The sequence below is a fragment of the Rhodophyticola porphyridii genome (assembly GCF_003688285.1).
Classification (GTDB): domain Bacteria; phylum Pseudomonadota; class Alphaproteobacteria; order Rhodobacterales; family Rhodobacteraceae; genus Rhodophyticola; species Rhodophyticola porphyridii.
Window position 1 is genome coordinate 168,872 of the sequence record NZ_RCNT01000006.1, and the last position, 56,044, is coordinate 224,915.

The window sequence follows — 56,044 nt, forward strand, 5'->3', positions numbered from 1 at the left end:
GCGCTGGAGGCGATGCTGGCCTGTGCGCGTCTTGGCGCGATCCATTCGGTGGTTTTCGGCGGATTTGCGGCGAATGAACTCGCCGTGCGGATCGACGATTGCACGCCGAAATGCATCATCGCGGCCTCCTGCGGGATCGAGCCGGGGCGGGTGGTGCATTACAAGCCGCTTCTGGACGGGGCGCTTGAGCTGGCCCGCCATCAGCCGGAATTCTGCGTGATTTTTCAGCGCGAACAGGAGGTCGCCCATCTGGAAGAGGGCCGCGACGTGGAGTGGCACGGGTTTCAGTACGGTGTCGATCCGGCCCCGTGCGTGCCGGTCGAAGGCAATCACCCGGCCTATATCCTGTACACCAGCGGCACGACCGGCCAGCCCAAGGGCGTCATTCGCCACACGGGCGGGCATCTGGTCGCGCTGAACTGGTCGATGCGCAACCTTTATGACATGAACCCGGGCGAGGTGTTCTGGGCCGCGTCCGATGTGGGCTGGGTCGTGGGGCATTCGTATATCTGTTACGCGCCGCTCGTTTTCGGATGCACGACGATCGTCTTCGAGGGCAAGCCTGTGGGCACCCCCGACGCGGGCACTTTCTGGCGCGTCATTCAGGATCACAAGGTCAAATGCCTGTTCACCGCACCAACCGCGTTCCGCGCCATCAAGCGGGACGATCCACAGGGCGCGCTGGTTTCGGATTACGATCTGAGCAGCCTGGAGACGCTGTTTCTGGCCGGTGAACGGGCCGACCCGGACACGATCGAATGGGCGCAGGACAAACTGGGCGTGCCGGTGATCGACCATTGGTGGCAGACCGAAACCGGATGGGCGATTGCGGGCAATCCACTGGGGATCGAGAAGCTGCCGGTCAAGATCGGCTCGCCCGCCGTGCCGATGCCGGGATATGACGTGCATATTCTCGACGAGGGCGGGCACCCGGTGAGGGACGGGGAGTTGGGGGCGATTGCGGTGAAATTGCCGCTGCCGCCGGGCACCTTGCCGACGCTCTGGAACGCGGAGGCACGCTATCGCAAAAGCTATCTGGAACATTTTCCCGGCTATTACGAGACGGGGGATGCCGGTTACAAGGATGCCGACGGCTACCTTTACATCATGGCGCGCACCGACGACGTGATCAATGTTGCCGGTCATCGCCTCTCCACCGGCGCGATGGAGGAGGTTCTGGCCGCGCATCCCGAGGTTGCGGAATGCGCGGTGATCGGGGTCAGCGATGGACTGAAAGGGCAGCTTCCCATGGGGTTCCTGTGCCTGAATTCCGGCTCGGCGATGGGTGCCGAGGAGGTCATCGCCGATTGCGTGAAGCTTGTGCGCCAGAAGATCGGGCCGGTTGCCGCGTTCAAGCTGGCGCTTGTGGTCGACCGATTGCCGAAAACCCGCTCCGGCAAGATCCTGCGCGGTACGATGGTCAAGATCGCCGATGGCGAGGATTTCAAGATGCCCGCCACAATCGACGATCCGGCGATTCTCGACGAGATCGCGGTGGCATTGAAAGGAATTGGATATCCAAAAAAAACCAGCCGATAGGAAGAATCTATTGCTCTTGGGTGTCTTGGACTTGTCACCTATCTTAATGTAAAGTTAACGGGTGACGTAACGCAGTAGACCGGCGAGGACGGCTCGCCCTGGAGTTCCCGCCACGATGGACGATATGTCTGGCACCAACCGGCCCGCAAGCGGCGCCGGGAGGCCCGATCCGGTCTCGGAGACATTACGTCTTTTCAATCATGACATTCGCGCCGCTATGTCCGATGTGATCGGCGGGCTGCGGCTTGTGGATATCGACAAGCTGCACCCGGATACCAGAGCGCAGCTGGAGCGGGTTCAGGCCGCCGGAGAGACGCTGGCGGAGCTTGTCGATGCGGCATTGATGGAGGCGGCGGGCGAAACCCTGCTGCGCCTCGACGACAGGGGTATCGACCTGCGCGGGTATCTTACCGGGGTCGAAATGCGGTGGGCGGGCCGCGCTGCGGAGGCCGGGTGCCGTTTCCTTCTGCAAAGTGCGCCGCATTTGCCGGACCGGATAGGCATTCCGCGGATGACTCTGGACCGGATCCTGTCAAATCTGATCGGCAATGCGTTGAAACATGGCCGGGGGGGCGATGTGGATCTGCGGGTAGAGGTGACCGGCGACGGCGCGCTCCGGTTCACGATTGCCGATCAGGGACCCGGGTTTTCCCGCGCGGCGATGATCGGGCTTTTCACGCCGCATTGCGCTGTCAACCATGACAGGCCCCCCGTGTCGGGGCTGGGGCTGCGCATCGCAAAGGACATGGCCATTGGTCTTGGCGGCGATCTGGAACTGTCCGATGCGCCAACCGGGGGCGCGGTGGTCACGCTGGATCTGCCGCCTGCGGCGTGGCAACGATCGCTGACGGCGGGGCAAACCCCCTGCGCACCGCCAGACCTGTCGGATTTGCGCATTCTGGTGGCCGAGGACAATGAGACCAATCAGTGCATCGTCCGGCAGTTGCTGAATACCATGGGTGCGGACCCGGTGATCGCCAATGACGGTATCGAAGCGCTTGAACTGATGGATCGCCAGGAGTTTGACATCGCGTTGGTTGATATCGAGATGCCGCGCATGTCCGGCCTGGAATTCATGCGCTCGATCCGCAATCTGGACGACGGGCGCGCGGCGATGCCGCTGGTGGCGCTGACCGCCTATGTGCTGCGCGACAATCGCGAGGCGATCTATGCCGCTGGCGCGGGAGGCATCATCGCCAAGCCGATCCGGTCGGGTGCGGCCTTTGGCCGGGCAATCCTTCGGCACACGGGCCAGGAGATGTCCGTGACCGATGTGGAGACGGTTATGTCGGCGGCAGCGGGGGGCGCCTCGGGCGAACGGGTGCCGCCGATGGATCAAGCCCAGTTCGATGCGCTGCTGACCACCGCAGGCCCGAACGGCGCGCGCGAATTGCTGTACCATCTGCGAGAGGATCTTCACGATGTGGCCAAGGCGCTCCAGATCGCGTTTCAGGCGGGTGCGTTGCGGGATATCCGGGCGCAGACCCATATTCTGGTCTCTCTCGCGGGAGCTGTCGGGGCAGAGCGTTTACGCCATCTGGCCGAAGCATTGAACATCGCCGCCCAACACGACCGGCGGGACGATCTGCCCGGTCTGGCGGCGGCCTGCCGGGACGATCTGCGCGATCTGATCGCCATTGTCGAAACCCGGCTTGAGGACCTGATGGGTCAGGGGGCGATCGCCTAGGCTTGCGCTTGGTCCCGGCGCGGCACAGACTGGGTTCGGAAACAACACTCTGGAGTCCGCTCGCATGTCCCTTCTGGATGCCGCCGCCGCCGTGCGTCTGAACGCTTACGCGCCTTATTCCGGTTTCAAGGTGGGCGCAGCCCTGCGCAGTGTCGAAGGCCGCGAGCATAGCGGCTGCAACGTGGAGAACATCGCCTATCCCGAGGGCACCTGCGCGGAGGCCGGCGCAATCGCCGCGATGGTCGCCGCCGGGGACAGCCGGATCGCCGAGGTCGCGGTAATCGCGGATAGCCCCGCGCCTGTGCCGCCCTGTGGCGGTTGCCGGCAGAAGCTGGCGGAGTTCGCCGATGGCGACGTGGTGGTGACCCTTGCCACGACCGATGGCGCGACGCTGCGCATGACGGTGGCCGAGCTGTTGCCGGGCGCGTTCAACGCCGACCATATGGACCGGGTCTAAAGCGATGGATGCACGGTCCATCCTGATCAAGGCCCGCGACGGGCTGCCTCTGACGGAAGCCGAGATCTACTGGTTTGCCGAGGGCATCGCCCAGGGGCAGGTCAGCGATATGCAGGCCGGGGCCTTTGCCATGGCGGTTTGCACCAGGGGTCTCAGCCGCGACAACCGTGTGCATCTGACCCATGGCATGCTGCAGACCGGAGAAGTGCTGAAATGGGACCTGGACGGCCCGGTTCTGGACAAGCATTCGACCGGCGGTGTGGGGGATGCAGTGTCCTTGTTGCTGGCACCCGCGCTGGCGGTTTGCGGCGCCTATGTGCCGATGATTTCGGGCCGCGGCCTTGGCCACACGGGCGGGACGCTGGACAAGCTCGAGGCGATCCCGGGCTATCGCACGCAGGTCGGCGTGGAGGAGTTGCAGGAACTGGTGGCCGATATCGGCTGCGCGATCGTGGGGGCGTCGGGCGATATCGCCCCGGCCGACAAACGGCTTTACGGGGTTCGCGATGTCACCGGCACGGTGGAAAGCATCGACCTGATCACCGCGTCGATCCTGTCGAAGAAATTGGCCGCGGGGCTTGAGGCGCTGGTGCTGGACGTGAAGGTCGGATCGGGCGCCTTCATGGCCGATCCGGATGACGCGCTGGCGCTGGCGCAATCGCTGGTGGAAACGGCGCAAGGGGCAGGCTGCATGTGTTCGGCGCTGATCACGGATATGAGCCAGCCCGCGGCCAAGGCCGCCGGTAACGCGCTGGAGGTGATCGAGGTGATGGAGGCGCTGACCGGATCGTCGGTCGGCACGTCGCTCCACCGCTTGACGGTGGCGCTTGGCGGCGAGGTTCTGGCCCTTGGCGGGCTGGCCGCCGATGCCGCCGATGGCGAAGGGCGGATCGCTGCGGCGCTCAGTTCGGGCCAGGCGGCGGAGCGCTTTGGCGAGATGGTCGCGGCCCTTGGTGGGCCCGCGGATTTCGTGGAACGCTGGCGCGACCGGTTGCCCGCGGCGCGGGTGATGATGGATGTGCATCCCGGCGAGCCCGGCCATGTGGCTGCGATCGACACACGCGCGCTGGGCGAAGCGGTGGTGCGTCTGGGCGGTGGGCGGCTGGTGGCGACCGATCAGCTGGATCCGGGCGTTGGCCTGTCGGATATTGCGCCCATTGGTGCGCGTGTCGATGGCGCGCGCCCGCTGGCCCGCATCCATGCCGCAACCGAAGAGGCCGCGCGCGCGCAGGCGGGCCGCATTCGCGATGCATATGTGCTGGCGGAGCGGGCGCCGGACCCGCCGCCGCTGATCCATGAAAGGATCGGCTGATGGCGCGGGCCTTCCTGGTGGTGATGGATTCGGTCGGGATCGGCGGCGCGCCGGACGCGGACCGGTTCTTCAATGGCGACGTGGCCGATACGGGCGCCAACACTCTGGGACATATCGCAGATGCCTGCGCCGCGGGCAGGGCGGAGGAGGGGCGCAGCGGGCCGCTGAAGATGCCGGTTCTGGACGGGCTCGGCCTCGGCGCGGCGGCGCGACTGGCCAGCGATGCCGAGATGCCGGGGTTCACGGCGGAGCCTGTCGGCCTCTGGGGTGCTGCCACGGAGGTCTCTCCCGGCAAGGACACACCATCGGGCCATTGGGAACTGGCCGGGCTGCCGGTGCCCTGGGACTGGACGTACTTCCCCGACAGGTCGCCCTGTTTCCCGGATCATCTGGTGGAGGAGGTCAAGCGGATCGCGGGCGTCGAAGGCATCCTCGGTAACCGCCATGCCTCGGGCACCGTCATCATCGCGGAGGAGGGGGAACGGCACCAGAAAACCGGTTGGCCGATCTGCTACACCTCCGCCGACAGCGTTTTCCAGATCGCGGCCCATGAGGAGAGCTTCGGCCTCGATCGGCTTCTGGATCTGTGCGAACGGCTGGCGCCGCGCCTGCACGAGATGAAGGTTGGCCGTGTCATCGCGCGGCCCTTCATCGGTGATCCGGGGACCTACACGCGCACGGCCAACAGGCGTGATTACGCGATCACCCCGCCCGGGCCTACGCTTTGCGATTGGGTGCAGCAGGCGGGCGGCAAGGTCCATGCCATCGGCAAGATCAAGGATATTTTCGCCACGCGGGGCATTAACGACGTGGTCAAGGGTGAGGATCGCACGCTGATGGAACATCTGGCGCGCGCCGTTTCCGGTGCCGAAGACGGCAGCCTGACATTCGCCAATTTCGTGGAGTTCGACAGCCTTTACGGCCACCGGCGCGACGTGTCTGGCTATGCGCGGCATCTGGAGTGGTTCGATGGCTGCCTGCCGCCGGTCCTTGCCGCTCTGCGCCCCGATGATCTGATGCTGTTCACCGCCGATCACGGAAACGACCCGAGCTGGCCCGGGACCGATCATACCCGCGAACGCGTTCCGGTGGTTGCGGCCGGCCCCTATTCGGGGCAGATCGGGCAGGTGGCATTCGTGGATGTGGCGGCTTCGGTCGCGGCTCATCTGGGGGTGCCGGCGCAAGGACCGGGAAAACGTTTCATATGAGTCTGGCCACGCTGCCCAAGATCGAACTGCACCTGCATCTGGAGGGCGCGGCTCCACCTGCCTTCATTCGCGGTCTGGCCGCTGAAAAAGGCATAGATCTGCGCGATATCTTCACCGAAGACGGCGGGTATGCCTATCGGGATTTCACCCATTTTCTGAGCGTCTACGAGGCTGCGACCAGTGTGCTGACCGGCCCTGACGACTTCGCCCGGCTGACCACGGCGGTGCTGGCGGAAAGCGCGGCGCATGGCGTGATCTATACCGAGGCATTCCTGTCGCCCGATTTCTGCGGCGGTGGCGATCTGGGGGCGTGGCGCGAATATCTTGCCGCGATCCGCGAGGCGGCGGACCGGGCCGAGGCGTCCGACGGGATCGTCATGCGTGGCATCGTCACCCCGATCCGTCATTTCGGGCCTGAACGTGCCAAGCCGATTGCCCTTTGCGCCGCGGAGACCGCGGGCGAGTTTATCACCGGGTTCGGTATCGGCGGCGATGAAATGGCCGGCAAGCTGAAGGATTTCGCCTGGAGCTTCGACATGGCGCGGGAGGCGGGCCTGCGCATCACCGCCCATGCGGGCGAGTGGGGCGGCGCCGGCTCCGTCTGGGACGCGATCAACGATCTGGGTGTGGAACGGGTCGGGCATGGCGTGCAGGCGATCGAGGATCCTGCGCTGGTGGACCATCTGGCCGAAACCGGCGTGGTTCTGGAATGCTGTCCCGGGTCCAACGTGGTTCTCGGCGTGTTTCCTTCATGGGAAAGCCATCCGATCGAAAAGCTGCGCACCCGGGGTGTGCGGGTCACCGTCTCCACCGATGATCCGCCGTTTTTCCGCACCACCATGTCCTATGAATATGGGCGTCTGGCCGATACGTTCGGTTGGGACGAGGAGATATTTGCACAGCTCACCCGAACCGCGCTGGAGGCGGCCTTCTGCGACGAGGCCACCCGCGAAACCCTGGCCAAGAAACTGGAGCCGAGCATATGAGCGACCATCTGAACATCGTCGAGCACCCGCTGGTGCAGCACAAGCTGACATTGATGCGGGAAACCGGTACCTCCACGGCTGTTTTTCGGCAATTGTTGCGCGAGATCAGCTTGTTGCTGGCCTATGAGGTCACCCGCGGCCTGCCGATGATGACCCGGTCCATCGAGACGCCGCTGGAGCGGATGGATGCGCCGGTTCTGGCGGGCAAGAAACTGGCGCTGGTGTCCATTTTGCGCGCGGGCAACGGACTTCTGGACGGGATACTGGAGTTGATCCCGTCGGCGAGGGTGGGCTTTGTCGGGCTCTACCGGGATGAAGAAACGCTGCAACCGGTTCAATACTATTTCAAGGTGCCCACGGAGCTTGAGGACCGGCTGGTGATCGCGGTCGATCCGATGCTGGCCACGGGCAATTCCTCGGCCGCGGCGATCGATCTGCTGAAGGAGGCGGGCGCCACCAATATCCGGTTCCTCTGCCTTCTGGCCGCGCCCGAAGGGGTGGCCCGGATGAAGGAGGCACATCCCGACGTGCCGATTGTGACCGCCGCGCTGGACAGCCATCTGAATGAAAAGGGTTACATCGTTCCGGGTCTAGGGGATGCGGGTGACCGGATGTTCGGCACAAAATAAGCGATTTCAGTTCTTTACTTGAAAACAATCCTCCGTCACAGTTTCAGCCAAGATTCTGGGGGAATCCGATGCGTGTGTTGCCAATTGCCGTTCCGGTTTGCTTTGCGTTGACCCTTGCCCTGGGGTTTGGCCTTGCCATGCCGGGGGCCGCTCAATCCGTCTCTGACGTGGGCGGGCCGGCAGAGGTGCCGCCGACCAGCTATACCGCCAATCAATATGTGGATAGCCGAGGCTGCGTCTTCATCCGCGCGGGCTTTGGCGGGAACACCACCTGGGTGCCCCGGGTCAGCCGGTCGCGGCAGGTGCTTTGCGGCTATACCCCCTCGCTTGACACCCGCGCGGCAGCCGCGCCCGCCGCCGCGCCACGGGCTGCGCCTGCGCCCGAGGTCGTGCGCACGGCGCCCGCGGCCACGACCGCATCGGCCGCGCCCCGGCCCGGTACAGGCGCGACGGGGCAGGTGTTCCGGCCCGCCGGTGCGGCGAACACCGCGGGTGCATCCACCCCCAGAGCCGCACGCACCACGACGACGATCCTGCAGGAGCCCGTGGCAACGGCAGCAGCGGCAGGCCGACCGGCGCCCGCCAGCCAGACGGTGGCGACAGGATGCCCGAATTTCCCTGCCACCGATCAGCGCTACCTGCGCGGCGAGGGGGTGCGCTGCGGCCCGCAGCCCAACCATCCCGGCGGCGGCCCGGCCATCGGACAGGTGGCAGGCACCACCGCCGCGGCGGTGGTGCGGCCCGTCCAACCGGTCATTCCGCCAGGCTATCGCGCGGCCTGGGAGGATGGTCGGCTGAATCCCAATCGCGGGCCGCAAACGGCCCTTGGTGACGCCCAGATGAGTATGATCTGGACCGATGAATTGCCCCGCCGGGCGGTCGAGTGGTCCCCGAGCCAGGATGGCACCGTCTATTCCACGCCGATCCTGCGCGGGCAGAACACGCCCCGTTCCCATGCGGCCGATGATGTGATGCTGGTGCCGCGTGTGGCCCCGACCGCCTCCAGCCGCACACCGATGACGCAGACCCGTGCGGTAAGGGCGCCCCGTGCCCCGACCGCCGCCGCGCCTGGCGCTGTCGACAGGGCGCCCGGCCACCGCTTCGTGCTGGTCGGGCGGTATGGCAGCCAGGCGGATGCGAGACTTGCCCGCGACCATCTGGCGGCGCGTGGATTGGGTGCCAGTATCGGCCTCTCCCAACGTGGCGGAGGCGCGACCTATGTGGTGTTGGCCGGCCCCTATGGCGACAGCGCCGCGCTGGACCGTGCGTTGCAGACCGCGCGTGGCGCCGGGTTCGGCGGCGCGGTCACGCGTCGCTGAGGGGCCGCGGGTTCCGGCCCGGATCAGCCGCCGCAGATCTGCTGCAGTGCGACCCAGCTTTCGTCTGGCAACAGCGGTGCGCGCAGGCGGGCGCGCATCGGATCCCCCTCGATCAGCGGAAGCGTCGTTTCGCCGGACAGATCAAGCGCGAAGGCATAAGGTTCCGATGACAGCTCCGCCGCGGCGAAACGGGCCAGAAGTGCGTCGTCGGTGACGGGCTGCGGGGTGCGTGTCAGAAGCGTGGCGGCATGGGCATGGAGGTGGCGCGGGTCGATCTCGCCCGTGGTCAGCATGCGGAATGTGGCGACCAGCCCGGCCTCCTCCAGAAGTCGGACTGCGGGGTCCTGCATCGCCCGGCGCTCATCCTCGGCCAGAAGATAGCCGGCCAGCACCTCCGGCGTTTCGTAATCCTCCACAAGGGACCGGTTGAGAACGATGATGTCCCCCGGTAAATGGGCGCTCCCCGGCACCGACGACGGGAGCACCACCAGCCTTGGCGCGTCAGGACCAAGGGTTTCGCGCGCAAGGCCCGCCAGAGCCCGCACCCCGGCCGTGTCGCCGCAGGGGCGTCCGGCAAGCGTTGCCATTTCGGCCAGGATCTGACGTCCGAGCTCCGCCCGTTTCGCATCGGGCAGCACGGCGGCGGTCTGCCGCAGAAGCGCGCCCGGCAGCCAGAAGATCACGGCCATGACGATCACGAAGCTGATCAGGGCGCCCAGAACCAGCCGCAGCCGGCCAGGATGGGGCCGAGACCGTTCGATCACGCCGCGCACCTTTTCAATCGCGGCGATCATCTCGGGTTCGCTCAGTTCGAGGATCTCGTCGGCCTGGGTGTCCGGGGCGTAAAGAGCGGGCGTCTTTCCGGGGTTCAGCCGTTCGATGGCGGGCAGCGACCAATGGGAGAGGGCGGTTTCGCTGAGCGTGGAGATCATCAGCGTCGCGTCGCCGAGAGACACCAGTACCTCACGGCGCTGGCTGTCCTCGGTTTCGCGCCAGAGGCCGGTCGCCTCCAGCCGCTGATATTCGGTAAGCACCGTCATGCCAGATCTACTGCCCGTTGTTTTGCAGGAAGGATAGCCGATGGCGAAAACCCGCTCAACTTAAAGCTCGATCCGGCGCGTGACGCCGATGTTCCGCAAAAAGGCCTCCTCATGGCTGACGACAAGAAGCGCGCCGTCATAGGCCGCCAGCCCGGCCTCGATCGCGGTGATCGCGTCAAGGTCCAGATGATTGGTGGGTTCATCCAGGATCAGAAGTCGCGGCAGCCGGGTGCGGCCAAGGATGCAGGCAAGCCCGGCGCGCAGCATCTGGCCGCCGCTGAGCCTGCCCACAGGTTGCAAGGCCGCATCTCCGCGAAACAGGAACCGGGCAAGCGCCGCGCGACAGGCGTTTTCGTCGGCCTGCGGGTTCAGGGCCCGAAAGTTCTCACGCAGGGAGAGCGCGGGATCCAGCAGCGCGACATTCTGGTCCAGAAAGGCGTGATCCGGGACAATGGCGACCGTTCCCGAATGCGGGGCCAGCGCGCCGGTCACCAGATGCAGGAGCGTTGATTTTCCCGCCCCGTTCGCACCGATCAGGGCAAGTCGTTCGGGGCCTGTGATCTGGAACGACAGATTGCGGATGACCGGTGCCGCGGGATCGAACCCGCCGGTGAGATCCTCGACGCGCAGCACCGTTTGCCCTTTCGCCAGCCCTGTCGGCGGTAGATGGACTGCCAGCGGGGTCAGGCGCTCCACGCGGGCGGTGGCCTCCGCCACGGCGGCCTCTGCGGCATCGGCCTGCTTTTCTGCCAGGCGGGCAAGCGCGCCTGCTGTCGCCTCGGCGCGGGCCTTCGCCTTGTCGGCGGCGATCTTGGGAATGCTTCCGTTGCGCCTTTTGGCCCGCCCGTAGCGGTCCTTGCGGGCTTTGCGCTCAAGGGTGGTCTGCCGCCTGCGCCCGGTCTGGGCCAGATGCCGTTGGGCGATATCCAGATCACGGGTTGCCGCGGCCAGTTCGATGTCCTTTTGCGCCCGATAGGCGCTGTAATTCCCGCCATAGGTCGCAGCGCCAAGGGGGGTCAACTCCACGATTGCGTCCATGATTTCAAGGAGATCACGGTCATGGCTGACGATGATGGCGCCTCCGGACCAGCCCTCCAGCAGGTCCATCAGCGCCATGCGACCACCCGCATCGAGATTGTTGGTGGGTTCATCCAGAAGCAGCATGTCGGGTGCGCCAAAGGTCAGCGCGGCCAGCGCCGCACGGGTCTGCTGCCCGCCCGATAGCTGCGCCAGCGGGGTGCCGACGGGGGTCGACAGATCGAACCGGGACAGCGCCGCCGCGATCCGCGCCTCAAGCGTCCAGTCGGCATGGGCCAGTTCCGCCGTGGCCGCCATCCCGGCCTCCGCCCGGGTCAAGAGGTCAAGGGCGGCGCGTGCATCGAACAGATCGGCGATGGTCTCGCCCGGGCGCGGCTCCGTCTGCTGGGCCAGCATGGCGATGGTGCCGTCGCAGGTGATCTGGCCGGAGCGGGGCTGCAAGGCACCCTGCATCAGACGCAGAAGCGTGGTCTTGCCCACGCCGTTGCGGCCGACAAGGCCGGTGCGAACGGGCCCGAACAGCAGGTTGAGATCGGTGAAAAGAGGCTGGCCGTCAGGTGTGGACCAGGACAGGTTCGAAAGCTGGATCGTCGCAGGCATGAGAGGTCATTTCCACAAGGACAGAAAAACGCGTCGCGGGTGTCTTGTGGAAAGTCGTCATCGAACCGGGGCTCCTCATCTGCTTGTCCAGAGGTAGTGTGCGGCGGGCTCCGGATCAAGCGGGAGATTTCAGAGCGTTTTGGCCTGCTGCCTGAGGTCGAACTTCTGGATCTTGCCCGTCGAGGTCTTGGGCAGGTCGGCAAACACCACATGTTTGGGTGTCTTGAACCCTGCCAGACGCTGACGAACAAAGGCGATCAGTTCCGCCTCGGTGGCGCGGGCGCCGTCTTTCAGCTCCACGAAGGCGCATGGCACCTCGCCCCATTTCTCGTCCGGCTTGGCGACCACGGCGCAAAGCGACACGGCCGGATGATGCATCAACGCGCCCTCCACTTCGACGGAACTGACATTTTCGCCGCCCGAAATGATGATGTCCTTTGCCCGGTCGGCGATCTGCACATAGCTGTCGGGGTGTTGCACGGCGATGTCGCCGGTGTGGAAATAGCCGCCCGCAAAGGCCTCTGCGGTGGCGCGCGGGTTCTTGTAATATCCTTTCATCACCGAGTTGCCGCGCATTACAATCTCCCCCAATGCGGCGCCGTCCATCGGGATCTGCGTCATCGTCTCGGGGTCCACCACGGTCACGTGGTCCATGTTCGGAAAGGCCACGCCCTGGCGTGCCTTGATTGCCGCGCGGGTATCTGGCGGCAGATCATCCCAGAGGCCATCCTGCCAGGTGCATTCGGTGGCCGGGCCATACACCTCGGTCAGGCCATAGACCTGGGTGACGTTGAAGCCCATCGTCTCGATCGCGGCCAGCGTGGCCGCCGCCGGCGGTGCGCCCGCGGTGAAGACCTCCACCACGTGACCGAAATCGCGCCGCTCGTCGTCGCGCGCGTTGACGATCATGTTCAGCACGATCGGAGCGCCGCCGAAATGGGTCACGCCGTCATCGGCGATAGCGTTGTAGATGTTCGCGGCGGTGATCTCGCGGCAGCAGACGGTCGTTCCGCCAAGCGCCGGCATCGCCCAGACATGGCACCAGTTGTTGCAGTGGAACAGGGGCACGATGGTGAGATAGCGGGGATAAAGCGTCATCCGCCAGGAGATCGGCGTGCCAAGCGTGATCAGGTAGGCGCCCCGGTGGTGATAGACCACGCCCTTGGGACGCCCGGTGGTGCCGGATGTATAGTTGAGCGCGATGCTTTCCCATTCGTCTTCGGGCATGATCCAGGGTGCCTCTGCATCCCCCTCGGCCAGAAGCGCGTCATAGGTGAGATGCCGGCCGGAGGCATGATATCCGGCCTGTTCGTCCGGCACCTCTACAATCAGCGGCTGCTCGCCCTCTATCGCACCGATGGCGGCCTCCAGCACCGTCAGGAACTGGGTATCGGCCAGAACGACCTTCGCCTCACCATGATCGAGGATGTAGCTGATCGTGCCGGGATCCAGGCGGATATTGATGCTGTTCAATACCGCCCCCGCAGCCGGAACGCCGAAATGGGCCTCCACATGGGCAGGGATGTTCGGAAGCATGGCGGCCACAACATCGCCCGGCGCCACGCCGCGTTTTGCAAGGGCCGATGCAAGGCGGGAGACCCGCGCGTGATACTCCGCATAGCTGATGCGAAAATCGCCATAGACCAGCGCCTCGCGCGTCGGAAACACCGAGGCTGCCCGTGCAAGATGAGACAGCGGGGTGAGCGGCACATGGTTTGCCGGGCGCTTCTCCAGCCCGGTTTCGTCCTTCATCCAGCCCATAGAGTCCCCCTCTCCGCTAAACCCCGCGATCTATTGGCAGTATTAGATGGCAGAGGGCAGGTGGAAAGGGAAGAAGGGCCGCTTTCGGGGGCTCCTGTCGTTCGATCCATCTCGCCACTGCCCCGCGGCCACGGCAACCGGGGAGCGATCCGGCTGCGCATGGCATGAGATGAAGGAGGGACGCGAGAGGGGATGCCCCGGGATCAGACGGAGGTGGTTTCGCCGCGATTCCGGGGCACAGCCGAGACGGCGCCCCCGGTCGTGCCGGGAGCGCATTTTTCCGTACCGGTGCGGGTCAGGCGGCGGCTTTGGCCTCGGGCCCGAAGCGGCCATAAAAGCTCTGGCCCTTGTCGGCCATCTCGCGCAGGAGATCCGGGGTCGTGAAGCGCGCGCCATAGGCCTTGGTGAGCTGGTCGCAGCGGTCCGCGGCATAGGGCGCACCCAGGATGTCCAGCCAGCTGAACGGACCGCCCGACCAGGGGGCGAAGCCCCAGCCCAAGATCGCGCCCACATCGCCCTCGCGGATGTCCATGAGCACCTCGTCTTCCAGCGCGCGGACGGCCTCCAGCACCTGGGCGAAGAGCAGCCGGTGCTGAACCTCGATCAGGTCTGGCTGGTCCTCCGCAAGCGGATACTTGTCGGCCAGCCCGTCCCAGAGCCCAAGACGTTTGCCCTTCTCGTCATAGGTATAGAAACCTGCATTCGCCTTACGGCCGAGACGGCCTTCCGCCTCCATCCAGAATAGCAGTTCGTCGACGCTGTCATCATAGGCATCGCCCATCGCGGCCTTGGTGGCCTTGGCGATCTTCACGCCCAGATCGATGGAGGTCTCGTCGGTCAGTTGCAGGGGGCCAAGCGGCATCCCCACCAGCTTGGCGGCGTTTTCGATCAGGGCCGGAGCCACGCCCTCCTTCACCATCCGGATGCCCTCGTTGATATAGGGAATGATGCAGCGATTGGCGTAGAAGAAGCGCGCATCGTTCACCACGATCGGGGTCTTGCGGATCTGGCGCACGAAATCGAGCGCCTTGGCCACCGCCACATCGCCGGTTTTCTCGCCCCTGATGATCTCCACCAGCATCATCTTGTCGACGGGGGAGAAGAAGTGAATGCCGATGAACTGTTCGGGCCGGGCGCTGGCCTTGGCCAGTTCGGTGATCGGCAGGGTGGAGGTGTTGGTGGCGAAAATCGCGTCTTCGGGGATAACGGCTTCGGTTTTCTTGGTGACCTCGGCCTTGACGCTGACATCCTCGAACACCGCCTCCACGATCAGATCGCAGCCGTCAAGTGCCGCATAATCCGTGGTGGCCGTGATCCGGCCCAGAACCTGATCTTTCTTCTCCTGCGTGACCTTCTTGCGGGCCATTCCCTTGTCGAGAAGATCGGCGGAGTAGGATTTGCCCCGGTCCGCGGCCTCCTGCGCGTTGTCGATCAGCACCACCTCGATGCCCGCATTGGCCGAGACATAGGCGATACCCGCGCCCATCATGCCCGCGCCGAGGATGCCGACCTTGCGCACTTTCTGGTCGTCCACCGACGGACGGTTCGCCCCTTTTTCCAAGGCTTCCTTGTTTATGAAGAGCGAGCGGATCATGGCCGAGGAGGAGGGGTTCATCAGCACCGAGGTGAACCAGCGCGCCTCGATCGTCAGCGCGGTGTCGAAGGGCACCAGCGCGCCCTCGTAAACGGCTGACAGCAGCGCCTTGGCCGCGGGGTAGACGCCCTTTGTCTTGCCGTTGATCATGGCGCTGGCGCCCACAAAGGTCATGAAGCCAGCCGGGTGATAGGGCGCGCCGCCGGGCATTTTCCAGCCCTTCTGGTCCCAGGGTTTGACGATATCGGCATCGGTAGCAGAGAGAACCCATTCCTTTGCCTTTTCAAGCAGTTCGCCGGCGGGCACCACCTCGTCGACCAGTTGCGCCGATCTCGCCTTGGCGGGGTCGAGCGTCCGGCCTTCCAGCAGCACCGGCGCGGCGGCCATGGCGCCCACCATGCGGGAATAGCGCGTGGTGCCGCCGCCGCCCGGGAAGATCCCGACGAGAATCTCGGGCAGGCCGATCTTCGCCTTGGGATTGTCGGCCATGAAGCGGCGATGACAGGCAAGCGCGATTTCGGTGCCGATGCCCATGCAGGTGCCGGTGATGGCGCAGGCGACGGGCTTGCCGCCCTTGTTGGTTTTCGGGTCCATCCCGGCGCGTTCCAGTTTGCGCAGGATCCGATGGCCGTTCATGGTGAAATCGAACAGGCCCTTGGCCGGGTCATCGCCGCTTTCCTGACGGATCGAGGCGAGCACGTTCAGATCCATTCCACCGGCAAAGGTTTCCTTGCCTGAGGTGATGACGACGCCTTTCACCGCGTCGTCCGCAAGGGCCTGATCGATCAGTGTTTCCACCATTTCGAAGGCGTCCCGGCTCAGCACATTCATCGATTTCCCGGCCACGTCCCAGGTAATCACGGCCACGCCGTCGGCGTCGGTTTTCATCGTAAAGTCAGTCATTTCTCAATCCCTTTCGGTTCGGGTTTCGGGGATGCACGGGCCCTGCAAAGAGATGCGGGCCGATGCATAAGTCGGTTTGAAACGGGTCATGACGGCTCCTTCGTAGTCGCGGCCGTCCTTATGGGTGAAGCGGGCCTTCCCGTCGGCCATCTCCACGGCCAGATCGACATCGGAATAGGTCGCGCGTTCGGGGTTCATCTTGCTGCCGACGACCAGAAATCTTGCCACGCTCTCCGATCGGTTGACGAGATGATGGCCATTGGCCTCGGCCGCGGGGAAGGCGGCGCAATCGCCGGGCCCCATGACATGTTCGCCGTCATCGTCGATCAGAAGGCAGATGCCTTCGGTCACCATCACGAATTCATCCTCCCGTTCGTGCCAGTGACGCAGGGAGGATCTGGCGCCCGGCTCAAGCGTCACCAGATTGACGCCGAACTGTGTCAAACCGCCCGCCTCGCCAAGCCGGAGAGACGACCGGCCGGCCATCTGGGCCGCATAGGGCGCGGGATAGATCGAGCCGGTCTTCACCGGTACGCTTGCGAGGTCAAGTTTGGGCATTGTCGGCTCCACAGACCCGCGGCAGAAGATCCGGCCAGGTCACGTAGTCCGCATGCTGGATCACGCGGCGCACTTTCCAGATCCCCTCGATGTTTTCCAGCTCCAGAGAGCTGGGAAAGGACGGCATCGCCTCCTCGGCGCCCCTCATCAGGCGGCTCCCGTGCAGACCGATGATCCGGTCGGGCCCTTCGAACCGCGCTTCCTCGCAGGTCCGCAGGTAATCGGTGATCCCGCCGCTGCGCAGGGTGAGGGACCAGATATGAAACTTGTCCCGCGCATCGTCCAAGGTCGAGATCACGATCTTCTCGGACGCGGTTTCGACGTAATGCGGTGCGGCGATGTTCTCCAGAAAAAGCGCATCGTCCCCCGACATGATCGCGCGGGAAAGCTTGTCCAGCACGGCCTGATATATCTGACGTGGGTCAGTCATTTGGTCTCCAAGAAGCGCTCGCCGGAGGTTCTCCGACGTTTGAGGCCGCGCGGCTTCGGACGGTGCGCGCCGCGATGGCCCCCGATGTGATGTCATGGGTCTTCATCGCCGATTGTGTCTTTCTGCTCGGGCAGTTTCGGATTCGTCGGGACCTTCGGCAACAGGACCGGCCAGGTGGTGTTGCCGATCGCATTCAGGGCATTGCCGACCTTCCAGACGCCATCGACACGGTCCAGGACCAGCCGGTTGGGATAGGCCGGGGCCAGGTAGATGGCGTTGCGCAGGATGTGACTTGTATGCTCGCCCACGATCCGATCCGGTGTTTCAAACTCCGCCTGATCGGTCAGGCGGATGTAATGGGTTGCACGATGGGCTTTCAGCGAGGCCGAAAACCCTTCGAAACTGCGTCGTAGCTCGTCTTCATCTTCCATTCGCAACGTGCCCGACAGCGTCTGCATGACGTGGGGCAGGGTAAAGTAGGGCCCGAATTTGCTGAAATCCCCTTCCAGCAGGGCGTCCGAAAGCACGTCGATCACGCGCTGGTATATCTCTCTCGCTTCCTCGCTCATGATCGGTCCGTAGAGGTCATCCGGATTTCGCTGAGCTGGCTCAGGCTGATGACCGTGCAGGTCACGTTGTCGACATGGGCGCGCAGCTTGGTGCTGGGCCAGATACCCTGCTGAAGCTCCAGAACCATCTCATTGCTGTAGGGGTCGATCACGTACTTGCCGCCGCGCAGGACACAGGCGGCATGGCGACCGTGGCGGCGCAGGTCGTCGCGGGAGTGTGCGGCGGCCTCGGCCATGCGGCCGGGACCGTGGAGCCCGGGCTGCCGATCGGCGCTCCGCATGGTTTGCGGATCGTGCATCGCCGCGGCGACGGCGGCGACGGGGCCCTGCCGGAGCAAACCCGTCACTTCGCCGGGATCGGCCCGGCTGACATCTGCGGCGCGCTCGGTCATGTGTTCACCCGCGGCAAGAGATCGGGCCACGCGATGTAGCGGGCATGGTGTCGCGAAACGGTGCAGCCCCAGACGTCTCCCCGCCATTCCAGGGACGCCGTATTGGAGAATCGCGGCACGACCAGAGAACTCCCCGACATGAGGAAGGTCTCGTGTTCGCCTTCGATGCGGTCCGGCCCGTCGAACCGCGCCCGGCGCGCGATCCGGATATAGGCATCGACGCCATGACCGCGGAGCGCTCCGCAGAAGCCGTGAAACTGCCTCACAACATTTTCCCGGCTTTCCAGCAGCACCCGGAAGGTTTCCGTTTCGATGACATGGGGCAGGAAGATCCGCGCCGCGAAGGCATCCGAATCGGCGGCGAGCACGGCGGCGCCCATCTCGTCGAGGAAGGTCTGATAGATATCCAGCGCCTGAACGGTCATGAAAACGCTCCGAGCGACCCTGCGGGCTTACACGCGTTCGATGATCGTGGCCGCGCCCATGCCGGAGGCGACACAGAGCGTGGCAAGCCCGGTTCCCTTGCCGCTACGCTCAAGCTCATCAAGCAGCGTACCGATGATCATCGCGCCTGTCGCGCCAAGCGGGTGGCCCATCGCAATGGCGCCGCCATTCACGTTGACCTTACCATGATCCACGTCAAAGGCCTGCATAAAGCGCAGCACGACCGACGAGAATGCCTCGTTGACCTCGAAGAGGTCGATATCCCCGATGCTCATGCCGCTGTCGGCGAGAATCTTTTCGGTCGCGGGCACCGGGCCGGTCAGCATGATCGTGGGGTCGGTACCGATCTTGCATGTGGCGCGGATCCGGGCGCGGGGTTTCAGCCCGCGGGCTTCGCCAAACGCCTTGTTGCCGATCAGAAGCGCAGCGGAGCCATCGACGATGCCGGAGCTGTTGCCCGCGTGGTGGATATGGTTGATCGCCTCCAGATGAGGGTATTTCATCAATGCGATCTGGTCGAAGCCGGGCATCACCTCGCCCATCTCCTTGAACGCCGGTTTCAGGCTGCCGAGGGTCTGCATATCGGTGCCGGGGCGCATGTATTCATCGGTATCGAGGATGGTCAGCCCGTTGCGGTCCTTGACGGTGATGATCGAGCCGGCGAACCGGTTGTCGTCCCATGCAGCCTTGGCGCGCGCCTGGCTTTCCATGGCCAGCGCGTCGGCGTCGTCGCGGGAAAATCCGTACTCGGTGGCGATGATGTCGGCCGAGATCCCCTGCGGGACGAAATAGGTCTCCATCGCGATGGACGGATCGACCGCGATCGCCGCTCCGTCGCTGCCCATGGCGACGCGTCCCATCATCTCGACGCCCCCTGCGATATAGGCGTCGCCACCCCCGCCGCGGACCTGATTGGCCGCAAGGTTGACCGCCTCCAGCCCGCTCGCGCAGAACCGGTTGATGGCGAGGCCGGGGATGCTTTCATCCAGATCGGAGGCCAGAACGGCGGTTCGTGCCAGACATCCGCCCTGTTCGCCGACCTGGGTGACATTGCCCCAGATCACGTCTTCGACGGCATGACCGTCAAGGTTGTTGCGGTCCTTCAGGGCGTTGAGCGTAACGGCGGAGAGGCGCGCTGCGGTCACCTCGTGCAGGGCGCCATCCTTGCGGCCTTTGCCGCGCGGGGTGCGGATCGCGTCGTAGATATAGGCATCGGTCATGAGTATCAGCTCCGAAGGTCTTGGCCCACCGTGGGGGCGGGCATCAGGTCATAGGGATGTTGCCAGCCGGGTGTGGCGGCGATGGAGATCAGCCAGCGGTCGATATTCGGGTAATCGGCCCGCTCGAAGGTGAAGGGCTCAGAGTAGAAGAGGTATCCGGCGCAGGAGATATCGGCTATGGTAAGGCCGTTGCCCACCAGCCATTCGCGATCGGCCAGCGCGGTATTCATGACCTTCAGCGCCGATGCAAGGCGCGCGGCCATATACCCGTTCACATCCGCATTTCTCTTGGCTTCGGGAAGGAAGTTCATGTTGAAGCGCAAGGGGCCGGCGACCCCCGATACCTTGTGATTGTCGAAAAAGATCCAGCGCAGGACCTCGCGCCGTTCGTCGGCGCTGGTTCCGCCCAGTTTACCGGTCTTCGAACTGATGTAATCAAGGATCACACCGGATTGGGACAGGGTGATATCGCCGTCGACCAGCACGGGCACCTCGCCCATCGGGTTAAGCGCGCGGAATTCCGGTGTGCGGGTTTCGCCCGCGAAGAAATCGACGAAGACCGGCTCCCACTCAAGCTCTGCGAGTTCCAGCGCCAAAGCGGCCTTGTAGGCGTTGCCGCTTTCGGCAAAGCAATGAAGTTTCATGGTCATGTTTCGCGCCTCCCCCGCGCGGGGTCTTTATGATGCCAGATGGCGCGGGAGCAAACCCCCGCGCCATGCCTGCGCTTCTGAAACATGAGGTCGGCCCGTGAGGCGGCCCCTGTGTCTGTCTTGCCCGCGTCTGTTTTCATCAGCGTTTGCGGTCTTCCAGTTCCGAATTGAACAATCTCAGCCGGGCGGTCAGGTTTTCCTCGTCGATCACACTGGCCCAGTTTTCGAACAGGAAAGACAGAAACTCGCCCGCGTCCAGACCCGCCTCCGCCGAAAGCGTCCGCAAGCGGCGGAACCCATCTTCGCTCATCGCGATGTTGGGGCGACGGGTCAGGCGGAGGCGTTTGGGCATATCTGCATCTTTCCTGCGTTCAGGCCATCAGAAATTGGCCGCCTCCAGTGCCATCACCGTGTCCCCGCCCGACTGGATGCGTACCAGATGTGTGGCGGTCATCGGCAATTGACGGGCCATGTAGAACCGGCCCGTGGCCAGTTTTGTCTCATAGAAATCAGGGTCGGAGGTGCCGGTTTCAAGGGCCGTCAGTGCCGCCTTGGCCATCTGCGCCCACATCAGGCCCAGGCAGACATGCCCGAACAGATGCATGAAATCATAGGAGCCCGACAAGGCGTTGTTGGGGTTCTTCATGCCTTCCTGCATGAAGTACATCCCCGCCGCCTGCAGATCCTTCGAGGCCGCCTTCAGCGGATCGAGGAAATCGGCCTTCAGCGCGGCATTGTGCTCGTTCTTCTTGAGGAAGTCCTTCACCAGATCGAAGAAGGCCATCACATGCTTGCCGCCGTCCTGAGACAGTTTGCGGCCGACAAGATCAAGCGCCTGCACGCCGTTGGCGCCTTCGTAGATCATGGCGATCCGCGCATCCCGGGTGAACTGGGACATGCCCCATTCCTCGATATAGCCGTGGCCGCCATAGACCTGCTGGGCCAGCACGGTCATGTCATAGCCCTGATCTGTCAGGAACCCCTTGATCACAGGTGTCAGCAGCGAAACCAGGCCGTCGGCGGACGCATCTTCACCCCGATGGGCCCGGTCGATCAGCGTGGCCCCCCAAAGCAGAAACGCCCGGCCACCCTCGGTGAAGCTTTTCTGGGCCATCAGCGAACGGCGGATATCGGGATGGACGATCAGCGGGTCGGCGGGGCCGTCCGGGTTCTTCGGTCCGGTCACGTCCCGGCCCTGCAAGCGGTCCTTGGCGTATTCCAGTGCGTTTTGGAACGCCGCCTCGGCTTGCGCCAGGCCCTGCATGCCGACACCGATGCGCGCTTCGTTCATCATCGTGAACATGGCGCGCATGCCCTTGTGCTCCTCGCCAAGCAGATAGCCGGTCGCTTCGTCATAATTCATGACGCAGGTGGAGTTGCCGTGGATGCCCATCTTCTCTTCGATCTTGCCACAGCTCACGCCGTTGCGGGCGCCAAGCGAGCCGTCTTCGTTCACGAGGAATTTCGGCACGATGAACAATGACACACCCTTGATGCCTTCGGGGCCGCCGACAATCTTGCCCAGCACCAGATGGATGATGTTGTCGGCCATGTCGTGTTCGCCGGCGGAGATGAAGATCTTCTGCCCGGTGATCTTGTAGCTGCCATCGGCCTGCGGTTCGGCCTTGGTGCGCATCAGACCCAGATCGGTGCCGCAATGGGGCTCCGTCAGGTTCATGGTGCCGGTCCAGTCGCAGGAGACCATCTTGGGCAGATAGGTGTTTTTCTGTTCTTCGGTTCCATGGACCAGAATGGCCGAGGCCGCGCCATGGGTCAGACCCTGATACATGGTGAAGGCCTGATTGGCGGCAGAGAACATTTCCCCCACGGCGGTGCCGAGCACATAGGGCATGTTCTGGCCACCATATTCCTCGGGCATGTCCAGGCCCGGCCAGCCGCCTTCCTTCATCTGCGCGAACGCGTCCTTGAAGCCTGTGGGCGTGTAGACGACACCGTTTTCCATCCGGCAGCCTTCGGTGTCGCCAACCGTGTTGAGCGGGGTCAGCACCTCGCTCGCGATCTTGCCGGCCTCGTCCAGAACCGCGCCGGTGAAGTCGCGCTCCATTTCGTCATAGCCCGGAATGTCCTGTGCCGAGATATCGAGAACCTCGTGCAGGATGAACTGCATGTCTTTGGTGGGGGCGGTGTAGCTTGGCATCTTCTGTAAATCCTCCCGGACGGTCGTGTTTCGGCGTTTACTCGGCTGCGTCTTTGGCAGTGGTCACATTCGTCAGCATGTCCTCGACAAGGCTCATCTGCGATTTGAGATCTGCGATTGCGAGGTCAAGCTCGGCGCGCTGACGCTCCATGTCGGCCAGCCGGTCGCCCGCGACATCAAGCGTCCGCGAAAGCTGCGTGGCCTGCTGGTCGCCGGCATAGTAAAGATCGAGAAGCTGGCGGATCTCCTCCAGGCTGAAGCCGAAGCGCTTGCCGCGCAGGATCAGTTTCAGCCGTGCCCGGTCGCGGCGGGTAAAAAGGCGTTTCTGGCCTTCCCGGATCGGAAACAGCAGTTCCTTGGACTCGTAAAAACGGAGCGTCCGGGGCGTTACCTCGAACGTATCGCACATCTGGCGGATGGTCATGGTCTCTTCGGTCATGAGATCCCTCATTGCATAAAACATCGATTCTGGCTCCTGATGTGCGCGGACCGGATCTTTTCTACAAGCAAAGCTTACGTTGACGTAAACGGAACGTTGCGTCACTTCATGATTGACGAAAGGTCAGGAAAGATGACGCAGGGTCAGGCGCAATATCTGCAAAAGCCGGATTTGGCGCCAAACCCCTTGCAGGTAAGGAAAACCCTACCTTCCGATGTCATTCGCGGATCAGCCTGAGCGGGTTCGGGGACAGATGCCAGAACTGCCCGTCAGGGGTCAGAAAGCGCCATCCGGTCCCGGTCCACTGATATCCTGCGATCCAGCGATGGTGCGATGCGGTGGGTTCCAGATCGGCCGGATCCATCAGCGTCCCCAGGGGAACGGTGCCCAGCAACTCGCCAGGTGCGGCCCAGATCTCCATGACAGTGCGCTCCGGCGTGGGCACCCCTTCGAGCAGGTTCAGACCGGGGTTTCCGACCAGCACATATTGTCCGTCCGCTGACGGGTGGACATTGCGCCGCCAGCCGGGAATTTCCCAGGTATCCTCGATCCCGCTGACAGGCTCGATCCGGACCAGGTCGCGCGCCAAAACGCCGGTTACATGCACCCGGGTTTCGGTGATGAAGAAATACTGCGCAGGAGGGGGCAGCGGCTCATCCGCCAGCGCCGGGACCGCAGACGCAAGAAAGGCCACCGCCCAATGCAGGGAGCGCGGGCTCATGACCCGCCGGCCGCCGTCGCATCGCGAAGCGCCTGCAATTCGGCGATGATCTCGTCCAGCTCGTTCCGGCGCTGGTCAAGCTCCGCCAGCTGCCTGTCGGCCATGGCAAGCCACGCGTCCCTTTGCAGCTTGCCTTCGGGGTCCGCGTCATAGAGCTCAAGCCACTGTCGGATTTCCTCAAGGCTGAACCCAAAACGCCGCCCGCGCAGAATCAGCGTCATCCGGGCGACCTCGCGGGGGCCGTAGAAACGGGCGCGGCCATCGCGCTCAGGTGCCAGAAGCTCGATATACTCGTAATGGCGCAGGGTGCGCGGCGTCACCTCGAAGCGGGTGCACATCTGCTTGAAATCCAGCCGGTCGTCTGACATCGCTTGATCTAAGTGGTTGTTGCCGTCACGTCATTTCTGCACCAGCCGCCACGCGAATGCAAAGCGATGTTATGGCTTGCACCCGGGCCCGGGCTTCTGAAAACCTGTCGGCCCGTGCTCAGGGTCCGCGCAGCCGGCCCCGGAATAAGGACAGAAGAGATGGCGACGACGTCAGAGGACAAGGCCCGGATCGCCCGGCAATTCATCGAGGCGATTCCGTTTTCCAAGGCGCTGAGGATGCATCTGGACGAGATCGGGGAGGGGCTTGCCGCCATTTCGATGCCCTATGACGCGGCTTTGGTGGGCGATCCCAGAACCGGCGTGATCCATGGCGGTGCGGTATCGGCCCTGATGGATACCTGCGGCGGCGCGGCGGTGATGAGCCATGCGGATGCGCCGGCCGGCACGGCCACGATCGATCTGAGGATCGACTACATGCGTCCGGCCACCCCCGGTCAGCGGATCGTGGCTCGGGCGGAATGCTATCACGTCACCCGCAGCGTGGCCTTCGTGCGCGCCCAGGCCTTCGACGAGGACGAGACCCGGCCGGTGGCCGCGGCCACCGGCGCGTTCACCATCGAACAGGCCCGGACGCCGGAGCGCGCGCCATGAGCCGCCCCCGCCCCGAGCCCGTGCATCTGATCAAGCAGCGGCGCGACGCGGCGCTGTCGGCGCTTGTCGACGGGGTGCCGTATATCCGCACGATGGGGATCACCTTCGACCGGCGCGGCGACGAGTTGACCGGGGTGCTCAACTATGACGACAAGCTGATCGGCAATCCGTTTCTGCCGGCCCTGCATGGCGGGGCCACGGCGGCGTTTCTGGAGACGACGGCGATCATCGAACTGAGTTTCCAGATTCTGTGGGACGAGATCGAAAGCGGCCGTCTGGAGGGCGGGGCGCTGACGCCGGAGACCCTGCCGCGCCTGCCAAAGACAATTGATTTCACCGTCGACTACCTGCGCTCGGGCCTACCGCGGGACGCCTATGCACGCGCTCGGGTCAACCGCAGCGGGCGGCGTTACGCTTCGGTCCATGTGGAGGCGTGGCAGGACAACCGTTCGCGACTTTTCGCCCAGGCCACGGGGCATTTCCTGATGCCGGGCCGGTCAAACTAGGGTGCTGGCGTCGCAGGTCCCGGCCCAGCCCCTCAGCCATCGCCGGGTTCTGAAAATCGCGCTGCCCGTGGTGTTGTCCAATGCGACCGTGCCGATCCTCGGTGCCGTGGACACCGGTGTGGTCGGGCAACTGGGGGAGGCCGCGCCGATCGGCGCGGTGGGCATCGGCGCGATCATCCTGTCCACGATCTACTGGATTTTCGGGTTCCTGCGGATGGGCACGGTGGGATTGACCGGGCAGGCCATCGGCGCGCGTAACGCTGCCGAGGTCTCGGCGCTGCTCAGCCGGGTTCTGATGATCGCCGGGGCGGCGGGGCTGATGCTGATCGCGCTGCAGGGCCCGATTTTCCGGGCTGCGTTTCTGATCGCTCCGGCCAGCGCCGAGGTCGAGGCGCTGGCCCGGGACTACATGGCGATCCGAATCTTTTCCGCCCCCGCCGCTATTGCGATCTATGGGCTGACCGGCTGGATGATTGCCCATGAACGCACCACCGGCATGCTGGTTCTGCAATTGGGGATGAACCTGCTGAACATCCTGCTGAGCATCTTTTTCGTGCTTGGCCTCGGCTGGGGCGTGCAGGGCGTCGCGCTAGGGACATTCGTCTCGGAATGGGCGGGGTTCGCGCTGGGCCTGTGGCTTTGCCGGGGGGCGTTCCGGCGGCCCGCATGGCGCGACTGGCCAAGGGTTTTCGACCGGGCGCGGCTGATCCACATGGCCATGGTGAACACCGATATTCTGATTCGCTCGGTCATCTTGATGGCGGGGTTCACATCGTTTCTGTTCATCGGCGCCGATTTCGGTGACGTGCCTTTGGCGGCCAATCAGATCCTGATGCAGTTCATGTATATCACCGCCTATGCGATGGACGGGTTTGCCTTTGCCGCCGAGGCTCTGGTGGGGCAGGCGATGGGTGCGCGGGCGATGGGCCGGCTGAGACGCAGCGCGCTGCTGACCGGGGTCTGGGGGCTGATGATCTGCATCGCGATGGCCGTTGGCTTCGCGCTGCTTGGCGGCTGGATGATCGATGTGATGACCACCGCGCCCGAGGTCCGGGCGGAGGCGCGGACCTACCTGCCATGGATGGTGGCCGCGCCGCTGGTGGGCTGTGCGGCCTGGATGCTGGACGGGATCTTCATCGGCGCGACCCGTAGCCGAGACATGCGCAACATGATGATCCTGTCGGGGCTGGTCTATCTGGTCGCGCTCTGGGCACTGGTGCCGGCCTTCGGCAATCACGGGCTCTGGGCGGCGCTGCTGGTGTTTTTCACCGCTCGCGGGGTGAGCCTCGCCGCGCGCTATCCGGCACTGGAACGGGCGGCGGGGTAGGGGTGCCCCGGGGGTGGGGTGAGCTGTGCCGACCCTATTGCAGCCAGGGTTTGCGGTCCGTGCCCACGGCGGCGGCGACAGTCTCGTGGCCGTCGCGGGCCAAGAGCCGATCCAGATCCCTGGCGATTCTGGCGGCGAGGCTGAGCCCGCCATAGACGAGACCGGTATAGAGCTGAACGGCCGACGCGCCCGCCTTGATCTTGGCATAGGCCTGCTCGGCGGAGGCCACGCCGCCGACACCGATCAGCGGCACCGCGCCAGCCGTCAGTTGCGACAATCGGGCTAGAACACGGGTGGAGCGCGCGAAAAGCGGCTGTCCGGAAAGACCGCCTTTCTCTCTGGCACGGGGGCTTTTCAATCCATCGCGGTCAAGCGTGGTATTGGTCGCGATGATCCCGCTCAGCCCGGCGTCGATGGCGGCCTCGGCGATATCCTGCAGCTCGGCGGGTGAGAGGTCCGGGGCAATCTTCAGGAAGATCGGGATCGGGTGGGCCAGACCGGCATTGGCGGCCATCACGCCGGACAGAAGAGCCCTCAGCGCCGATTTGCCTTGCAGATCGCGCAGCCGCTCGGTGTTGGGGGAGGAGACGTTGACGGTGGCGAAGGCCACATGCGGGCCGCAATGCCCGAGTACCGTCGCGAAGTCTTCGGCGCGGTCGGCGCTGTCCTTGTTCGCACCGAGGTTCAAACCCACCGGGATCTCATGGGCGATGGCTGCAAGACGCGCCGCGATCGCCGCCATCCCGTCATTGTTGAAGCCGAACCGGTTGATCGCGGCCAGATCCTCGGAGAGCCGGAAAAGGCGCGGTCTGGGGTTGCCGGGCTGGGGCCGGGGCGTGGCTGCACCCACCTCCAGAAAGCCGAAGCCCGCGCGCATCAAGGGTCCGACCGCGGTAGCGTTCTTGTCGAACCCGGCGGCCAGACCGATCGGGTTGGGCAGAGCCATCCCCGCCAGATCCGTGCGAAGCCGCGGGGACGTCACAGGTCCCGGACCACGCGCAAGCCCCGCCTTGAGCGCCCAGAGCGCCAGACCGTGCGCGCGCTCGGGCTCCATCCGGTGCATCAGGGCCAGACCAGCGCGTTCCAGCATCAGATCACGCCTTCGGGAAAGACATGGCGCCCGTTTTCAAGGGGCAGCGGGCTGTGCCAGAGCATATCCGACAGGCGGAGCGGTCCGTAGAGATGCGGGAACAGCGCGCCGTCGCGCGACGGTTCCCATTTCAGTGCCGGGCCGAGCGTTTCGCTGTCATAGGCTAGAAGCTCCAGATCGCGCGCGCCCGCGAAATGCCGAGCCGCCGTTTCGGCCACCTGCGCCGCCGTGGAAAAATGGATGAACCCGTCGGCGATATCTACCGGCGCTCCCCGGGTTTCGCCGTCCGTGCGGAGCGCGGCCCATTCCCCGGCGCGCAATATCTTGTAAATCTGCATGGCGCCGGGATGGCCGCAACGCGCCGTGGCGTCAAGTGTCACCTCCATGTCACTCAAATCCCTTTACTTGCTTCCGTCTGCCCGTCACTCTCGACGGGTCCATCAAGACCTGGGAGTTATAGACATGCTTGCGAACATCATGCGCTCGACCGCGATGCTTGCCGCGCTTGGCATCGCCGCGCCAGCGGCAGCGGAAACGACGCTGCACATTCTGCATATCAACGATCTGCACAGCCGCATCCAGCCGATCAACCGTTTCGACAGCACCTGCAATGCCGAGGATGACGCCGCGGGCGAGTGTTTCGGCGGCGTGGCCCGGGTGGCTACCGCGATCAACACGCTGCGCGACGAACTGACGGCGGCGGGCGAAAACGTGATCGTTCTGGATGCGGGCGATCAGTTTCAGGGCAGCCTGATGTACACGACCTACAAGGGCGAGGTGGAGTCCGAGATGATGATGGCCATCGGCTTCGACGCCATGGCCGTCGGCAACCACGAGTTCGACGACGGGCCGCAGGGTCTGTCTGATTTCCTCGATCGCGTGGACTTCCCGGTGATCTCCGGCAATCTGGATCTGAGCCAGTCGAACCTGCTGAACGACCGGGTTGGCGATTACGTGGTGCTGGATGTGAACGGAATGCAGGTGGGCGTGGTCTCCGCGCTGGCCACTGACACGGTGGAAACCTCCAGCCCCGGGCCCAACATCATCTTTCAGGACGAGGTTGACGCGCTGCAGGCGGATGTGGATGCGCTGACCGAGCAGGGCGTGACGATGATCGTCGCGCTGACCCATGTGGGCCTGCCAGTGGATATCGCCATCGCCGAGGCGGTCACCGGTATCGACGTGATCGTCGGTGGTCATTCGCACACCTATCTGTCGGCCACGGACGAGGATCGCGCGGGGCCTTACCCGACCTTCGCCACCAACCCCGAGGGGACGCTGGTGCCGATCGTGCAGGCCTATGCCTATTCGAAGTATCTTGGCCATCTTGAAGTCACCTTCGATGACGCGGGCAATGTGGTCTATGCCGGCGGCGACACCATGGTCCTGGATGCCAGCGTGGAACCCGACGCGACGATTGCCGCGCGCGTCGCCGAACTGGCCGGACCGATCGAAGAGGCGATGAGCGACGTCGTGTCCGAGGCGTCCGAGCCGATCGAAGGATCGCGCGAGGTTTGCCGGGCCGGGGAATGCCCGATGGGCAACCTCGTCGCCGATGCGATGCTGGAACGGGTGCGCGATCAGGGCATCCAGATCGCCATTCAGAACGGTGGCGGCCTGCGCGCCTCCATCGACGGCGGGCCGATCACCATGGGCGAGGTCTTCACGGTTCTGCCGTTCCAGAACACGCTGGCAACCTTCCAGCTGAGCGGCGCCGATGTGGTGGCGGCCCTCGAAAACGGGGTCAGCCGGGTCGAGGATGGCGCGGGCCGTTTCCCTCAGGTCGCCGGCATGCGCTATGTCTGGGACGCGGCGGCGGAACCGGGCAGCCGGATCGTTTCGGCCGAACTGGAGACCGAGGCCGGATGGGAGCCGATCGATCCCGAGGCGATCTACGGCGTCGTGTCTAACAACTACATGCGCGGCGGCGGCGACGGTTATTCGATGTTCGCCACCAACGGCATGAACGCCTATGATTTCGGCCCCGGGCTGGAGCAGGTCGTGGCCGACTATCTGGCCGAGAATACGCCCTATACGCCCTATACCGACGGGCGCGTGAGCCAGGCCGAGTAAACGGCTGATCCGAAATCGCAAAGGGCCGGTGGGGGCGTTCCTTCACCGGCCTTTTCCTTTGTCACATTCTGCTATGCAGAAAACTCATGGCGGACATCGAAAACCGTCAATTGTAGATCAGGTTAGCGCTATCATATGGAGGTCATCGAAGACGAACACACCAGCATTGAAAGGAGCTGCACAATGACCTCGATAATTGCACGCCTGCGCACTGCCGCCGCAAAACGTGCGGCCTACAACCGGACCGTAGCCGAGATTTCCCGGATGCCTCTGGATGTTGCGCTGGATCTGAATATCTACCGCGGCGATGCCGAAAAAATCGCCTATCGGGCCGTCTACGGCGCCTGATCCAACTTTTATCCGCGTCACGCCCGCACTAGGCTCAGCCTCATGTGCGGGCGTTTTGTTTTAACCCATCCGACAGGCGAGATGGCGGAGCTGTTCGAGGCGACGCCGGCGAATGATCTGCCTCACGGTCCGCGCTACAATATCTGTCCGACGCAACAGGTCGGTGTCGTCACGTCCGAAACTGGCATGCGGCGCTATCGCCCGATGCGTTGGGGATTCGTGCCCCATTGGTACAAATCACCCACAGATGGCCCGCTGCTGATCAATGCGCGGGCAGAAACCATCGCCCGGAAACCCGCATTCCGGATGGCATGCCGGGAACGGCGGTGCCTGATCCCGGCAACCGGCTTTTATGAATGGACCAAGGACGCGGATGGCGCCCGTCTGCCGTGGTATATCCGGCCCGACACGGTGCAACCGCTTGCCTTCGCGGGGATCTGGCAAAGCTGGACCGGCGGGCAGGACAGTTTTGAAACCTGTGCCATCGTGACCTGCGCCGCAGGCGGTGCGATGTCGCGCATCCACCACCGCGAACCCGTGAGCCTTGCGCCCGAGGAATGGGCGCTGTGGCTGGGGGAGGCGGGACATGGGGCCGCACGGCTGATGAAGGCCGCGCCCGAGGGGAGGTTGCTGGCCCATCGGGTGGACAGGAAGGTGAACTCGAACACCGCAGAGGGCGCGGAGCTGATCCGGCCCCTCGCGGCCTGAGATCGACCCTGCGTAAGGTCAAAAAAAGGGGCCGCGCAAGAGACGCGGCCCGGTCCAGTCCAGGGAGAATTCGTTTTTGATGCAGCCTGCTCGTTGTTGATCTTATTGTTGCTGCTTGGGAAACAGATATGCTTCAAAAGAGGCGGAAATAAGGCGCTGGAAACAATCGGCCCGTTATCATGCCCGACCCGGGGTGCTGTTGCACGACATGGCCGCGCTCCCGCCAGTCATGGGGCTGGAGCCCAGGAGGCCATTTCGTCCGCTTGCGACAAAGTCCTGCCGCCGGGAGGGCTTGCGCCACATCCGGCTTGACGCCTTGGCCCCCATGAATTACCCCAATCCCGGTCTGCGGGCGTTGTGTAATGGTAAGACCTCAGCCTTCCAAGCTGATGATACGGGTTCGATTCCCGTCGCCCGCTCCATTCCCTTCAAATTGACTTATGTCTGATAGCGGGCAACATTCCTCCCTGCGACCTGACGGCAAATTGGGGGGCGTATGACGGATTTCCTGCTGCTGGCGTTCATTTTTCTGATCGCGGGCGTGATCGCGGTGCCGATTGCCTCGCGTCTCGGACTCGGCTCGGTGCTGGGCTATCTGATCGCCGGTATCGTGATCAGCCCGATCCTCGTGGTGCTGGGGGTCGATGTCATCTCGATCCAGCATTTTGCGGAATTCGGCGTTGTCATGATGCTGTTTCTGGTCGGTCTTGAACTGGAACCAAGACTGTTGTGGGAGATGCGCGCGCGGCTTCTGGGGCTGGGTGGCGGGCAGGTCGTGCTGACCGCCGCGCTGGTCATGGCGGCTGCGATGGCCTTCGGTCAGCCCTGGACCATCGCCCTGGCGATCGGTCTGGTCCTTGCGCTGTCTTCCACCGCGATCGTTTTGCAGACCCTGAACGAAAAAGGACTGATGAAGTCCGATGGCGGGCAATCGAGTTTTTCGGTCCTGTTGTTCCAGGACATCGCCGTGATCCCGATGCTGGCCTTCATTCCGCTACTGGCGATGCCGGAACTGATGGATATGGGCGGGGCGGTGGTCCATGGCGCGGAGGTTGCCCATGGCGCCGCCGACGATCATTCCGGCGGTGATCACGCCGCGCCGATGAGCCTTGTGTCGGGCCTGAACGGGTGGCAGACGGCGCTGGTGACCATCGGCGCGATTGCGGCCGTGGGTCTGGGCGGCACCTATCTGACCCGGCCGATTTTCCGGTTCATCGCGGTTGCGCAATTGCGCGAGTTGTTCACGGCGACCGCGTTGATGATGGTCATAGGGATCGCGCTTTTGATGTCGCTGGTCGGCCTCTCGCCCGCATTGGGCACTTTTCTGGCCGGTGTAGTGCTGGCCAACAGCGAGTATCGCCACGAACTGGAATCGGATATCGACCCGTTCCGGGGGCTGCTTCTGGGCCTTTTCTTCATGACGGTCGGCGCGGGGATAAACTTCGCGCTTCTGTTCGATAATCTGGTGCTGATCCTGGCCATGACGCTTGGGTTGATCGCGATCAAATGCGCGGTCTTGCTGGCCCTTGCCCCATTTTTCGGCATCAGGGGCGGTGACAAATGGCTGTTCGCCCTTGGACTGGCGCAGGCCGGCGAGTTCGGCTTCGTGCTCTTGTCCTTCACCGTGGCCAGTTCCGTTCTGCCGACGGCGATTGCCGATCAGCTCCTGCTGGTCGTGGCATTGTCGATGTTGCTGACCCCGGCGCTCTTCATCCTCTATGATCGCGTCATCGCGCCGAAATTCTCGCATGATCAAGAGCGTGAGGCCGACGAGATCGACGAAACCGGCCAGGTTATCATTGCGGGCCGGGGGCGGGTCGGCGGCCTGATCGGGCGGATGCTGACGGCGGCGGGGTTCTCCTCCACCGTGATTGATTTCAGCTCGAAACAGATCGACAATCTGCGCGCCTTCGGGATCAAGACCTATTTTGGTGACGCCACCCGGCCTGACATGCTGCACGCAGCCGGGATCGCCGAGGCGAAACTGCTGATCGTGGCCATTGACGACAAGGAGCAGATTACCGAACTGGTTCGGTATGCTCTCGACAACTATCCCAATCTGCATGTGATGGCGCGCGCGGTCGACCGGGACCATGTCTATCAGCTCTGGTCCGTGGGGTGCCGCGATATCATCCGCGAGACCTATGACAGTTCGATCCGCATGGGCCGGTCCGCATTCGAGGCATTGGGTATTCCGCGCGCGCATGCGGAAAGGATGGCGGCGGCCTTCGATGAGATGGATCGCCGCGCGATGGTGGAAGTGGCGGATGTCTATGACATCAACATACCGCCGCCGGAGAACCCCGCCTATATCGCGCGCATCAAGGAGGTTCTGGGCCCCCAGCAGGAGGAGCTTTCCGCCGAGATGGCCGCGATCCGGCGCGGCGAACGGGACGCCGGGGACAAGGATCTGTCCGCCGGCTGATCCGTTACGCGCCGGTTAGCGGCCAAGAGTGGCGACGACCATTTCGGCCGCGGCCGCACCCGAAAACTGCTGCTGTCCGGTGATGAGATTGCCGTCGCGGATCGCGAAGGGCTTGAACATGGAATTGACCACGAAATTGGTATCTTCCATCTTGCGCGCTTCCTCCTCGATCCAGAAGGGCTGGATCTTCTGCCCGACAAAGGCATCGGCAAATGCTTCCTCGGCATCGGCGAAGCCGGTCCACGTCTTGCCCTTGACCAGCAGATCGCCGTTCGACAATCGGGTTTTCAGCAAGATGCAGGTGCCGTGGCATACGATGCTGACAATCTTTCCGGCCTCATAGGCGCGCGCCACGAATCCGTGCAGGTCGGTGTCGTCGATCATGGTGACCATCGGGGATTGGCCGCCGGCAATGAAAATCGCGTCATAGTCGTCAATCGATACATCCGCGATGGATCTGGTGGCCTGCAATCTGGCGCTATGGGCGGGCGAGGTCTTGAACCCGAGCGACAGGATATCGTGGGCCGAATATTGGCTTTCGTCTTCCGGGTCGGAAAACCCGTCGGCCATCAGGTCGCCCCCCTTGGGGGACACGATTTCCACCTCGTAGCCGGCTTCGGTAAAGGTCCAGAACGGGTGTGTGACCTCGGCCCACCAGAAGCCGACAGGCCAGCCGGTTGTGGGTGAGGTGCCCGGATTGGCGACGATCATCAGGATGCGTTTGGTGCCGAATGTGTCGATGGATGCAGACATTGTATCTTTCCTTTTCAGTGGTTTATCAGTCTGAATAGATCCAGGCGCCAAGGGCTTTGGTCACCCTGGGCATGATCACGTAGGTCATCAGGAAGACCTGCAGGATCACCGTCAGAAGCAGCCGCGGTGCCAGCGGCCAGCCGCCGATCAGGGGCGCAAGCGCGAGGTTCAGCGCAAGCACCAGCAGGAACACGACCGCAACCAGAACCAGCGCCATGCGAAAGGCGTTTGGCTGCGGAAGGGGCGCGCCCTTCGGGGCCTCGAACCAGATCTCCAGACCGGTCAGCCGGTCCCAGACCGCGTCGCCCCGGACATGGGGCGCGATCTCGGCCAGAAAGCGGGCGCGGAGTCCGGATGCTTCGAACGCCGCGAGATTGTCGGGCGTGTCGAAGCGGAAGACACTGGTGTAAGGCGCGTCCGGTTTTTCGGGACGGTGAAATTCGGCACCCAGATAGCCGGGCAGGGCGGCCGCCGCATCGGTCAGGCGGGATAGCCAGTTCTCGTAGATCTCCTCGGATCCGGGCTTCACATGGCGACGGGCCACGACGGTGACGGGATCGCTCATTGACCTGCCCGCGGCATAGCACCGAAGGCCCAGTTCCGGCCCTTGCCGCGCATCAGCGCCTGATTAATCCAGACAAGGGCAAAGGGTTCCAGCAGGCGCGCCTTGACCAGATCGCCCGCATCCAACGGCTCGAACCCGAGATCGTCGAGCAACCCGGCGATGACGGATTTCGCGCCATCGTCATTGCCGGCCATCAATTGCAGGGGCCGCAGGGCGAAGCCGGAGGTGTCGGCCATGACCTCGGCGCCCACCTGGTTCAGGGTCTTGATAACATGGGCCTCCGGCAGCCAGGCCTGCACCTGTTCCGCGCCCGAGCTTGTGTGCCCGAGGGCGAGCCCCATCCCGTCGGGCCCCCGCGCGATCGGGTTCATGCAGTCGATAACCGGCTTGCCTGCGAGAGTGCCCAGGTCGGCTGATACATCCTTGGCCGCCGCCCAGGGCAGGGCGAGAACGACGACCGCGCCCCAATCGGCGGCCTCGCGTGGCGTCATCTCGTCCGACGCTTCCTGGGTGCGGGTGCCATAGCGGATCTCGTGGCCCGCCTTGGCCCAGTTTGTGCCAAGTGCGCGCCCGACATCACCGGCGCCGATGATCGCGATCTTCATATCCGTCTCCCTTGGCATGTGCCGTCGAGCCGTGCTAGCAAGCGACTTACTTAAATGAAAATGCATATGCTTCATGTATGATATTGATGAAATTGCACTCAGGCGTCTGGATCTCACCGTGCTGCTGGTGTTTCTGGGACTGATGCAGCACCGCAAAGCCGTGGAAGTGGCGGGCCGGATGGGGCTGACCCAATCGGCGATAAGCCATTCGATCAAACGCCTGCGGGATATCTTCGACGACCCGTTGTTTCTGCGCCGGCCCGCGGGGATGGAGCCCACCGCCGTGGCCATCGCGCTTGAGCCGAAGATCCGCCGCGCGGTGGAAATCCTGTCCGAGGCCTTGACCACGGAAACCGATTTCGATCCGGCCGCGGAAACGCGCGTGATCCGGATCGGGGCCTATGACAACGAGATGGCCACGCTGGTTCCGGGCCTTCTGCACCGTGCCCGGGCGCAGGCACCGGGCCTGCGGTTTGTGATCCGGTCCCTGGGGCGGGAGGCGGCGCTGAGCGCGCTGGACGCCGGCGAGCTGGATCTGGCCCTGGGCTTCATCTGGGATCTGCCGCAACGGTTTCAGGCCGAGCCGATCCACGAAGAAGGCTATGCGGTGGTGTTTCGCGCCGATCATCCACTGGCCACCCGCGACTGGACCCTTGAGGCGTTCCTGCAGGCCGATCATCTGGTCGTCTCGCCCGCGGGCGATCTGACCGGCGTCGTCGACCGGGAACTTGAAAATCTCGGCCTTACGCGCCGGGTGGTGGCCGCTGTTCCGCTGTTTTTTCCGGCGCTGGCCGCGGTCGCGGCCAGCGACATGGTGGCAACCTTGCCCGGCCGTCTGGTTGCGGCGCACGCGGCCCGGTTCGGCCTGACCACGCGGCAACCCCCATTGGCGATCCGGCCCTTCGAGGTCGCCGCCATCCGACATCAGCGCAACGCCAAAAGCGCCATGCACGACTGGCTGACGGCGATGTTGCGCCCGGTTTGACCGGCGGCCCGGGGTCGCAGGCGGCAACCAAGCCTTGTGCGCAGGCGTTGGTCCATTTATCTCGGATTGCAACACGTTAAGAAAACCGGGACCGTCATGGCAGGGCCACAAACCAGCCCAACCCAATCAGTGGAAGAACGCGAGAAATCCAAACGCATCGGCAGCCTGCGGGCACTGGTGCCGTTTCTCGCGCCCTATCGCCTCATGCTGGGGGCGGCCGTCGGTGCGCTGGTTCTGACGGCGATCGTGTCGCTGACGCTGCCGCTGGCGGTGCGCCGCGTCGTCGACGGGTTCGAGACGGAAAGCGCGGAACTGCTGGACAAGTATTTTCTGGCAGCACTCGGCATAGCGGCGCTTTTGGCGATTGGCACGGGGCTGCGCTACTACCTGGTCACCCGGCTTGGCGAACGGGTGGTGGCCGATATCCGCAAGGCGGTGTTCGACCGGATGATCGGCATGAGCCCCGCGTTTTACGAACGCATCATGACCGGCGAGGTGCTGAGCCGGATCACGACGGACACGACCCTTTTGCTCAGCGTGATTTCCTCTTCGGTTTCCGTCGCCCTGCGCAATCTGCTGATCCTGATCGGCGGGCTGATCCTGATGACCGTAACCTCCCCGAAGCTGGCCGGAATGGTTTTGCTGATCGTGCCGGCCATTATCATTCCGATCGTGGTTCTGGGCCGTCGCCTGCGGGTGCTGAGCAAGGAAAATCAGGATTGGATCGCCGAAAGCTCCGGCAATGCGTCCGAGGCGCTGTTGTCGGTACAGACCGTGCAGGCCTTCACCCATGAGCGCCCCTCCGCCGCGACCTTTGACAAGGTGACGGAGCGCAGTTTCGACAGTGCCAAGAAACGCATCGCCACGCGGGCGGTGATGACGGTTATCGTGATCGCGCTGGTCTTCGCGGGGATCGTGGGCGTGCTCTGGATCGGTGCACGGGATGTGCGCGCGGATGCGATGACCGTGGGAGAGCTTATCCAGTTTCTGATCTATGCGATCATGGTGGCCGGATCTGTCGGCGCGCTTTCCGAAATCTGGGGGGAGCTGCAGCGTGCCTCGGGCGCGACGGAGCGGCTTGTGGAACTGCTGCAAACCGCTGACAGCGTGGGCGACCCTGCGTCAGGCGCGCCGCTGCCGCTTGGCGGGCGTGGGGCCATCGCGTTCGAGAATGTGCGCTTCCATTACCCGACACGCCCCGAAACCGCCGCGCTCGACGGTGTGAACCTGACCGTGCAACCCGGCGAAACCGTCGCCCTTGTCGGGCCTTCGGGCGCCGGGAAATCCACAATATTCCAACTGCTCTTGCGGTTCTACGATCCCGAATCGGGCCGCATCACCCTTGACGGTCAGGATCTGCGCGACATGACGCGCGCGACCTTCCGCGACGCGATGGCGCTGGTGCCGCAAGACCCGGTGATCTTCGCCACTTCGGCGCGGGAGAACATTCGGTTCGGGCGACCCGATGCCAGTGACGCCGAGGTGGAAGAAGCTGCCAGAGCCGCCGCAGCCCACGGATTTCTGAGCGATCTGCCTGAAGGTTATGACACATATGTGGGCGAACGCGGCATCATGCTGTCGGGTGGTCAGAAACAGCGCATCGCCATCGCCCGCGCGATTTTGCGCGATGCGCCGATCCTGCTGCTCGACGAGGCAACATCGGCGCTGGACGCGGAAAGTGAACGCGCCGTACAGGATGCTGTTGCCGCCATGAGTGCGGGCCGGACCACACTGATCGTGGCGCACAGGCTGGCCACGGTAAAACAGGCCGACCGTATCCTTGTTTTCGAGGATGGGCAGATTGTCGCCGAAGGTACCCATGATACGCTTGTGACCCAAGGCGGGCTTTATGCCCGCCTGGCGCGGCTGCAATTCACCGAAGGCATGGCTGCGGAATAACGCGGGTCCGGCTGATTTGCGCAGCGTTACGCTTGCGTCACGGGCCGGTTGTGCCCAATCTACCCCATGGAGGAGAGGCCAGGCTCAAAATGGCCTCCAACGCGACTTAAGGGAGGGTGGCACATGGTGCGTTTTGCCAACGCCGAGGATATCAAAGCCGTCGAGCAGTCCAACCCCTGGCCCGCCAGCCAGCCGGCGACCACATTGTACGAGTTGCTGAGCAAGACCAGGGACAAGTTCGGCGGAATGAACGCGATCTCGTTCCAGCTGTTTTCCGGGCCGCGGGACAAGGCCGAAACCCTCACCTGGAACGAGTTGCATGGTCGCGCGACGCAGGCCGCCAATCTGTTCCGCAGCCTGGGCGTAGGTGAAAGCGATACAGTGGCCTTCATCCTGCCCAATTGCAACGAAACGGCCGTCACGCTGATTGGCGGTGCCATCGCCGGTATCGTCAATCCGATCAATCCGCTTCTGGACGCCGAACAGATCGGCTCCATCCTGCGGGAGACGAATGCCAAGGTTGTCGTCACGCTGAAGGCCTTTCCCAAGACCGACGTCGCCCAGAAAGTGGCCGAGGCGGTGGAACTGGCGCCGAATGTCAAAACCGTGCTGGAGGTCGATCTGCTGCGGTACATGACCGGGCTGAAAAAGCTGATCGTGCCGCTGATCCGTCCCAAATACGAGATCCAGCACAAGGCCCGCATACTCGATTTCAATGGGGAGTTGAGCCGCCAGCGCAGCGAACATCTGGATTTCGCCGACAGTACCGCGGACCGGGTTGCCGCCTATTTCCATACCGGTGGAACCACCGGCATGCCGAAGGTCGCGCAGCACAAGTATTCCGGCATGATCTACAATGGCTGGATCGGGCACACATTGCTGTTCACCGAGAAAGACAACATCATCTGCCCCCTGCCACTTTTTCACGTCTTTGCCTGCCACGTGATCCTGATGGCGGCGATTGCATCCGGAGCGCATGTTGTGTTTCCAACACCACAAGGGTACCGCGGCGAGGGTGTTTTCGACAATTTCTGGAAGCTGGTCGAACGCTGGCAGATCAGTTTCATCATCACCGTGCCCACGGCGATTGCGGCCATGATGCAGCGCCCCGTGAATGCCGATATCTCGTCGGTCAAGACGGCGTTTTCGGGCTCTTCTCCGCTTCCGGTAGAGCTGTTCAAGCGGTTCGAAAAGGCAACCGGTGTCACGCTGATCGAAGGCTATGGGTTGACCGAAGCCACCTGTCTGGTCAGTTGCAACCCGGTGGATGGCGACAAGAAGATCGGCTCGGTCGGGTTTCCGTTTCCGCATACGGAAGTCCGGATCATGAAGCATACATCCGAAGGCGTGACCTTGTGCGATACCGACGAAGTCGGCGAGATCTGCATTGACAACCCCGGCGTGTTCGAAGGCTCGACTTACACCGAGGATGACAAGAACATCGATCTTTTCAACGACGATATCTACCTGCGCACCGGCGATCTGGGCCGGATCGACGAGGACGGCTATCTCTGGATCACCGGGCGCGCGAAGGATCTGATCATCCGTGGCGGTCACAATATCGACCCTGCCGAGATCGAAGAGGCGCTGGCGGGTCATCCGGCCGTGGCCTTCGCCGGGGCCATCGGCCAGCCCGATGCCTTCGCGGGTGAACTGCCTTGCGTCTATGTCGAACTGGTCGAAGGTGCCGATATCACGGTCGCATCTCTGATGGATCACTGCAAGGAGCACGTGCATGAGCGCGCGGCCATCCCGAAGTATCTGGAAATCCTGCCGGAACTGCCGAAAACCGCAGTCGGCAAGATCTTCAAACCTGATCTTCGCAAGCGGGCGATCAGCCGTGTCTATAATGCAGCGCTAGAAGAGGCGGGGCTTGAGGCGCTCGTAGTCGAGGTGAGCGAAGACAAGAAGCGCGGTCTGGTCGCGCATCTGGAACGCACGGGCGAGGTGGACGAGGCGAAGCTGGCCCAGGTTCTGGGCGAGTTCACCCGGCCCTGGGACTGGGCGGACGGGAGCGCCAAAAGCGCCGCCTGAGCGGTGTGTAAACCCCCGACTATAGGCGGGTTCCGGAGCGCCCGGGCGGAGATGAAGCTGGCGATCGCCCGGCCGCAGGCCTGCCCGAAGCCGTAGCCGGGATCGCCAAGCCGGCGGAGATGTCCGCTTGGCCCGCTCTCTATGCAAATGATCCCGTTGTATCGGGGTCATCTGACGATCACCGATTGAGATTGCATCCGACGCGATCCGCACCCCATGATACTGCCATGGCCCGGCCTCTGATAGACAATGCCACCGCGCGACGGTTGTTTCTGAGTCGCCACGGGCTGGCGACGGCGCCAAACGGGGCGGCGCGGGGCGATGCACTGGCCGGGGTGATCCAGGATCTCGGGTTCGTGCAGGTCGACAGCGTCAATACCGTGGCGCGCGCCCATGACATGATCCTGTGGTCCCGCAGGCAAGCTTACAAACCTGCGAGCCTGCGCTGGCTGAACGATCGCAAGAGGGCGGTTTTCGAGCACTGGACCCACGACGCCTCGGTCCTTCCGGTGGCGTTCTTTCCCCATTGGCGCCTCAAATTCGCCCGTGACGCCGCCCGGCTGCGCGAGCGCTGGAAGAACTGGCATGGCTCAGCGTTTCATGCCGAGATCGACCGGGTCCTGGCCCATATCAGCGATCATGGGCCCGTGGGCAGCGGCGACCTGGCCGACAAGCGGCCCGAAAAATCCACCGGCTGGTGGGATTGGCATCCATCCAAGACCGCGCTGGAGTATCTCTGGCGTTCGGGGGAGTTGTCTGTCTCAAGGCGGGAGGGCTTTCGCAAGATCTACGACCTCAGCGAGCGGGTGATCCCGCCGGAGGCCCTGAATGCGGGGCATCCGGCGGAGGAGACGATAGACTGGGCCTGCGCCGGGGCGCTGGATCGCCTGGGCTTTGCCACCTCGGGGGAACTGGCGGCGTTCTGGGATCTGGTGCAGCCGGACGAGGCGAAGAAATGGGTGGCGGAGGCGCTGGAAAGCGGCCGCGTGATCCAGGCCGATATCGCGCTGGCCAGCGGCGGTCTGCGCTGCGTCATTCTGCGGCCGGAGGTGATGGACGGCCTGACCGATCTGCCGGCCGTCGCGCCGCGTCTGCGGATTCTCAGCCCTTTCGACCCCGTGCTGCGCGACCGCAACCGCGCCGAGCGGTTGTTCGGGTTTCATTACCGGATCGAGATTTTCGTGCCCGAGGCGAAGCGGCGCTATGGCTATTATGTTTTCCCGGTGATGGAGGGGGACCGGATGATCGGTCGCATCGACATGAAATGCGACCGGAACGCCGGCGGGCTCGATGTGAGCGCGTTCTGGCCCGAGCGCGGAGTGAAGACGGGCAGGGGCCGCATCCGCCGGCTGGAGGCCGAGCTGGAGCGCGTGGCCAGGTTCACGGGCTGCGCGGATATCCGGTTTGCGCCCGGCTGGTTGCGGGTGTCTTAGGGGTTGCATGCGTCGGGCGCACATATGACCTATGGGGGCGATGAACCGCCGACCGGAGATGCGCATGCGTGACGTTCTGACCCTGACGCTGAACCCGGCGCTGGATGTTTCGGCCGAGACGCCGCAGGTCGTGCCGGGGCCGAAACTGCGTTGCGCGGAGGCGCGGCTGGATCCCGGCGGGGGCGGGGTGAATGTGTCCCGGGCGATTGCGCGGCTCGGCGGGACATCCCGCGCGGTTGTGGCCTCGGGGGGCGTGACCGGCGCGCTTCTGTGCGATCTGCTGGAGGCCGAAGGGGTGCAGGTTGCGCGATTGCCGATTTCCGGACTGACGCGACAATCCTTCGCGATTACCGATATGAGCGCAGGCGGGCAGTACCGGTTCGTCATGCCGGGCCCGGTCTGGGCGGCGGCGGATGTGGATGGGCTCTGGACCCTGCTTGACGCGGTTCTGACGCGCGACACGCTGATGGTGGTGTCGGGCAGCCTGCCGCCCGGATTGTCGCCAGATCTGCCTGTCCGGATGAATGCGTATGCGCGCGCAGCCGGGGCGGCGATGGTTCTGGATACATCGGGCGCGGCCCTGGTACAGGCGGTGGAGCAGGCGACCACCCCTTATCATCTGCTGCGTGTCGACGGTGCGGAAGCCGATGAACTGGCGGGGCGGCCCCTGACCACGCCTGAGGATACCGCCGCTTTCGGCCGAAGCCTGATCGCAAGCGGCCGCGCGGAGCACGCGGTGATGGCGCTCGGCGCGACGGGTACGCTTGGGATTTCGGCCAGCGAGTGTTTTTTCTGTCGTCCGCCGCTGATCGAAACCGTCAGTGCCGTGGGCGCCGGCGACAGCCTTGTGGGCGCGATGGTGATGGCGCTTGCCCGTGGCGACGGGTTTCGCGCGGCTGTGGCCTTTGGAACCGCGGCAGCGGCGGCGGCGGTGATGACCCCCGCCACGGAACTGTGCAATCGCCGCGATGCGGAAGCGCTGCTGGACAGGATCGAAATCGAGCCGTTCTAGGTCCCTGCGCCCCGCACGCCGCGGGGGATGCCGCGGTCGACCCGGGCCGGCGCAGGGTCAGACGCCCAGATAGCGGTTGGTGATATCTTCGGTCAGGTTGGCCATCGCGTCGGACCAGACGGTCTTGCCGCGCTGCACGATCACCGCCCTGTCGGCGATGGCCGATAACTCGCGCAGGGATTTGTCCACCAGCAGGATGGCGAGGCCTGCATCCCGTTTCAGCGTGGCGATGGCCGCCCAGATTTCCTGCCGGACGACGGGGGCCAGCCCCTCGGTCGCTTCATCAAGGATCAACAGGCGCGGGTTGGTCATCAGCGCGCGGCCAATGGCCAGCATCTGCTGTTCGCCCCCAGAAAGAGATGCCGCCGACTGGTCGTGCCGATCCGCCAATTGAGGGAAAAGTGCGGCAATCCGGTCCATGTCCCAATGGCCGGGGCGGGCCGCCGCGATCAGGTTCTCCGCAACCGTCAGATTGGTGAAGCAGCGCCGCCCCTCGGGAACCAGGCCCAGCCCCATCCGCGCGGCCTTGTAGGCCGGCAGACGCGCCAGATCCTGACCGTCGAACAGGACCGTGCCCGCACTGACCGGCAGAAGCCTGCAGATGGTCTTGACGGTGGTGGTCTTGCCCATCCCGTTCCGGCCCATCAGCGCAAGGACCTCGCCCTCCGCGATCTCCAGCGAGACATCGAAGAGCGCCTGAGACGCACCGTAGAAAGCGCCGATATGCCGAACCGACAGGAGCGTCATGCATCCTCCCCCAGATAGGCGACGCGCACATCGGGGTCGTTCCGGATTTCCTCGACCGTGCCGGTGGCGATGATCCTGCCATAGACCAGCACACTGACCCGGTCCGCCAACGCAAAGACGGCGTCCATATCATGTTCCACCAGAAGGATCGGAGCGGTGTGGCGCAAGCCGTCAAGGAAACCGGTCAGGTTCTTCGAGCCTTCGAAACCAAGGCCGGCCATCGGCTCGTCCATGACGAAGGCTTTGGGGGCAAGTGTCAGCGCGACGGCCACCTCCAACTGACGACGCTGACCATGGGAAAGCTCGAATGTCGGCGTCGCGGCATGCGCGCTCAATCCGACGAGTTCCAGCGCGTTTTCGGCCACCGCGCGCAGGTCCCGCTGCGCGAGGGCGGGACGGAGAAAGCGGAAGGCCGTGCCGCCTGCGCCCATGGCGCCAAGCAGGGCGTTTTGCAGCACCGTGTCTTCCATGGCCAGGGCGGAGATCTGGAACGTGCGGGCGAGCCCGCGTCTGGCACGTTCGGCGGTGCCAAGCGGTGTGACGTCTTCGCCGCGGAACAGAACCTTCCCCGCATCGGGCCGCAGGCCTCCGGCGATCTGCTTGATCAGGGTCGATTTGCCCGCGCCGTTCGGGCCGATCAGCGCGTGTATTTCGCCTGGGCGCAGGTCGATGGAGATATCCTGGCTGGCTTGCAGCGCGCCGAAGGACTTGGTGATGCCGATGGTTTGCAGGATGGGCTCAGTCATGGGCCTTGCCCCGGCCCGCGAGCGACCCAATCACCCCGCCACGGGCGAACAGCACGATCAGAAGCAGGAGCACCCCCAGATAGACATGCCAGTAGTCCGACAACCCGCCAAGCAGATGTTCCAGCAAGATGAACAGCATTGCGCCCACCACCGGCCCGAACAGACGCGCGACCCCGCCGATAATGACGAAAACCATGATCTCGCCGCTTGTCTGCCAGCTCAGCATGGTGGGACTGACAAACCGGTTCAGATCGGCAAACAGCGCCCCCGCCAGCCCGGTGATCATGCCCGAAATCGTGAAGGCGATCAGCCGCAGGCGGTAGGGCGAGATGCCGACGGTCTCGACCCGCATGGGCGATTGCCGCGCGGCATTCAGCGCAAGGCCGAAGCTGGATTTCGCCAGCCGCGATGTCAGGAACAGCACAGCTGCAAGAAGGGCAAGGACGATGACGTAGAACTGGATCGGATCGAGGGTGTTCAGGCCCGGAAAGTCGTTGCGTACATAGATGGACAGCCCGTCTTCGCCGCCATAGGCGGGCCAGCTGATTGCGAAGAAATAAAGCATCTGCCCGAAGGCCAGCGTGATCATGATGAAGTAGACGCCCGAGGTTCGCAGGCTCAGCGCGCCGATCGCCAGCGCCGCGAGCCCCGAGGCCGTGATGGCGACCAGCCAGATGATCGGCATGGATTTCGTGCCCTCGATCAGAAACGGGGTTTCGAGGATCGGATCGTACAGCTGTGCGTGGCTGGCCAGAACGCCCATGGCGTAGCCGCCGATCCCGAAAAACGCCGCATGGCCGAGGCTGACCAGCCCGCCAAGACCGAGCGCGATGTTCAGCCCGACGCCCGCCAGGGCCAGAATGGCCGCCTTGGTCGTCAGCGTGATCAGGAAGGGTTCATCCGTTGCCCAGGCCCATAGCGGGAAGGCGACGAGCGCCAGCATCACGGCGGCGTTGAGGATCTGCTCGCGGCTCATGCCTTCGCCCCGAAAAGACCGGTGGGGCGCACGATGAGAACGGCCGCCATGAGGATGTAGATCAGCATTGAGGCCAGCGCCGAACCGGCGGAGGAGGCGGCCGAGCTGTCCATGAATTGCCGGAAAAGCTCGGGAAGCAGGAGCCCGCCCAACGTGTCCGTCAGCCCCACAAGGATGGACCCGACGAGCGCCCCCTTTATCGAGCCGATGCCGCCGATCACGATAACCACGAAGGCCAGGATCAGGACCGGCTCCCCCATGCCGACCTGCACGGACTGGATCGCGCCCACCAGCGCGCCGGCCAGCCCGGCCAGTGCGGCGCCAAGCGCGAACACGATGGTGTAGAGCCCCGAAATGTTGATGCCGAGCGCGGCGATCATCTCCCGGTCGTTTTCACCGGCCCGGATCTGAATGCCCAGACGGGTACGGCTGATCAGCAGGAAGAGACCGAGCGCCACCGCCAGCCCGATCAGGATCAGCGTCAAGCGGTAGAACGGATACTGGATGCCGCCGGGCAACGTCACAGGCCCGGCCAGATAATCCGGGATGTTTAGAAAAAGCGGAAATGAGCCGAAGACCCACCGGGTTCCTTCGGAAAAGATCAGGATCAGCGCGAAGGTGGCCAGAACCTGATCGAGGTGGTCGCGGTTGTATAATCGCCGGATCACCACAAGCTCCACCAGCGCGCCGGCGGCGGCGGCGGCGGCAAGCGCGGCCATCAGCGCAAGCAGGAACGACCCCGTGGCGCCCGCAACGGCGGCGGCCGCAAAGGCGCCGATCATGAACAGCGATCCATGGGCCAGATTGATCAGGCCCATCACCCCGAAGACGAGGGTCAGCCCGGCTGCCATCAGGAACAGCATCACGCCCAGTTGCAAGCCGTTCAGAACCTGCTCGGCAAAAAGGATGAGAGACATGTCCGGTCTTTCTGCGAAGCGGCGCCTGACGCGGCCTCAGGGCTGCGTCAGGCCTTGGGGCGGATCAGAACGAACACTCGGCTGCGTAGAAGTCGCCATGATCCTCAAGCGCCACACCGATGATCCGGTTGGTGAACACATCGCCATCCTGGATCACTTCGCGGACATAGATGTCCTGGATCGGGTGCTGGTTCGGGCCAAAGGCGAAATCGCCCCGCGTACTGTCGAAATCGGCGGCGGCAAGGGCCGCACGGAACGCATCCCCATCGCTCGGATCGGCAACCGCAAGGGCCGAGATCAGCAGGTTCGCCGTGTCAAAGCCCTGGCTTGCGTAAAGCGATGGCAGCCGGCCGTATTCGGCCTGAAAGCTTTCGACGAAGGCCGCGTTGGTCGGGTTGTCGATGTCGCGGTTCCACTGAGAAGTGTTCACGATGCCAAGTGCATCCGCGCCCACGGCCTGGAGGATCCCCTGATCGAAGCTGAAGGCAGGACCGATCAGCGGGATATCGACGCCGCTATCGGCAAACTGCTTCACGAAGGCGATGCCCATGCCACCCGGCAGGAAGAAGAACACGCTATCGGCACCCGATGCGCGGATCTGTGCAATCTCGGAGGCGTAATCGGTCTGTCCAAGCTCGGTGAAAAGCTCACCTGCAAGCCCGCCTTCATACATCCGCTTGTAACCGGTCAGCGCATCCTGACCCGCGGGGTAGTTCGGCGCGAGAATGAATGAGTTGGTGTAGCCTTGCGAGTTTGCATAGGCCCCGGCGGCCTCGTGCAGGGCGTCGTTCTGCCAGGCGACATTGAAGTAGTTCGGATGACAGCCCCTGCCGGCCAGTTGCGACGGCCCGGCATTCGGCGACAGGTAGATCACATCCTGCGCCACCGCGCTGGGGATTACCGCCATGGCCAGATTGGACCAGATGATCCCGGTCATGACATCTACATCATGGGACTGGATCATTTCGTCCGAAAGCCTGACAGCCACATCGGGCCGGCGCTGATCGTCCTCGATGATCACCTCGATATTGTCGAGCCCGGATTGGGCAATGGCGAGCATGAAGCCGTCGCGCACATCAATACCCAGCCCCGCGCCGCCGCCGGAGAGAGTGGTGATCATGCCGACGCGGACCGCATCGTCATGGGTGTCGCCCAGAGCAACCGTTCCCAGCGCCATCATGGAGGCCGCCATGGCAAGTGATTTCAGTGTCATCAGTGTCTCCTTGTTGGGTGGGGCTCTTTCTCGGCCCCTAACTTTGTTTCAAAAAAGCTAGCATGCGCGAATTTTAACTTCAAGCTCAAATAATTCATGCTTAAAATAGTATCCGCACCCCCGCTGCTGATCTTAGCTGAACGCCAAACCGGTACTCTGGCAAGCCCGAGTTGCGGGAAAGAGCCGAAGAGACCTCGGGCAGCCGCAGATGACAGCCGGCCGGGCCTGCCATACGCGCCGGGCGAAGACGGCGAAGAGCAGATTGGGGTATACGATGAGATATGGGGGGGCGGGCCGCTACGACGTCCAGCAATCGTCATGGGCACAGCTTAGATGGAAATGGTGCAGCTGGAGAGAGAAAGTTTGAACTCTCTCTTCGATGAATTGGAAGCCTGGGAACGCCATCTCGCACGTTTAGACTCGAAGAGTCTGAGGTGCGAAAATGACGACTTCGCGCCATAATTTCAATAAGATAGCTGCGCCCGAGGCGGATACGCCGAAGAAGTATCCACCGCCCTTCTCGCTGCGCCTGACCTACGAGGAAAGAGCGCGGCTGGAGGCAGAAGCGGATGGAAAGCCGCTCGGGGCCTATATCCGCGAGCGGCTGCTAGGCGACGATGTTGCCCCGCGCACAAGGCGCGGCAATAGCCCTGTGAAGGATAAAGAAGCGCTCGGACGCGTCATGGGCGCGCTCGGCGCTTCGCGGCTGTCTTCGAACCTGAACCAGCTCGCAAAGGCCGTGAACACGGGCTCTCTGCCCGTCACGCCCGAGACGGAAGAAGAGCTGCGAGAGGCCTGCCGCGAGATCGCCGAACTCCGCGCCGATCTACTGAAAGCGCTCGGCGGACCGGAGCTTGAGCCGTGATCCTGAAAGCCAAAGAGCGCGGGGATGCCCCGCAGCTCGCCCGCTACCTTCTGGATCAGCGGGACAATGAGCACGTCGAGCTGCACGAAGTGCGCGGATTCATCAGCGATGATCTGATCGATGCCTTCGGCGAAGCTCATGCCATCGCGCAAGGGACGCGCTGTCAGAACTATATGTTCTCGATGAGCTTCAATCCGCCCGAAGGCGAGAATGTCAGCATCGAAGCCTTCGAGAAGGCCATCGATCAGGTCGAAGAGAAGCTGGGGCTGCAAGGCCAGCCGCGCGCGGTCGTCTTTCACGAGAAGGACGGTCGCCGCCATGCTCATGCGGTCTGGTCGCGGATCGATCACGAGCGGATGCGCTCCATCAATATCAGCCATTACAAGGTGAAGCTGCGCGACGTGTCGCGTCAGCTGTTCCTTGAGTATGGCTGGAATATGCCGCGCGGGCTTGAAGATCAGCGCTTGCGCGATCCTTTGAGCATTACTCGCGCAGAATGGCAGCAGGCAAAGCGGATCGGCCTCGATCCGAAGGAGCTGAAGGCCGTCTTCCGAAATGCCTGGGAAACGTCCGACAACCGCGCGGCTTTCGAGCAAGCGCTCGCAGAGCGCGGCTTCGTTCTGGCGCAAGGTGATCGTCGGGCGTTTGTCGCCGTCGATTATCGCGGCGAGGTCTATGGCATCGCCCGCAAGGCGGGCATTAAGGTCAAGGAGGTTGTCGCCAAGCTCGGCGATCCGACAGAGCTGCCGTCCGTCGATAGGGTGAAAGCCGAGATCGCCGCCCGCATGACGGGCAAGATCAGGAAATTCATCGAACAGGCCGAGAAAGACGCTCAACGGCGGTCGGCCTTTATCGAATTCCGCAAGGCAGAAGTCGTGGGGCGGCACGTCGAAGAGCGACGCACTTTGGGCGAAGCCCATGAAAAGCGCTGGCAGGCCGAGACGCTGGCGCGCGCCGCGCGTCTGCCGAAAGGGTTTTCAGGTATCTGGCATCGCCTGACAGGGCGCTATGCCAAGGTGAAGGCGCAGAACGAGCGTGAAACGCTCGAATCCCTGCGCCGTGATCGGGACGAGAAAGACGCACTCATCATGCGCCAGCTCGAAGAGCGGCAGGCGTTTGAGCACGAGATCAGGGCGCAGCGCGAGGCCGCACAGGAAGAGCTGCTTCAACTCCGCGAGGACGTGGCCGCTTACATGGAGCTGGATCGCATCGATCATACGCAAAGCCGCAAGGTCGAGCGCGATGGCGACGGCGATGACGGCCCGCGTCCGAGGCCGCCGCGCTCGCGGCGGCGGCGCTTTGATCCTTAGGGGAACCCTATAAGACTGCGCTTATTGACACGCTGGGCCTAGCTGGCGACTTCGTGCGAAGAAAAGAATCTACGGCGCAAGCGTGGTGGTATAGAACGCAATCAAATAGCAAGTCAGTTCGAGGGTGAATAAATGACAAACCTTGTCTCAAAGTCCCGGCTTTCAAGTCTACCAATGCTCGCCGTTGCTTCAACGCTACTTTCAGCAGAGCCGGTTTGGCCACAAGTCGCTGACACGACTATATCTTCCCCAAAAGAGAGTGAGGTCCTTGGCATTGGGAACGCACGTGACGTGGTTCAAGATATCGAACAATTGATCGATGACAGAATAGACGAGCGGCTGGGATTGTGGTTCGGGGTCAACGCGAACTTACTTGCCTTCTTCGTCGCGATTATCGCTTTTCTTTCTGCCATCAGCGGCTTGATTTTTTGGTTCATCAAAGACAGGGCGACAACAGCAGCTGTTGCAAAAGCGGAACAGGCGTCAATATCTATCACTAAGGCCACAGTTTCTGCCTTCGCAAAGTTTAGTCGTGCACGGCTTCTCGGGCGAATTGCATATACCTACTGGGACTTTTATAAAGAAGAGTTCAGGAAAGTTGCACGCGGCGACGAGTTAGAAGAAGCCAAGGATCTAATTCCACTTACGCAGGCAGCAGGCATATCGTGGCATTTAGCCCACGATGCTCTCCGCGAGATTGAAATTCTTCGAACTGATGTAGATGCGATTAGATCGATAGGAGAAGAGTATAAGGTAGTGTTTTTACGCAATCAAATTATGTGTAGCGTTGTCTATTTTGGTTGCGTCGAATTGCTTTGTCTGAGACTGTTGAATGGAACATTTGATGAAGAGAGAAGAGAGCGACTTCTGGATCAAGCCTTACGCTGCCTTGAGTATGCCAAAAAGGATCAGAAACATTGGGTCGAATTGCACGACTCCGCAGCGCGAACATTAGTGATGCTTGGGGGAGAGGACTTTCGAGCCAGAGGAATGAAGGTGGCTCGTGACATATGCGACGGCAAGAAACCCACACCACAACATGTCGAAGTATCGTCCGAGAGAATAGAGCGCTTTAGGAGCGATTTCAGGATCGAGTAGTCAGTTTTCCTTCTCGATCCTTACAGAGGGTCAGGCCACTCATCATACGGTTCGATAAATGCAGACTCCATCACGATGAGCGGGTCAGGCCACTCATCATACGGTTCATGGGCAGCAAAAAAAATTTGTCGAAGCATCTGGTTTTCCTTCTGTGTTTGGTGTGGATAAGTACGTAGTACTACTAACGCTATCACTTTAGGTTAAAGAAAAAGTGACTTTGCCGCAAGCTAACGTACAATTTATGTCAGAACTACTGACCAAAATCAAGGTGGCGCGTGCATTTGTGCCCACAGATGCGCCTTGCTGTTCAAATGTCAACAGTGCGGCGACTAGCAACCGTATGGCGCCATGATTTGAAGGGCGCTATCAGCGCCCCTCTTCTTTTTGTGGCGGCGTATCATCGAGCGGTAGGCGCAAGACGATCCGTCCGTTGATCGGGCAAGTCTCCAGCTGGAGCGTGTAGCCTTGCCCGTCCTTGTGCGTCCAGGCCGCGCCGACTTTGTTCCAGAAAGACTTCTCGCCCTTCTGGGTAACGTGCCAGGCCAGGAAGTCGGGTGCGTTCGGGCTTTGGGTCGTGGTTTTGGTTTCGCGTGCCATGATTTCATCTTCTTTGTTTTTGGGTTGGCTTGCTAACGCCCTCCCGCATCGGGCGAAGGCATGAGGCGGGGTCCTCATGGGCAACACGGCTGGCGCAGCCAGGTGGTGCGGGCAGTCCCATTGAAGAGCGCGCCGCCTTCGGCCAAGGGATTCACGGGTGTGTCATTGCAAGCCGATCCGACAACAAAGGGGCATGAGCGGCACGGAGCGGAAAAATCCGCGTCTGTCCCAAAGGCCAGCCTCTTCTTCGAGGGCCGATAGCACGGCTGCTCATCTTCTTGGGCGAGATATCCCGCATCTGGAGCAAGGTGGCGCTGCGCCCTGCCATCGCACGGGACGGGCAAGATCAGGCTCTTGGTCGCCTCTTTCCACAATGACCGATCAGACCTGCGGCGCATCGCATTTGCCGCCGCTAATCGAGAAAAGGCGCTTCAGCGCACCTCCTGAATTTTCGCGTTCAAGTACCCCGCCGAACCATCAGGGCCTTCTATGGCCGATGATGATGGTGAGCGAGGGCCGAAAGGCCCTGAGCGGTCCGGGGCCTCCTTGAAGCAAAAGGAGGATTACATGAAACTCGTTACTCGATTTGAAGCGGCAAAGCTCAGCACCGTGCAGCTCTACGGTCTGCGCAAGGAGGCATTCTTCGCCTTCACTGCTGCGCCCCGCGATAGCGAGGCACAGCGTACTGCGCTCGCCTCGATGCGCCATATCGAAGATGAGCTGGCAGAACGTGCGCCAGCTCTCCGCTAAGAAGCTGCGGCTGGCCGTGAGGCCAGCCGCGAATTTTCCTGCCCTAGAAAAGGGAAAGCTGCGATCCGTGCCACTTCACGCGCTCGGCCTCGTGGTCGAGCCAAGCGGTAACAAGAGGGACAACGCCGCCATATTCCTTGGCCGTGCCAAGCGCGAAATACTCGGAGCGGTAGCCTGTCTCGGTGACGGGCAGCGGCGCTTTGCCTTCGGTGCGCAGCTCGACATGATCGATGACTCCGAATTTCTTCTCGGCATAGACAATCTCGATGTCTACGCCGCGCCAAGTGATGTTGTGGACTTCCAATGTCATTGTTTTTGTTCCTTTCTTTGAAAAATGCGGTGCGAGAGCCGCCGCTTACGCGGCGACTCCCTGTTCTTCTTGGTTGGTGGATTCCGCCTCGGGCTGAAGGCTTTGCAGATAGTCTGCGGCCTTCTGGGCGTAGGCGGCGGCGCTGAAGATTGCGCGCTTGTCGTCCTTCAAGACCTTCAGCCAGCTCTGGATGTAGGCGGCATGATCGGTGCCAGGCTCGGGCGTGAGGCCTAGATCGGCGCACAAGAAAGCCGCGCCGAGCTCTGCGACCAGTTCCTCACGGGCATAGCCTTCATCACCAAAGCGCTTGCGGCCAAAGTCCCGATCAAGACGGCTCTTGTGCTTCGTCCAGTGGGTCAACTCATGCGCCAAGGTCGCGTAGTAGGCCTCGGGGCTGCGGAAGCATTCGAAAACGGGCATCTGCACGTGATCGCTGCCGCCGCTGTAATACGCCCGATTACCACCATGCCGAACGTCTGCGCCTGTGGCAGCAAAGAACCTGTCGGCGTTCTCGTCCCGCAAGGCAGGATCGATGACGGGCTCGGGCTTCACGTAGTAGTGCTCGGGCAAGCCCTCGACCTGATCGACATTGAAGACGGTATAGGCCTTCATGAATCGGAAGCTGCGTTCCTCTTCGCTGCCGTCGTCCTGTTCTTCGGTCTTGGAAAGCGTTCCCGCATAGACGACCTGCTGGCCGCGCTCACCCTTGCGGACGTGCGCCCCTAGCTCTTTGGCTTGGCGGTAGGTCATCCAGAACGGGGAGTTATAGCCCTGCTCCATCGCTGCCGCCCAAAGCATCAGGACATTGATTCCGCTATAGGCCACGCCGTTATGGCGCAGGGGCTTCAGCACCCGCCCGTCCATGTTGCCAGCGCTCCACGGCTTCAGCCATGTGAGTTCGCCCTTCTCAAGGTCGGCCACGATCTTGTCGGTGACTTTCTGGTAAACGTCTTGTTTCATTTGTTTTTTCTCCTTTCTTCGGTTGCGCATGCAACCGAACTGCCCCTCTGGCGAAGAGAGGGGGGAGACCGTCACAGACCGCAGACAGCGGAGGGGGATCGCCCGTCCTGCACGGAGCGCAGCAAAGGAAGGACGGGGAGACCGCTGGCTGCGCCCGCAGCTCATGCGAAGGGCTTGGTCTTGACGGCGAACGGGGTCGCAGACCCCAACAAGAAGAAGGGAAAGTCAGCCCGAACGGGCTGGCATCAGATCAGCGCAAGGGATGGAAGCCGAATGGCCGAGACCGCCACAGGCGGGCTCGGTTCACGAGAGCCTGTCCGCGAAGCGGTGCCGGGCGCATTACGCTTCCGTATGATGAAAAGATGGATAATACCTACGCAACATTTTATAGCTTTCGATCGCCGCGATGCTTTTATTTTCAGTCTCGGACAATGGAAAACCAAGAGATTGGTTAATGTCCGCTGACGATTTGGAAATCTCATGATCTATCCGATACTTCTCCCGAAGGGATAGATCTGGGGCCGAAATTTCAAGTACGTCCATCCAATCCTTCGGCATAAATCGCCAAGTTTTGCTGTCAGCCCGAAATGGATGATCTTCACTATCGACAATTACCGTTGCCGTAGTCATCCTTTGGCCATCCTTATAGGATGTCAACAAAACAGGTTGGAAATTCAATCCAGCCCCACTCTCCCGTGAGGCTTTTGAAAGGGTAACTGAAATTGAACCCAACATCGCAGATGGAAAACCTGTCTCAGCTATGGCTCTCAAATCAGTTGGCAAGTACTCTCCAATTTGAGCTCTCAATCTCTCACAACGGTATGCACCAGGGCTTTCAGCTCCCGCCGCTTTCCATGCGCCGCTATCCCCATTCTCGTCGAGCGTCGGTATATGGGTGTTTACGGTAACGCGAAGAATGTCACCAGGCTGCAGGCGCATGGCTACAGCGGCCGTCTCTTGAAGTTGCTCAAGCCTCTGGTTCGGATCAGTATAATCGAGCCAGACGACCACATTCGCAGCATTGTCAAAGTTTGACACTATCTGATCCAACTTGCTCGCGAGCTGGTCACTCCCGAGCTGCTCGCAGAAAACAGTTTCCAACGGTCTGTTGAAATTTTGACGTCTAACAGTCTTCTCTTCATGATCGAATGAATAGAGGTTGGGGATGCCAGTCCTACGATAGACAATCGAGTGATCGACCAAATGCATGCCACCCATTGAGATGTAGACATATTCAGAAGCACCCCTCTGCGGTACCAGGTGATTTATCAAGTCCACAAATATCTCGCGATCAATGAACTTGTTTGGCCGCAAGCGATACGGAATAGTAGAAGCCGACATTACTTCCTGGCCTCCTTCAGAAAGCGATCAAAACACTCAGCACCGACAATTGAGGGCTGTTGTCCCGAATCCTGGAAGAGATACTCCGAAACTGCCCTGACTTCGTCGTCTGGCCGAATGAACGATATTCTTTTTCGGGACTCTTTGTTGGTCGGCTCAGGCAGAACAGGAACATACTTCTTAGCATTCGCACCTCGAACTTGTGTGCCATGCTCCTGAGCCAAACGGATTGTTGTCTTAACATCGGATCGCGCAGATTTGGCAAAAAACTCATTAGCTTCCGATTCAATTCCTTTGAAGCGATTTGTAAATGATGTAAATGTCTTCAATCCCTCAGTAACAGCTTTTCGCGCAGCAAAATAAACATCTGACCCCGCATCAAGTCCGCGTTTAGTAGTTGAGATTGGGAGTTTTTCAGCATCATTACTTCTAAACTCAATAAGCCCTGCAATTGATCGAAACTGTGGGTGGTAACGAGGAACTCCAGCATCTCCCCAACCAGTCTTTATGGTCCGATCCCCCAAGAGTATGACCCGATCATTACAGACAACGGAGATACCTGCTGCCTCTGCGTCGACCGGAGCTTCTGTCTCCTTATCGATCTCCGCCTCTCTAACAAGCGCTCGGAAAAACCCAACCGTTACCCTAATTTCCACACTATCGAAAAGCCCAGAATAATCGAAGGGCCGAATCTCACTCTCTCCGGAATGTGCCGAAGTATAGAGTCCAAGAGTCTTTGGCACAAGGTCAACACCGTTAACACTGACTTCAAAACCCTTCTGCATGAGGTAACCGAAATGATCCTGGATTCCAGCCATGAGTCTATTTAAAAAAGACTTATTGGAAAACGCTTTTGATATCTCATCCTTGAGGTCAGACACTAAAATCCTCACGCCATTATCCCCATTCTTTCGACCTTGGCGTGAAATTGGCAGCGTCCACTCCGTATTCTCTGGATTCAGCCACTGAGCGGAGTAATCAACGTGGAACGCCCCATCATCAGCATTCGAGAATACTGTCGCAGTCTTTCCCATCTTAAATATTGCGCGCTTCATTCCGATTCCATACATACCAACGGTTGGCAAATCGCCATCCTTCTTAATATTTGGTCGCCCCAGCTGAAAGGCTTCCTCGATATAATCTGACGGGATTCCACCGCAATTATCAGATATCTCAAATTTTTCAGGCGTCACTGTAAGATCAGCTCGAAATCCCGCATAGGGTTTATCTGAATCTAGCGCGGCGCTAGTAGTTCGCATTGCGCCATCGATGCAGTTATCGACCAAGTCTAAGATGGCATCATCTAGCTCAATGTCTCGCGTAAGCATGGAAACAAAAAAACGTTTGGTAGGCCCGCCGAATAATTCTGCTGGTGTTTCTTCCGTCATTTTCCCCTGCCTTTCCTAGGTGCGCGTTCTCAACGACCAAAATCCTCTGACGATATTCCTTTTGGAATTTGAAATCAAGCGGCTCGCCCTTATTGAGCGCCTGCTATCCATTTCTAAATGATGCCCATCTAAGCCAAATAGTTTCTGCGTTTATCAATCTCGATAGTCGCGAATTGCTTTCTGATCGAGGTTCTTGGCAGGAACCAGACGGTAGTGCTTTTCATCGACCACTTTGATCTCACCGTCTTGAAGAGTCAGCTCGAAGAGCGCGACGATCTCATCGTCCATGAACTGTGCGGCAATAGCGCGGCAACGCATATCGGGGAACTTTTCTTCAACAAACCGAATATCTTGCGAAGTCTGCACGATCCCGATCTGGTCCTTGCCGCCTTTGGCCTGGACGGGGATGACGTAGTGGCAACCGCGCCT

At 62.5% G+C, this 56,044-nt stretch carries 56 protein-coding genes and 1 tRNA gene (2 of these 57 cut by a window edge); 25 read left to right on the forward strand and 32 right to left on the reverse strand.

Going from position 1 to position 56,044, the window contains the following annotated elements; genetic code table 11:
• The 8 genes from D9R08_RS12900 to D9R08_RS12935 all read left to right on the forward strand — a co-directional run.
• Positions 1-1,539 carry the 3' portion of a propionyl-CoA synthetase gene (locus D9R08_RS12900; RefSeq protein ID WP_121898469.1) on the forward strand. 363 nt of this gene lie to the left of the window's left edge, so the window shows 1,539 of its 1,902 coding nt (coding positions 364-1,902); the start codon falls outside the window, past its left edge; it ends in the stop codon at positions 1,537-1,539.
• 217 nt (positions 1,540-1,756) lie between these two features.
• The gene (locus D9R08_RS12905; protein ID WP_233557454.1) at positions 1,757-3,226 is read left to right on the forward strand and encodes a response regulator; all 1,470 of its coding nucleotides are present in this window, start codon (positions 1,757-1,759) and stop codon (positions 3,224-3,226) included.
• A 64-nt stretch (positions 3,227-3,290) separates the two neighbouring features.
• On the forward strand, positions 3,291-3,683 hold the full coding sequence (locus D9R08_RS12910; protein ID WP_121898471.1) for a cytidine deaminase: 393 nt from the start codon (positions 3,291-3,293) through the stop codon (positions 3,681-3,683).
• A gap of 4 nt (positions 3,684-3,687) precedes the next feature.
• Positions 3,688-4,995 (forward strand): thymidine phosphorylase, encoded by a 1,308-nt coding sequence (locus D9R08_RS12915; RefSeq protein WP_121898472.1) that lies wholly within the window; start codon positions 3,688-3,690, stop codon positions 4,993-4,995.
• Complete coding sequence (locus D9R08_RS12920; protein WP_121898473.1) at positions 4,995-6,203, forward strand: phosphopentomutase; 1,209 nt, start codon at positions 4,995-4,997, stop codon at positions 6,201-6,203. Before D9R08_RS12915 ends, D9R08_RS12920 begins: the two co-directional genes overlap by 1 nt.
• Positions 6,200-7,189: an adenosine deaminase gene (locus D9R08_RS12925; protein WP_121898474.1), complete on the forward strand. Its 990-nt coding sequence runs from the start codon at positions 6,200-6,202 to the stop codon at positions 7,187-7,189. The genes D9R08_RS12920 and D9R08_RS12925 overlap by 4 nt, the downstream gene beginning before the upstream one ends.
• Positions 7,186-7,818, forward strand: a complete 633-nt coding sequence (gene upp, locus D9R08_RS12930) for a uracil phosphoribosyltransferase (RefSeq protein ID WP_121898475.1) — start codon at positions 7,186-7,188, stop codon at positions 7,816-7,818. The genes D9R08_RS12925 and upp overlap by 4 nt, the downstream gene beginning before the upstream one ends.
• Before the next feature lie 107 nt (positions 7,819-7,925).
• A complete protein-coding gene (locus D9R08_RS12935; protein WP_158598995.1) occupies positions 7,926-9,137 on the forward strand; it encodes an SPOR domain-containing protein in 1,212 nt (403 codons plus the stop codon).
• A 23-nt stretch (positions 9,138-9,160) separates the two neighbouring features.
• Here the strand turns inward: D9R08_RS12935 and D9R08_RS12940 are convergent, their stop codons facing one another.
• The 16 genes from D9R08_RS12940 to D9R08_RS13015 all read right to left on the reverse strand — a co-directional run bounded on the left by D9R08_RS12940 (position 9,161) and on the right by D9R08_RS13015 (position 24,022).
• Positions 9,161-10,177, reverse strand: coding sequence for a hypothetical protein (locus tag D9R08_RS12940; protein ID WP_121898477.1), 1,017 nt, complete (start codon positions 10,175-10,177; stop codon positions 9,161-9,163).
• Positions 10,178-10,237: 60 nt separating this feature from the next.
• Positions 10,238-11,815: an ABC-F family ATP-binding cassette domain-containing protein gene (locus tag D9R08_RS12945; RefSeq protein WP_121898478.1), complete on the reverse strand. Its 1,578-nt coding sequence runs from the start codon at positions 11,813-11,815 to the stop codon at positions 10,238-10,240.
• A 129-nt stretch (positions 11,816-11,944) separates the two neighbouring features.
• Positions 11,945-13,576 (reverse strand): AMP-binding protein, encoded by a 1,632-nt coding sequence (locus D9R08_RS12950; RefSeq protein ID WP_121898479.1) that lies wholly within the window; start codon positions 13,574-13,576, stop codon positions 11,945-11,947.
• Between the two features lie 295 nt (positions 13,577-13,871).
• Positions 13,872-16,073: a 3-hydroxyacyl-CoA dehydrogenase NAD-binding domain-containing protein gene (locus D9R08_RS12955; protein ID WP_121898480.1), complete on the reverse strand. Its 2,202-nt coding sequence runs from the start codon at positions 16,071-16,073 to the stop codon at positions 13,872-13,874.
• A gap of 3 nt (positions 16,074-16,076) precedes the next feature.
• Positions 16,077-16,631, reverse strand: a complete 555-nt coding sequence (locus tag D9R08_RS12960) for a cupin domain-containing protein (protein WP_121898481.1) — start codon at positions 16,629-16,631, stop codon at positions 16,077-16,079.
• Positions 16,618-17,061 (reverse strand): hypothetical protein, encoded by a 444-nt coding sequence (locus D9R08_RS12965; RefSeq protein ID WP_121898482.1) that lies wholly within the window; start codon positions 17,059-17,061, stop codon positions 16,618-16,620. The genes D9R08_RS12960 and D9R08_RS12965 overlap by 14 nt, the downstream gene beginning before the upstream one ends.
• A 92-nt stretch (positions 17,062-17,153) precedes the next feature.
• Entirely contained in the window at positions 17,154-17,630 is a 477-nt protein-coding gene (locus D9R08_RS12970; RefSeq protein WP_121898483.1) for a hypothetical protein, read from the reverse strand.
• Entirely contained in the window at positions 17,627-18,022 is a 396-nt protein-coding gene (locus D9R08_RS12975) for a hypothetical protein (RefSeq protein WP_121898484.1), read from the reverse strand. The genes D9R08_RS12970 and D9R08_RS12975 overlap by 4 nt, the downstream gene beginning before the upstream one ends.
• Positions 18,019-18,447, reverse strand: a complete 429-nt coding sequence (locus D9R08_RS12980; RefSeq protein ID WP_121898485.1) for a hypothetical protein — start codon at positions 18,445-18,447, stop codon at positions 18,019-18,021. The genes D9R08_RS12975 and D9R08_RS12980 overlap by 4 nt, the downstream gene beginning before the upstream one ends.
• A gap of 27 nt (positions 18,448-18,474) precedes the next feature.
• Positions 18,475-19,686, reverse strand: coding sequence for an acetyl-CoA C-acetyltransferase (locus D9R08_RS12985; RefSeq protein WP_121898486.1), 1,212 nt, complete (start codon positions 19,684-19,686; stop codon positions 18,475-18,477).
• Positions 19,687-19,691: 5 nt separating this feature from the next.
• The gene (locus D9R08_RS12990) at positions 19,692-20,336 is read right to left on the reverse strand and encodes a glutathione S-transferase family protein (protein ID WP_121898487.1); all 645 of its coding nucleotides are present in this window, start codon (positions 20,334-20,336) and stop codon (positions 19,692-19,694) included.
• Between the two features lie 139 nt (positions 20,337-20,475).
• Positions 20,476-20,688, reverse strand: coding sequence for a hypothetical protein (locus D9R08_RS12995; protein WP_121898488.1), 213 nt, complete (start codon positions 20,686-20,688; stop codon positions 20,476-20,478).
• Positions 20,689-20,715: 27 nt separating this feature from the next.
• On the reverse strand, positions 20,716-22,494 hold the full coding sequence (locus D9R08_RS13000; RefSeq protein WP_121898489.1) for an acyl-CoA dehydrogenase C-terminal domain-containing protein: 1,779 nt from the start codon (positions 22,492-22,494) through the stop codon (positions 20,716-20,718).
• Between the two features lie 37 nt (positions 22,495-22,531).
• Complete coding sequence (locus D9R08_RS13005) at positions 22,532-22,933, reverse strand: MerR family transcriptional regulator (protein WP_199709349.1); 402 nt, start codon at positions 22,931-22,933, stop codon at positions 22,532-22,534.
• A 217-nt stretch (positions 22,934-23,150) separates the two neighbouring features.
• A complete protein-coding gene (locus D9R08_RS13010) occupies positions 23,151-23,654 on the reverse strand; it encodes a hypothetical protein (protein WP_121898490.1) in 504 nt (167 codons plus the stop codon).
• Positions 23,651-24,022: a MerR family transcriptional regulator gene (locus tag D9R08_RS13015; protein ID WP_121898491.1), complete on the reverse strand. Its 372-nt coding sequence runs from the start codon at positions 24,020-24,022 to the stop codon at positions 23,651-23,653. Before D9R08_RS13015 ends, D9R08_RS13010 begins: the two co-directional genes overlap by 4 nt.
• 159 nt (positions 24,023-24,181) lie before the next feature.
• Here D9R08_RS13015 and D9R08_RS13020 point away from each other — a divergent pair, with 159 nt between their 5' ends.
• Genes D9R08_RS13020 through D9R08_RS13030 form a run of 3 tightly spaced genes read left to right on the forward strand, consistent with a single transcriptional unit; the run spans position 24,182 to position 26,467 of the window.
• Positions 24,182-24,634 (forward strand): PaaI family thioesterase, encoded by a 453-nt coding sequence (locus tag D9R08_RS13020; protein WP_121898601.1) that lies wholly within the window; start codon positions 24,182-24,184, stop codon positions 24,632-24,634.
• Positions 24,631-25,140 carry a PaaI family thioesterase gene (locus D9R08_RS13025; RefSeq protein ID WP_121898492.1) on the forward strand — a complete coding sequence of 170 codons (510 nt, stop codon included), beginning with the start codon at positions 24,631-24,633 and terminating at the stop codon, positions 25,138-25,140. The genes D9R08_RS13020 and D9R08_RS13025 overlap by 4 nt, the downstream gene beginning before the upstream one ends.
• Before the next feature lies 1 nt (position 25,141).
• Entirely contained in the window at positions 25,142-26,467 is a 1,326-nt protein-coding gene (locus D9R08_RS13030) for an MATE family efflux transporter (RefSeq protein WP_121898493.1), read from the forward strand.
• 34 nt (positions 26,468-26,501) lie between these two features.
• On the opposite strand, the gene D9R08_RS13035 is transcribed toward D9R08_RS13030, so the two are convergent.
• Both D9R08_RS13035 and D9R08_RS13040 read right to left on the reverse strand, forming a co-directional pair.
• A complete protein-coding gene (locus D9R08_RS13035) occupies positions 26,502-27,557 on the reverse strand; it encodes a quinone-dependent dihydroorotate dehydrogenase (RefSeq protein WP_121898494.1) in 1,056 nt (351 codons plus the stop codon).
• Positions 27,557-27,895, reverse strand: coding sequence for a DUF952 domain-containing protein (locus D9R08_RS13040; RefSeq protein WP_121898602.1), 339 nt, complete (start codon positions 27,893-27,895; stop codon positions 27,557-27,559). The genes D9R08_RS13035 and D9R08_RS13040 overlap by 1 nt, the downstream gene beginning before the upstream one ends.
• Positions 27,896-28,019: 124 nt before the next feature.
• Here D9R08_RS13040 and D9R08_RS13045 point away from each other — a divergent pair, with 124 nt between their 5' ends.
• The 5 genes from D9R08_RS13045 (at position 28,020) to D9R08_RS13065 (ending at position 33,111) form a co-directional block, all read left to right on the forward strand.
• Entirely contained in the window at positions 28,020-29,630 is a 1,611-nt protein-coding gene (locus tag D9R08_RS13045; RefSeq protein ID WP_121898495.1) for a bifunctional metallophosphatase/5'-nucleotidase, read from the forward strand.
• A 183-nt stretch (positions 29,631-29,813) separates the two neighbouring features.
• Positions 29,814-29,978 carry a hypothetical protein gene (locus tag D9R08_RS19260; protein WP_199709351.1) on the forward strand — a complete coding sequence of 55 codons (165 nt, stop codon included), beginning with the start codon at positions 29,814-29,816 and terminating at the stop codon, positions 29,976-29,978.
• A gap of 42 nt (positions 29,979-30,020) precedes the next feature.
• Positions 30,021-30,686: an SOS response-associated peptidase gene (locus D9R08_RS13055; RefSeq protein WP_121898497.1), complete on the forward strand. Its 666-nt coding sequence runs from the start codon at positions 30,021-30,023 to the stop codon at positions 30,684-30,686.
• A 348-nt stretch (positions 30,687-31,034) separates the two neighbouring features.
• Positions 31,035-31,108: transfer RNA gene (locus D9R08_RS13060), tRNA-Gly, on the forward strand.
• A 74-nt stretch (positions 31,109-31,182) separates the two neighbouring features.
• Positions 31,183-33,111: a cation:proton antiporter domain-containing protein gene (locus D9R08_RS13065; protein ID WP_121898498.1), complete on the forward strand. Its 1,929-nt coding sequence runs from the start codon at positions 31,183-31,185 to the stop codon at positions 33,109-33,111.
• A 15-nt stretch (positions 33,112-33,126) separates the two neighbouring features.
• Here D9R08_RS13065 and D9R08_RS13070 read toward each other — a convergent pair whose 3' ends face one another.
• From D9R08_RS13070 to D9R08_RS13080, 3 genes are read right to left on the reverse strand one after another with little or no spacing between them, the layout of a single operon-like run.
• Entirely contained in the window at positions 33,127-33,864 is a 738-nt protein-coding gene (locus D9R08_RS13070) for a type 1 glutamine amidotransferase domain-containing protein (protein ID WP_121898499.1), read from the reverse strand.
• Between the two features lie 25 nt (positions 33,865-33,889).
• Positions 33,890-34,429 (reverse strand): antibiotic biosynthesis monooxygenase, encoded by a 540-nt coding sequence (locus tag D9R08_RS13075; protein ID WP_121898500.1) that lies wholly within the window; start codon positions 34,427-34,429, stop codon positions 33,890-33,892.
• Positions 34,426-35,034, reverse strand: coding sequence for an NADPH-dependent F420 reductase (locus D9R08_RS13080; RefSeq protein WP_121898501.1), 609 nt, complete (start codon positions 35,032-35,034; stop codon positions 34,426-34,428). The genes D9R08_RS13075 and D9R08_RS13080 overlap by 4 nt, the downstream gene beginning before the upstream one ends.
• Positions 35,035-35,107: 73 nt before the next feature.
• On the opposite strand from D9R08_RS13080, the gene D9R08_RS13085 reads away from it, so the two are divergent.
• The 5 genes from D9R08_RS13085 (at position 35,108) to D9R08_RS13105 (ending at position 42,397) form a co-directional block, all read left to right on the forward strand.
• Positions 35,108-36,019: a LysR family transcriptional regulator gene (locus D9R08_RS13085; RefSeq protein ID WP_121898502.1), complete on the forward strand. Its 912-nt coding sequence runs from the start codon at positions 35,108-35,110 to the stop codon at positions 36,017-36,019.
• A gap of 96 nt (positions 36,020-36,115) precedes the next feature.
• Positions 36,116-37,918, forward strand: a complete 1,803-nt coding sequence (locus D9R08_RS13090; RefSeq protein WP_121898503.1) for an ABC transporter transmembrane domain-containing protein — start codon at positions 36,116-36,118, stop codon at positions 37,916-37,918.
• A gap of 123 nt (positions 37,919-38,041) precedes the next feature.
• Positions 38,042-39,952, forward strand: coding sequence for an acyl-CoA synthetase (locus tag D9R08_RS13095; protein WP_121898504.1), 1,911 nt, complete (start codon positions 38,042-38,044; stop codon positions 39,950-39,952).
• A 227-nt stretch (positions 39,953-40,179) separates the two neighbouring features.
• Positions 40,180-41,385 (forward strand): winged helix-turn-helix domain-containing protein, encoded by a 1,206-nt coding sequence (locus tag D9R08_RS13100; protein ID WP_121898505.1) that lies wholly within the window; start codon positions 40,180-40,182, stop codon positions 41,383-41,385.
• Positions 41,386-41,449: 64 nt separating this feature from the next.
• Positions 41,450-42,397: a 1-phosphofructokinase family hexose kinase gene (locus tag D9R08_RS13105; protein ID WP_158598996.1), complete on the forward strand. Its 948-nt coding sequence runs from the start codon at positions 41,450-41,452 to the stop codon at positions 42,395-42,397.
• Positions 42,398-42,454: 57 nt separating this feature from the next.
• Here the strand turns inward: D9R08_RS13105 and D9R08_RS13110 are convergent, their stop codons facing one another.
• The 5 genes from D9R08_RS13110 to D9R08_RS13130 all read right to left on the reverse strand — a co-directional run bounded on the left by D9R08_RS13110 (position 42,455) and on the right by D9R08_RS13130 (position 46,996).
• Positions 42,455-43,144, reverse strand: coding sequence for an ABC transporter ATP-binding protein (locus D9R08_RS13110; protein WP_121898507.1), 690 nt, complete (start codon positions 43,142-43,144; stop codon positions 42,455-42,457).
• On the reverse strand, positions 43,141-43,890 hold the full coding sequence (locus D9R08_RS13115; protein WP_121898508.1) for an ABC transporter ATP-binding protein: 750 nt from the start codon (positions 43,888-43,890) through the stop codon (positions 43,141-43,143). The genes D9R08_RS13110 and D9R08_RS13115 overlap by 4 nt, the downstream gene beginning before the upstream one ends.
• Positions 43,883-44,866 (reverse strand): branched-chain amino acid ABC transporter permease, encoded by a 984-nt coding sequence (locus D9R08_RS13120; RefSeq protein WP_121898509.1) that lies wholly within the window; start codon positions 44,864-44,866, stop codon positions 43,883-43,885. Before D9R08_RS13120 ends, D9R08_RS13115 begins: the two co-directional genes overlap by 8 nt.
• A complete protein-coding gene (locus tag D9R08_RS13125; RefSeq protein WP_121898510.1) occupies positions 44,863-45,783 on the reverse strand; it encodes a branched-chain amino acid ABC transporter permease in 921 nt (306 codons plus the stop codon). The genes D9R08_RS13120 and D9R08_RS13125 overlap by 4 nt, the downstream gene beginning before the upstream one ends.
• Positions 45,784-45,847: 64 nt before the next feature.
• Complete coding sequence (locus tag D9R08_RS13130) at positions 45,848-46,996, reverse strand: ABC transporter substrate-binding protein (protein ID WP_121898511.1); 1,149 nt, start codon at positions 46,994-46,996, stop codon at positions 45,848-45,850.
• Positions 46,997-47,438: 442 nt separating this feature from the next.
• Between D9R08_RS13130 and D9R08_RS13135 the strand changes: the two genes are divergently transcribed.
• The 3 genes from D9R08_RS13135 (at position 47,439) to D9R08_RS13145 (ending at position 50,269) form a co-directional block, all read left to right on the forward strand.
• Positions 47,439-47,861: a plasmid mobilization relaxosome protein MobC gene (locus tag D9R08_RS13135; RefSeq protein ID WP_121898512.1), complete on the forward strand. Its 423-nt coding sequence runs from the start codon at positions 47,439-47,441 to the stop codon at positions 47,859-47,861.
• On the forward strand, positions 47,858-49,171 hold the full coding sequence (locus D9R08_RS13140; protein ID WP_121898513.1) for a relaxase/mobilization nuclease domain-containing protein: 1,314 nt from the start codon (positions 47,858-47,860) through the stop codon (positions 49,169-49,171). The genes D9R08_RS13135 and D9R08_RS13140 overlap by 4 nt, the downstream gene beginning before the upstream one ends.
• A gap of 132 nt (positions 49,172-49,303) precedes the next feature.
• Positions 49,304-50,269, forward strand: coding sequence for a hypothetical protein (locus D9R08_RS13145; protein ID WP_147450678.1), 966 nt, complete (start codon positions 49,304-49,306; stop codon positions 50,267-50,269).
• 366 nt (positions 50,270-50,635) lie between these two features.
• On the opposite strand, the gene D9R08_RS13150 is transcribed toward D9R08_RS13145, so the two are convergent.
• Positions 50,636-50,866, reverse strand: a complete 231-nt coding sequence (locus D9R08_RS13150) for a hypothetical protein (RefSeq protein ID WP_121898515.1) — start codon at positions 50,864-50,866, stop codon at positions 50,636-50,638.
• 567 nt (positions 50,867-51,433) lie between these two features.
• Between D9R08_RS13150 and D9R08_RS13155 the strand changes: the two genes are divergently transcribed.
• Positions 51,434-51,616, forward strand: coding sequence for a hypothetical protein (locus D9R08_RS13155; RefSeq protein ID WP_121898603.1), 183 nt, complete (start codon positions 51,434-51,436; stop codon positions 51,614-51,616).
• A gap of 43 nt (positions 51,617-51,659) precedes the next feature.
• Here D9R08_RS13155 and D9R08_RS13160 read toward each other — a convergent pair whose 3' ends face one another.
• From D9R08_RS13160 to D9R08_RS13180, 5 genes are all read right to left on the reverse strand, one after another.
• On the reverse strand, positions 51,660-51,926 hold the full coding sequence (locus tag D9R08_RS13160) for a hypothetical protein (protein WP_121898516.1): 267 nt from the start codon (positions 51,924-51,926) through the stop codon (positions 51,660-51,662).
• Between the two features lie 45 nt (positions 51,927-51,971).
• Entirely contained in the window at positions 51,972-52,886 is a 915-nt protein-coding gene (locus tag D9R08_RS13165) for an ArdC family protein (RefSeq protein WP_121898517.1), read from the reverse strand.
• A 339-nt stretch (positions 52,887-53,225) separates the two neighbouring features.
• Positions 53,226-54,227, reverse strand: a complete 1,002-nt coding sequence (locus D9R08_RS13170) for an O-methyltransferase (RefSeq protein WP_121898518.1) — start codon at positions 54,225-54,227, stop codon at positions 53,226-53,228.
• Positions 54,227-55,615: an ATP-binding protein gene (locus tag D9R08_RS13175; RefSeq protein ID WP_121898519.1), complete on the reverse strand. Its 1,389-nt coding sequence runs from the start codon at positions 55,613-55,615 to the stop codon at positions 54,227-54,229. Before D9R08_RS13175 ends, D9R08_RS13170 begins: the two co-directional genes overlap by 1 nt.
• 153 nt (positions 55,616-55,768) lie before the next feature.
• On the reverse strand, positions 55,769-56,044 hold the 3' end of the coding sequence (locus D9R08_RS13180; RefSeq protein WP_121898520.1) for an endonuclease. 516 nt of this gene lie beyond the right edge of the window; 276 of the gene's 792 nt are visible here — the last part of the coding sequence; its start codon lies off the right edge, out of view — the gene reads right to left on this strand; the stop codon is at positions 55,769-55,771.

Coding starts and splice junctions, on each gene's coding strand:
- D9R08_RS12905 (WP_233557454.1), top strand. CDS start 1,757: ATGTCCGATGTGATCGGCGGGCTGCGGCTTGTGGATATCGACAAGCTG.
- D9R08_RS12910 (WP_121898471.1), top strand. CDS start 3,291: ATGTCCCTTCTGGATGCCGCCGCCGCCGTGCGTCTGAACGCTTACGCG.
- D9R08_RS12915 (WP_121898472.1), top strand. CDS start 3,688: ATGGATGCACGGTCCATCCTGATCAAGGCCCGCGACGGGCTGCCTCTG.
- D9R08_RS12920 (WP_121898473.1), top strand. CDS start 4,995: ATGGCGCGGGCCTTCCTGGTGGTGATGGATTCGGTCGGGATCGGCGGC.
- D9R08_RS12925 (WP_121898474.1), top strand. CDS start 6,200: ATGAGTCTGGCCACGCTGCCCAAGATCGAACTGCACCTGCATCTGGAG.
- upp (WP_121898475.1), top strand. CDS start 7,186: ATGAGCGACCATCTGAACATCGTCGAGCACCCGCTGGTGCAGCACAAG.
- D9R08_RS12940 (WP_121898477.1), bottom strand. CDS start 10,177: ATGACGGTGCTTACCGAATATCAGCGGCTGGAGGCGACCGGCCTCTGG.
- D9R08_RS12945 (WP_121898478.1), bottom strand. CDS start 11,815: ATGCCTGCGACGATCCAGCTTTCGAACCTGTCCTGGTCCACACCTGAC.
- D9R08_RS12950 (WP_121898479.1), bottom strand. CDS start 13,576: ATGGGCTGGATGAAGGACGAAACCGGGCTGGAGAAGCGCCCGGCAAAC.
- D9R08_RS12955 (WP_121898480.1), bottom strand. CDS start 16,073: ATGACTGACTTTACGATGAAAACCGACGCCGACGGCGTGGCCGTGATT.
- D9R08_RS12960 (WP_121898481.1), bottom strand. CDS start 16,631: ATGCCCAAACTTGACCTCGCAAGCGTACCGGTGAAGACCGGCTCGATC.
- D9R08_RS12965 (WP_121898482.1), bottom strand. CDS start 17,061: ATGACTGACCCACGTCAGATATATCAGGCCGTGCTGGACAAGCTTTCC.
- D9R08_RS12970 (WP_121898483.1), bottom strand. CDS start 17,630: ATGAGCGAGGAAGCGAGAGAGATATACCAGCGCGTGATCGACGTGCTT.
- D9R08_RS12975 (WP_121898484.1), bottom strand. CDS start 18,022: ATGACCGAGCGCGCCGCAGATGTCAGCCGGGCCGATCCCGGCGAAGTG.
- D9R08_RS12980 (WP_121898485.1), bottom strand. CDS start 18,447: ATGACCGTTCAGGCGCTGGATATCTATCAGACCTTCCTCGACGAGATG.
- D9R08_RS12985 (WP_121898486.1), bottom strand. CDS start 19,686: ATGACCGATGCCTATATCTACGACGCGATCCGCACCCCGCGCGGCAAA.
- D9R08_RS12990 (WP_121898487.1), bottom strand. CDS start 20,336: ATGACCATGAAACTTCATTGCTTTGCCGAAAGCGGCAACGCCTACAAG.
- D9R08_RS12995 (WP_121898488.1), bottom strand. CDS start 20,688: ATGCCCAAACGCCTCCGCCTGACCCGTCGCCCCAACATCGCGATGAGC.
- D9R08_RS13000 (WP_121898489.1), bottom strand. CDS start 22,494: ATGCCAAGCTACACCGCCCCCACCAAAGACATGCAGTTCATCCTGCAC.
- D9R08_RS13005 (WP_199709349.1), bottom strand. CDS start 22,933: ATGACCGAAGAGACCATGACCATCCGCCAGATGTGCGATACGTTCGAG.
- D9R08_RS13010 (WP_121898490.1), bottom strand. CDS start 23,654: ATGAGCCCGCGCTCCCTGCATTGGGCGGTGGCCTTTCTTGCGTCTGCG.
- D9R08_RS13015 (WP_121898491.1), bottom strand. CDS start 24,022: ATGTCAGACGACCGGCTGGATTTCAAGCAGATGTGCACCCGCTTCGAG.
- D9R08_RS13020 (WP_121898601.1), top strand. CDS start 24,182: ATGGCGACGACGTCAGAGGACAAGGCCCGGATCGCCCGGCAATTCATC.
- D9R08_RS13025 (WP_121898492.1), top strand. CDS start 24,631: ATGAGCCGCCCCCGCCCCGAGCCCGTGCATCTGATCAAGCAGCGGCGC.
- D9R08_RS13035 (WP_121898494.1), bottom strand. CDS start 27,557: ATGCTGGAACGCGCTGGTCTGGCCCTGATGCACCGGATGGAGCCCGAG.
- D9R08_RS13040 (WP_121898602.1), bottom strand. CDS start 27,895: ATGCAGATTTACAAGATATTGCGCGCCGGGGAATGGGCCGCGCTCCGC.
- D9R08_RS13045 (WP_121898495.1), top strand. CDS start 28,020: ATGCTTGCGAACATCATGCGCTCGACCGCGATGCTTGCCGCGCTTGGC.
- D9R08_RS19260 (WP_199709351.1), top strand. CDS start 29,814: ATGACCTCGATAATTGCACGCCTGCGCACTGCCGCCGCAAAACGTGCG.
- D9R08_RS13055 (WP_121898497.1), top strand. CDS start 30,021: ATGTGCGGGCGTTTTGTTTTAACCCATCCGACAGGCGAGATGGCGGAG.
- D9R08_RS13065 (WP_121898498.1), top strand. CDS start 31,183: ATGACGGATTTCCTGCTGCTGGCGTTCATTTTTCTGATCGCGGGCGTG.
- D9R08_RS13070 (WP_121898499.1), bottom strand. CDS start 33,864: ATGTCTGCATCCATCGACACATTCGGCACCAAACGCATCCTGATGATC.
- D9R08_RS13075 (WP_121898500.1), bottom strand. CDS start 34,429: ATGAGCGATCCCGTCACCGTCGTGGCCCGTCGCCATGTGAAGCCCGGA.
- D9R08_RS13080 (WP_121898501.1), bottom strand. CDS start 35,034: ATGAAGATCGCGATCATCGGCGCCGGTGATGTCGGGCGCGCACTTGGC.
- D9R08_RS13085 (WP_121898502.1), top strand. CDS start 35,108: ATGTATGATATTGATGAAATTGCACTCAGGCGTCTGGATCTCACCGTG.
- D9R08_RS13090 (WP_121898503.1), top strand. CDS start 36,116: ATGGCAGGGCCACAAACCAGCCCAACCCAATCAGTGGAAGAACGCGAG.
- D9R08_RS13095 (WP_121898504.1), top strand. CDS start 38,042: ATGGTGCGTTTTGCCAACGCCGAGGATATCAAAGCCGTCGAGCAGTCC.
- D9R08_RS13100 (WP_121898505.1), top strand. CDS start 40,180: ATGGCCCGGCCTCTGATAGACAATGCCACCGCGCGACGGTTGTTTCTG.
- D9R08_RS13105 (WP_158598996.1), top strand. CDS start 41,450: ATGCGTGACGTTCTGACCCTGACGCTGAACCCGGCGCTGGATGTTTCG.
- D9R08_RS13110 (WP_121898507.1), bottom strand. CDS start 43,144: ATGACGCTCCTGTCGGTTCGGCATATCGGCGCTTTCTACGGTGCGTCT.
- D9R08_RS13115 (WP_121898508.1), bottom strand. CDS start 43,890: ATGACTGAGCCCATCCTGCAAACCATCGGCATCACCAAGTCCTTCGGC.
- D9R08_RS13120 (WP_121898509.1), bottom strand. CDS start 44,866: ATGAGCCGCGAGCAGATCCTCAACGCCGCCGTGATGCTGGCGCTCGTC.
- D9R08_RS13125 (WP_121898510.1), bottom strand. CDS start 45,783: ATGTCTCTCATCCTTTTTGCCGAGCAGGTTCTGAACGGCTTGCAACTG.
- D9R08_RS13130 (WP_121898511.1), bottom strand. CDS start 46,996: ATGACACTGAAATCACTTGCCATGGCGGCCTCCATGATGGCGCTGGGA.
- D9R08_RS13135 (WP_121898512.1), top strand. CDS start 47,439: ATGACGACTTCGCGCCATAATTTCAATAAGATAGCTGCGCCCGAGGCG.
- D9R08_RS13145 (WP_147450678.1), top strand. CDS start 49,304: ATGACAAACCTTGTCTCAAAGTCCCGGCTTTCAAGTCTACCAATGCTC.
- D9R08_RS13150 (WP_121898515.1), bottom strand. CDS start 50,866: ATGGCACGCGAAACCAAAACCACGACCCAAAGCCCGAACGCACCCGAC.
- D9R08_RS13155 (WP_121898603.1), top strand. CDS start 51,434: ATGAAACTCGTTACTCGATTTGAAGCGGCAAAGCTCAGCACCGTGCAG.
- D9R08_RS13160 (WP_121898516.1), bottom strand. CDS start 51,926: ATGACATTGGAAGTCCACAACATCACTTGGCGCGGCGTAGACATCGAG.
- D9R08_RS13165 (WP_121898517.1), bottom strand. CDS start 52,886: ATGAAACAAGACGTTTACCAGAAAGTCACCGACAAGATCGTGGCCGAC.
- D9R08_RS13170 (WP_121898518.1), bottom strand. CDS start 54,227: ATGTCGGCTTCTACTATTCCGTATCGCTTGCGGCCAAACAAGTTCATT.
- D9R08_RS13175 (WP_121898519.1), bottom strand. CDS start 55,615: ATGACGGAAGAAACACCAGCAGAATTATTCGGCGGGCCTACCAAACGT.